The 57,671-nt window shown below is 72.0% G+C and carries 43 protein-coding genes and 2 tRNA genes (1 of these 45 cut by a window edge); 29 read left to right on the top strand and 16 right to left on the bottom strand.

Features of this window, described 5'->3' with window-relative positions; translation table 11 throughout:
* Nucleotides 1–4: 4 nt before the first annotated feature.
* Nucleotides 5–1,039 carry an alanine racemase gene (locus ACYVO2_RS02520; RefSeq protein ID WP_461005866.1) on the top strand — a complete coding sequence of 345 codons (1,035 nt, stop codon included), beginning with the start codon at nt 5–7 and terminating at the stop codon, nt 1,037–1,039.
* Between the two features lie 22 nt (nt 1,040–1,061).
* On the opposite strand, the gene ACYVO2_RS02515 is transcribed toward ACYVO2_RS02520, so the two are convergent.
* From ACYVO2_RS02515 to ACYVO2_RS02500, 4 genes are all read right to left on the bottom strand, one after another.
* A complete protein-coding gene (locus ACYVO2_RS02515; protein ID WP_461005865.1) occupies nt 1,062–2,612 on the bottom strand; it encodes a glycosyltransferase family 87 protein in 1,551 nt (516 codons plus the stop codon).
* A gap of 56 nt (nt 2,613–2,668) precedes the next feature.
* Nucleotides 2,669–3,100, bottom strand: a complete 432-nt coding sequence (locus tag ACYVO2_RS02510) for a hypothetical protein (protein WP_461005864.1) — start codon at nt 3,098–3,100, stop codon at nt 2,669–2,671.
* Nucleotides 3,101–3,198: 98 nt separating this feature from the next.
* Nucleotides 3,199–7,257, bottom strand: a complete 4,059-nt coding sequence (locus tag ACYVO2_RS02505) for a golvesin C-terminal-like domain-containing protein (RefSeq protein WP_461005863.1) — start codon at nt 7,255–7,257, stop codon at nt 3,199–3,201.
* A gap of 209 nt (nt 7,258–7,466) precedes the next feature.
* Nucleotides 7,467–8,000: a hypothetical protein gene (locus ACYVO2_RS02500; RefSeq protein WP_461005862.1), complete on the bottom strand. Its 534-nt coding sequence runs from the start codon at nt 7,998–8,000 to the stop codon at nt 7,467–7,469.
* 995 nt (nt 8,001–8,995) lie between these two features.
* On the opposite strand from ACYVO2_RS02500, the gene ACYVO2_RS02495 reads away from it, so the two are divergent.
* Complete coding sequence (locus tag ACYVO2_RS02495; RefSeq protein WP_461005861.1) at nt 8,996–9,448, top strand: DUF2690 domain-containing protein; 453 nt, start codon at nt 8,996–8,998, stop codon at nt 9,446–9,448.
* Between the two features lie 120 nt (nt 9,449–9,568).
* Here ACYVO2_RS02495 and ACYVO2_RS02490 read toward each other — a convergent pair whose 3' ends face one another.
* A complete protein-coding gene (locus ACYVO2_RS02490; RefSeq protein ID WP_461005860.1) occupies nt 9,569–12,208 on the bottom strand; it encodes a transglycosylase domain-containing protein in 2,640 nt (879 codons plus the stop codon).
* Between the two features lie 431 nt (nt 12,209–12,639).
* Here ACYVO2_RS02490 and ACYVO2_RS02485 point away from each other — a divergent pair, with 431 nt between their 5' ends.
* The 4 genes from ACYVO2_RS02485 (at nt 12,640) to ACYVO2_RS02470 (ending at nt 16,558) form a co-directional block, all read left to right on the top strand.
* Entirely contained in the window at nt 12,640–13,380 is a 741-nt protein-coding gene (locus tag ACYVO2_RS02485; protein ID WP_461005859.1) for a PadR family transcriptional regulator, read from the top strand.
* A gap of 45 nt (nt 13,381–13,425) precedes the next feature.
* The gene (locus tag ACYVO2_RS02480) at nt 13,426–14,508 is read left to right on the top strand and encodes an inositol-3-phosphate synthase (RefSeq protein ID WP_461005858.1); all 1,083 of its coding nucleotides are present in this window, start codon (nt 13,426–13,428) and stop codon (nt 14,506–14,508) included.
* A 71-nt stretch (nt 14,509–14,579) separates the two neighbouring features.
* Nucleotides 14,580–15,863 carry an MFS transporter gene (locus ACYVO2_RS02475; RefSeq protein ID WP_461005857.1) on the top strand — a complete coding sequence of 428 codons (1,284 nt, stop codon included), beginning with the start codon at nt 14,580–14,582 and terminating at the stop codon, nt 15,861–15,863.
* A gap of 128 nt (nt 15,864–15,991) precedes the next feature.
* A complete protein-coding gene (locus tag ACYVO2_RS02470) occupies nt 15,992–16,558 on the top strand; it encodes an LppU/SCO3897 family protein (RefSeq protein ID WP_461005856.1) in 567 nt (188 codons plus the stop codon).
* Between the two features lie 621 nt (nt 16,559–17,179).
* On the opposite strand, the gene ACYVO2_RS02465 is transcribed toward ACYVO2_RS02470, so the two are convergent.
* Nucleotides 17,180–18,613: a CCA tRNA nucleotidyltransferase gene (locus ACYVO2_RS02465; RefSeq protein WP_461006024.1), complete on the bottom strand. Its 1,434-nt coding sequence runs from the start codon at nt 18,611–18,613 to the stop codon at nt 17,180–17,182.
* 405 nt (nt 18,614–19,018) lie between these two features.
* Between ACYVO2_RS02465 and ACYVO2_RS02460 the strand changes: the two genes are divergently transcribed.
* The 8 genes from ACYVO2_RS02460 (at nt 19,019) to ACYVO2_RS02425 (ending at nt 31,046) form a co-directional block, all read left to right on the top strand.
* Nucleotides 19,019–21,457, top strand: coding sequence for a DUF6049 family protein (locus tag ACYVO2_RS02460; protein ID WP_461005855.1), 2,439 nt, complete (start codon nt 19,019–19,021; stop codon nt 21,455–21,457).
* Between the two features lie 43 nt (nt 21,458–21,500).
* Nucleotides 21,501–24,191 carry a murein biosynthesis integral membrane protein MurJ gene (gene murJ / locus ACYVO2_RS02455; RefSeq protein ID WP_461005854.1) on the top strand — a complete coding sequence of 897 codons (2,691 nt, stop codon included), beginning with the start codon at nt 21,501–21,503 and terminating at the stop codon, nt 24,189–24,191.
* A 185-nt stretch (nt 24,192–24,376) separates the two neighbouring features.
* Nucleotides 24,377–26,347 carry a protein kinase family protein gene (locus tag ACYVO2_RS02450; protein WP_461005853.1) on the top strand — a complete coding sequence of 657 codons (1,971 nt, stop codon included), beginning with the start codon at nt 24,377–24,379 and terminating at the stop codon, nt 26,345–26,347.
* A gap of 50 nt (nt 26,348–26,397) precedes the next feature.
* Nucleotides 26,398–27,093 (top strand): RNA polymerase sigma factor SigM, encoded by a 696-nt coding sequence (gene sigM, locus ACYVO2_RS02445; RefSeq protein ID WP_461005852.1) that lies wholly within the window; start codon nt 26,398–26,400, stop codon nt 27,091–27,093.
* Entirely contained in the window at nt 27,090–28,226 is a 1,137-nt protein-coding gene (locus ACYVO2_RS02440; RefSeq protein ID WP_461005851.1) for a hypothetical protein, read from the top strand. Before sigM ends, ACYVO2_RS02440 begins: the two co-directional genes overlap by 4 nt.
* Before the next feature lie 164 nt (nt 28,227–28,390).
* Complete coding sequence (trxB, locus tag ACYVO2_RS02435; protein ID WP_461005850.1) at nt 28,391–29,395, top strand: thioredoxin-disulfide reductase; 1,005 nt, start codon at nt 28,391–28,393, stop codon at nt 29,393–29,395.
* A 59-nt stretch (nt 29,396–29,454) separates the two neighbouring features.
* A complete protein-coding gene (trxA, locus tag ACYVO2_RS02430; RefSeq protein WP_461005849.1) occupies nt 29,455–29,781 on the top strand; it encodes a thioredoxin in 327 nt (108 codons plus the stop codon).
* 104 nt (nt 29,782–29,885) lie between these two features.
* Nucleotides 29,886–31,046 carry an N-acetylmuramoyl-L-alanine amidase gene (locus ACYVO2_RS02425; protein ID WP_461005848.1) on the top strand — a complete coding sequence of 387 codons (1,161 nt, stop codon included), beginning with the start codon at nt 29,886–29,888 and terminating at the stop codon, nt 31,044–31,046.
* 57 nt (nt 31,047–31,103) lie between these two features.
* Here ACYVO2_RS02425 and ACYVO2_RS02420 read toward each other — a convergent pair whose 3' ends face one another.
* From ACYVO2_RS02420 to rpmH, 9 genes are all read right to left on the bottom strand, one after another.
* Nucleotides 31,104–31,721 carry a GNAT family N-acetyltransferase gene (locus ACYVO2_RS02420; RefSeq protein ID WP_461005847.1) on the bottom strand — a complete coding sequence of 206 codons (618 nt, stop codon included), beginning with the start codon at nt 31,719–31,721 and terminating at the stop codon, nt 31,104–31,106.
* 543 nt (nt 31,722–32,264) lie between these two features.
* Nucleotides 32,265–33,371 (bottom strand): ParB/RepB/Spo0J family partition protein, encoded by a 1,107-nt coding sequence (locus tag ACYVO2_RS02415; protein ID WP_461005846.1) that lies wholly within the window; start codon nt 33,369–33,371, stop codon nt 32,265–32,267.
* Nucleotides 33,368–34,402, bottom strand: coding sequence for a ParA family protein (locus tag ACYVO2_RS02410; protein ID WP_461005845.1), 1,035 nt, complete (start codon nt 34,400–34,402; stop codon nt 33,368–33,370). Before ACYVO2_RS02410 ends, ACYVO2_RS02415 begins: the two co-directional genes overlap by 4 nt.
* 511 nt (nt 34,403–34,913) lie before the next feature.
* Complete coding sequence (rsmG, locus tag ACYVO2_RS02405; RefSeq protein WP_461005844.1) at nt 34,914–35,642, bottom strand: 16S rRNA (guanine(527)-N(7))-methyltransferase RsmG; 729 nt, start codon at nt 35,640–35,642, stop codon at nt 34,914–34,916.
* 136 nt (nt 35,643–35,778) lie between these two features.
* Nucleotides 35,779–36,315 (bottom strand): Jag family protein, encoded by a 537-nt coding sequence (locus tag ACYVO2_RS02400; RefSeq protein ID WP_461005843.1) that lies wholly within the window; start codon nt 36,313–36,315, stop codon nt 35,779–35,781.
* Between the two features lie 81 nt (nt 36,316–36,396).
* Nucleotides 36,397–37,647 carry a membrane protein insertase YidC gene (gene yidC / locus ACYVO2_RS02395; protein WP_461005842.1) on the bottom strand — a complete coding sequence of 417 codons (1,251 nt, stop codon included), beginning with the start codon at nt 37,645–37,647 and terminating at the stop codon, nt 36,397–36,399.
* A 2-nt stretch (nt 37,648–37,649) separates the two neighbouring features.
* Nucleotides 37,650–37,949, bottom strand: a complete 300-nt coding sequence (gene yidD, locus ACYVO2_RS02390; RefSeq protein WP_461005841.1) for a membrane protein insertion efficiency factor YidD — start codon at nt 37,947–37,949, stop codon at nt 37,650–37,652.
* A complete protein-coding gene (rnpA, locus tag ACYVO2_RS02385) occupies nt 37,946–38,344 on the bottom strand; it encodes a ribonuclease P protein component (protein ID WP_461005840.1) in 399 nt (132 codons plus the stop codon). Before rnpA ends, yidD begins: the two co-directional genes overlap by 4 nt.
* Before the next feature lie 22 nt (nt 38,345–38,366).
* A complete protein-coding gene (rpmH, locus tag ACYVO2_RS02380) occupies nt 38,367–38,504 on the bottom strand; it encodes a 50S ribosomal protein L34 (RefSeq protein ID WP_461005839.1) in 138 nt (45 codons plus the stop codon).
* A 397-nt stretch (nt 38,505–38,901) separates the two neighbouring features.
* Here rpmH and dnaA point away from each other — a divergent pair, with 397 nt between their 5' ends.
* From dnaA to ACYVO2_RS02325, 11 genes are all read left to right on the top strand, one after another.
* Nucleotides 38,902–40,851: a chromosomal replication initiator protein DnaA gene (gene dnaA, locus ACYVO2_RS02375; RefSeq protein ID WP_461005838.1), complete on the top strand. Its 1,950-nt coding sequence runs from the start codon at nt 38,902–38,904 to the stop codon at nt 40,849–40,851.
* A gap of 892 nt (nt 40,852–41,743) precedes the next feature.
* The gene (gene dnaN, locus ACYVO2_RS02370; RefSeq protein WP_461005837.1) at nt 41,744–42,874 is read left to right on the top strand and encodes a DNA polymerase III subunit beta; all 1,131 of its coding nucleotides are present in this window, start codon (nt 41,744–41,746) and stop codon (nt 42,872–42,874) included.
* Between the two features lie 234 nt (nt 42,875–43,108).
* Nucleotides 43,109–43,987, top strand: coding sequence for a phosphogluconate dehydrogenase (NAD(+)-dependent, decarboxylating) (gnd, locus tag ACYVO2_RS02365; protein ID WP_461005836.1), 879 nt, complete (start codon nt 43,109–43,111; stop codon nt 43,985–43,987).
* 90 nt (nt 43,988–44,077) lie between these two features.
* On the top strand, nt 44,078–45,265 hold the full coding sequence (gene recF / locus ACYVO2_RS02360; RefSeq protein WP_461005835.1) for a DNA replication/repair protein RecF: 1,188 nt from the start codon (nt 44,078–44,080) through the stop codon (nt 45,263–45,265).
* A gap of 68 nt (nt 45,266–45,333) precedes the next feature.
* Nucleotides 45,334–45,948, top strand: a complete 615-nt coding sequence (locus tag ACYVO2_RS02355; RefSeq protein ID WP_461006023.1) for a DciA family protein — start codon at nt 45,334–45,336, stop codon at nt 45,946–45,948.
* A 249-nt stretch (nt 45,949–46,197) separates the two neighbouring features.
* Entirely contained in the window at nt 46,198–48,237 is a 2,040-nt protein-coding gene (gene gyrB / locus ACYVO2_RS02350; RefSeq protein ID WP_461005834.1) for a DNA topoisomerase (ATP-hydrolyzing) subunit B, read from the top strand.
* Nucleotides 48,238–48,441: 204 nt separating this feature from the next.
* The gene (gyrA, locus tag ACYVO2_RS02345; protein ID WP_461005833.1) at nt 48,442–51,003 is read left to right on the top strand and encodes a DNA gyrase subunit A; all 2,562 of its coding nucleotides are present in this window, start codon (nt 48,442–48,444) and stop codon (nt 51,001–51,003) included.
* 2 nt (nt 51,004–51,005) lie between these two features.
* Nucleotides 51,006–51,560: a DUF3566 domain-containing protein gene (locus ACYVO2_RS02340; protein ID WP_461005832.1), complete on the top strand. Its 555-nt coding sequence runs from the start codon at nt 51,006–51,008 to the stop codon at nt 51,558–51,560.
* A gap of 62 nt (nt 51,561–51,622) precedes the next feature.
* A tRNA-Ile gene (locus ACYVO2_RS02335) sits at nt 51,623–51,696 on the top strand.
* 457 nt (nt 51,697–52,153) lie between these two features.
* Nucleotides 52,154–52,291, top strand: coding sequence for a DLW-39 family protein (locus tag ACYVO2_RS02330; RefSeq protein ID WP_461005831.1), 138 nt, complete (start codon nt 52,154–52,156; stop codon nt 52,289–52,291).
* A 104-nt stretch (nt 52,292–52,395) separates the two neighbouring features.
* Entirely contained in the window at nt 52,396–53,685 is a 1,290-nt protein-coding gene (locus ACYVO2_RS02325) for a hypothetical protein (protein WP_461005830.1), read from the top strand.
* Here ACYVO2_RS02325 and ACYVO2_RS02320 read toward each other — a convergent pair.
* Nucleotides 53,675–54,889: a serine/threonine-protein kinase gene (locus ACYVO2_RS02320; RefSeq protein ID WP_461005829.1), complete on the bottom strand. Its 1,215-nt coding sequence runs from the start codon at nt 54,887–54,889 to the stop codon at nt 53,675–53,677. The genes ACYVO2_RS02325 and ACYVO2_RS02320 overlap by 11 nt on opposite strands.
* Before the next feature lie 129 nt (nt 54,890–55,018).
* Here ACYVO2_RS02320 and ACYVO2_RS02315 point away from each other — a divergent pair.
* From ACYVO2_RS02315 to ACYVO2_RS02300, 4 genes are all read left to right on the top strand, one after another.
* Nucleotides 55,019–55,091 (top strand) — tRNA-Ala (locus ACYVO2_RS02315).
* Between the two features lie 736 nt (nt 55,092–55,827).
* Entirely contained in the window at nt 55,828–56,169 is a 342-nt protein-coding gene (locus ACYVO2_RS02310) for a MerR family transcriptional regulator (protein ID WP_461005828.1), read from the top strand.
* Nucleotides 56,170–56,275: 106 nt separating this feature from the next.
* Entirely contained in the window at nt 56,276–57,091 is an 816-nt protein-coding gene (trhA, locus tag ACYVO2_RS02305; RefSeq protein WP_461005827.1) for a PAQR family membrane homeostasis protein TrhA, read from the top strand.
* 382 nt (nt 57,092–57,473) lie between these two features.
* Nucleotides 57,474–57,671, top strand: partial view of a cold-shock protein gene (locus ACYVO2_RS02300; protein WP_311297653.1) — the 5' portion only. 6 nt of this gene lie beyond the right edge of the window; only the first 198 of its 204 coding nucleotides appear in the window; it begins with the start codon at nt 57,474–57,476; its stop codon lies off the right edge, out of view.

Raw genomic sequence — 57,671 nt, 5'->3', positions numbered from 1 at the left:
GACCATGGCGCTCACGCTCTACGTGGACACCGAACGGTGGCGCGCGCACCAGAGAACCGTGCTGGAGGCGTTCCCCGGCATAGTCCCCGTCGCCAAGGGCAACGGGTACGGCTTCGACAACGTGCGGCTCGCGGAGGAGGCCACCCGCTTCGGGGCGGACCTCCTCGCGGTCGGCACGACGTACGAGGCCGCGCGGGTGAAGGACTTCTTCGACGGGGACCTGCTGGTCCTCACGCCGTACCGGCTCGGCGAGGACCCGGTGCCGCTGCCCGACCGGGTGGTCCGCTCCGTGTCGTCCGTGGAGGGCGTGCGCGGCCTGGTGGGGGCGCGGGTCGTCGTCGAGGTGATGAGCTCGATGAAGCGGCACGGCGTCGTCGAGGAGGACCTGCCGAAGCTGGCGAGCGCCATCGAGGACGTGCGCCTGGAGGGCTTCGCCATCCACCTGCCGCTGGACCGCACCGACGGCACCGACGCGGTCGACGAGGTCGTGGCCTGGATGGACCGGCTGCGCGGGGCGCGGCTGCCGCTGCACACCATGTTCGTCAGCCACCTCAAGGACGACGAGCTGGCCAGGCTGCGGCAGGAGTACCCGCAGACCACGTTCCGGGCCAGGATCGGCACCCGGCTGTGGCTCGGCGACCACGACGCCACCGAGTACCGGGGCGCGGTGCTGGACGTCACCCGGGTCGGCAAGGGCGACCGGTTCGGCTACCGGCAGCGGCGGGTGTCCGGGGACGGGCACCTGGTCGTCGTCGCCGGGGGGACCTCGCACGGCGTGGGCCTGGAGGCGCCGAAGGCCGTGCACGGGGTGATGCCGCGCGCCAAGGGCGTGGCCCGCGCCGGGCTCGCCACCGTCAACCGCAACATGTCGCCGTATCTGTGGGCGGGCAAGCACCTGTGGTTCGCCGAGCCGCCGCACATGCAGGTCAGCATCCTTTACGTGCCCGCCGACGTGGCGCCGCCCGCGGTCGGGGACGAGCTGGTGGCCCGGCTGCGGCACACCACGACGCACTTCGACCGGCTGGTCGACCGACGCTGACGGCCCGCGGGCCGGCGGCTGCCTAGCGGGAGGCGGGCCACTGCCCCGGGCCGGTCCCGTCCGGCAGCGGCGGCCACGCCGGCGCACCGGCCGGCCACACCGGCTCCGGCTCGGGATGGCGGTGGGCCGGCCTCAGCACGAAGCGGTCGGGCGCCCCGTCCAGCACCCCGCCCGACGGGTCGTCCGAGCCGTCCCGCCGCACCGGGTCGCGCTCCGGCCGCAGGATGTCCCGCACCACCACCGCGCACAGGTACAGCGTGCCGAGCAGGTGCACCGCGATCGCCAGGTGGTAGCCGCCCTCGGGCAGCCCCCGGTTGGCCTGGCCCGTGGTGCCCGCCAGGTACATCCACACACCCAGGAAGTACGCCACCTCGGCCGCCTGCCACACCAGGAAGTCACGCCAGCGCGGCCGGGCCAGCGCGGCCAGCGGGATCAGCCACAGCACGTACTGCGGCGAGTACACCTTGTTGGTCAGGGCGAACGCGGCGACCACGAGGAACGCGAGCTGCGCGTACCGGGGGCGGCGCGGCGCGGCCAGGGCCAGCACGGCGATGCCCGCGCAGGCCAGCAGCATGCACCCCGAGGCGAACGTGTTGAGGTGCTCCAGGGGCGCGTCGCGGCGCTGCATCAGGATCAACCAGAACGAGCCGTAGTCCTCGCCCCGCTCCTGGCTGAAGGTGTAGAACTTCTGCCAGCCCGGCCAGGCGAACAGCATCACCGGCAGGTTCACCGCCAGCCAGGAGACCGCCGTCCCCGCGAACGCCGCCCCGAACGCCCTGCCGCGCCCCGCCCGCAGGCACAGCAGCAGCAGCGGCCCGAGCAGCAGCGCCGGGTAGAACTTCGCCGCCGTGGCCAGCCCCAGCAGCAGCCCCGACCACAGGGGGCGGCCGCGCGCCCACAGGCACACCGACACGGCGGTGAGCGCCACCGCGAGCAGGTCCCAGTTGATGGTGGCCGTCAGCGCGAGCGCCGGGGCCAGCGCGAACAGCAGCGCGTCCCAGGGCCGGCGGCGGTGGGTGCGCGCGACGGCGACCGCCGCGGCCACCGCGCACACCAGCAGCAGTCCCGCGTTGGCCATCCAGAACCACTGCGCCTGCTCCACGTCGTCGCCGCCCGGGGTGAGCCACGCCGCGAGCTGCATGAAGCCGCCGGTGAGCACCGGGTACTCCAGGTACTCCATGTTCCCGCCGGAGAGCCGGTCCGGGATCTTGTCGAAGTACGGCGTGAGCCCGTCGGCGAAGCCCCGGCCGGTGAACAGGTGCGGGATGTCGGAGTAGCAGGCGTGCGTGTACTGGGCGTTGGCGCCGAAGAACCAGGCGTCGTCGTAGCACGGCTGCTTCTGCACCATGCCGAGCGCGAACATCACCACGGTGGCGACGACCAGCACCCGCACCGGCGTCCACCAGCCGACCCCGAGCGCGGCCCGCCTCCCCGGCGGCCCCCCGAACAGCTCACTGCCCGCGGCGGCGACGGGGTCCTCGGCGGTCGGCAGCACGCTCGGGCCCTCCGGCCCCGCACCCCCGGCCCGCTTCCCCTCCACCCGCTCCGGTCGGTCGTCGCACGCGCTCGTCATGGGCGCAATCCTGCCCTACGGGGGTGCCGGGGGTGCGCGGACCGCCCGGCGCGGGGTCAGCCCGGCCGGTCCGCCGAGGGCGTGCCGCCGCGCGCCGCCCTGGCCGCGCCCAGGACGAGGAGGACGACCAGAGCGGGGCCGACCGCCGCCGTGAACCAGAAGACCCAGCCGGCGTCCCCGCCGCCGACGCGCCACGGCCGCCCGGAGCGCTCCTGCGCGTACCGCGGCAGCCAGGGGCTCAGCGCTCCGAGGAGCAACCCGGTGGTGCATCCGATGCCGGTCTCCCGCGTGGCTGCCCGCACCACGACGGTGAACACGGCTGCGGCCAGGGCCATCCACCCCAGCGTGGCCAGCGCGGGCACGCCGGTGAAGCAGAGCCCGAGCCCACCCGACGCACCGGCGCACTCCCGCGCGTCGTGGCGCTCGGCCGCCCCCGTCATGCCCCGCCCGGCCCACGCCACCGCGAGGCCGCAGAGCGCACTCACCACCGCGGGTACCACCCAGCGCCTCATCCCTGCTGCTCCCCGGCCGTCATGCCCGGGACCGGGCCGGACAGAGTCCGGCCCGGTCCCACAGGCGGGTCGTGTCACATGCCCATCTCGCCGAAGGTGCTGTTGAGCACGCCGGCGTACAGGCGGGCCCCTTCTATTTTCGGGTGGAAGGACTGGGCGGACCCCACCTCCAGCGGACCCCAGTCGATCTGCGGGTCGTCGCCAGGGGTCAGGTCCGCGACGAAGCCGTGGACCGTCTCCGGGTCACCGCACACGGCCTTGCCCGCGAAGGCGGCGCGGGGGTCGGCGAACCACACCTGCACCCCCCGCGCCCTGGCGTCGGCGGCGGCCCCGGCCATCTCGGTCGCGAGGACGTCGGCCGTGTCGTTGAGCCAGGCCTCCTCCTCGCCGCCGACCGTGGGGAGGCAGTCGCCCTCCTCCCTGGAGAACAACTGCGGGTAGCCCATGAGCACGATCTTCGCGTTCGGCGCCTTCGCCCGGATCTGCTCCAGGACGGTCACGATCGAAGGCCGCACCCTGTCCCGGATGAGCTTGGGCTCCGCGTCCCTCAGCGGTTCGCCGTCGTCGCCCAGCACATTGCCCTGGCAGGCGCCGGACATCCCGATGATGCACTGCTTGATGATGTCGCCGAAGCGCGCGTCGTTGCCGCCGACCGAGAGGGTCACCAGCGTGGTGTTCTGATCCAGGTAGCCCTGGTCGAGCTGCGGCAGCTCGCGGAAGGCGGGCCTGCCCTTCTCGCCCCAGGTGTTGGCGGGGCCGTCCGCGCCGAGGATGTTCTCCGTCTGCGCGCCGGAGCAGGCGATCAGATGGTAGTCCAGCGCCGGGTCGCGGTTGTCGGCCATGGCGCCGATGGACGTGCTGTACCCGGGCAGGGTCGCCTGCCGCGACCAGGCGTGCCTGGAGCGGTGGCAGGCGTTGCGCCACTTGCTGTCCGTGCCGTCCAGGTCGGTCTCCTTGTAGTAGTCGCCACCGCCCTTGACGGACGCCCCCTCGCCGGAGGAGTACGAGTCGCCCATGGCGACCACGAAGTTCCTCGGCTTGGCGGACAGGGGCTGGAAGCCCACGGCGTCCCAGGCGACGTCCTCGCTGCCGTCGCCGTCGTCGGCGTGCGTGGTCAGCGACACCTTGGGCGTGCCGGTGAAGCGGAACACGCCCAGGTCCACCCAGCGGTTCTCCTTCACCCGCTGCGGGTGCACCCGCACGGGGCTGGTGGAGTCGGTGCCGTGCACGGTGTACGCGGCCTGGCGGGTGTGCGCGCCGTGGTCGGGCATGTGCACCCACACCCGGGCCCAGCCGCCCAGGCTCCGGTTCAGGGTCCAGGTGCCGGTGGTCCGGAGGCGGTTGCCGTTGTCGTCGGGCGGCAGGTGCGGGTCCACGGAGCGGGTGTGGGAGAACCAGAAGTGGTTGCCGTATCCGGCGCCGATCTGATGGAGGTCCATCTTGCCCGGGTATTTACCGTTGTGGTAGGCGAAGGTGAAGCCGAACGTGCCCGATGAGGTGAGGGAGGTGCAGGCTCGCGCGTCGGAGCCCGCGGGCCGTACGCCGTTCGGCACGTCGTCCACCACGAGGGTGCCGGAGGGGAGCCCGCTGGTGCAGCGCGGCGGGTAGGGGTTCCCGTCCGGCTGCTCCGGATAGTCGGCGTTGTTGAACCGGTGGATGGGGTTGCCGCAGGCGGCGGCCTTGACGCAGTCCTTCCAGGCGACCTTCTTGTTCCACCAGCAGTGCAGGTCCTCGCGGGTGCAGGCGCCCTTCCCGGGCTCGTTGGCGTCGTGGTCGCCGATCAGGGAGGGGTCGCACTCGTTGGAGGAGTCGCAGAACAGGGACTCGCTGGGCTTGACCGCGGTGCGGTAGAGCGGGGAGTTCCACCACGCCTGCCGGTAGCCCGCCTGCATGTCGCCCGGCGCGAACAGGGCCGAGACGGGCCGGGCCGCCCAGCCCAGCACCTTCTCCTGGTACGGCCAGTCCTGCGGGTGTGCGGCGTGCGAGTAGTCGTCCCCGCCGTTCGCGCTCTCCAGGAACGGCGTCCGGTTGGCCTTCCACAGCGGGTTCGCCGGGTTGTTGGTGAAGCCGACGCCCCACTTGCCGTTGTGCTCGCCCGCCTGCGACTCGGGGTAGAACCCGGAGTTGTAGGCCCACAGGGCGAAGAACCAGTTCTCCAGGTACCTCGGGTGGCCGTCGTTCACGATCAGGCCCCCGCCCCGGGTCTGGTTCCACTTCTCGGCGAGGATGTCCGCGCCCGCGGCGATGTTCGCCGTGTAGTCCAGGGCGACGGCCTCCTGCTTGATCGTCGGCAGGGTCGGCTGGCCCTTGCCGGGCAGCCGCATGCCGTCGGTGACCTGGGTGACGCCGTAGCCGCAGTCGGCGTCGGCCCAGTTGATCGACCACGGGTCGCCCTGGTTGCCCTCGGAGGAGTAGGACACCCCGTAGTAGTTCCCGATCAGGGCGTTCGAGGTCTCCCCCGGCACGGCGTACCGGGTGGCCTGCCACATGTTGGACTCCTGCGCGGTGATGCCGAGCAGCACCTGCGCGGGTATGTGCCACTGGTCGTCGCGGTCCACCGTGCCGTTGGGATCGCCGGCGAGCACGCGCAGCGGGAACAGCTCCTGCGGCCGGTAGGCGCCGATGTCGGTGCCCTTCCAGTTGGGCCCGCGGTAGATCCACTTGTTCAGGCCGTTGATCACGGCCTGGTCCACGGCCCACTCGATCTGCCGCGGCGTCGGCTGGAACGCCTGCTTGGTGATGTCGCCGCGCGGCACGGCGCAGGTGCGCTCCGCCTCCACCGGGTTGGTGGGCGACGGGTCGGCCGCCGCGGACCGCGACGCCCTGCCGCCGTCCGCCCGCCCGGGGGCGGTCAGGGCCGGGGAGGTCTCGCGGCCCTGCCCGAGCCCGTCGGCGCTCACGGGGGTGGCGCCGGGCTCGGCCCGCAGCTCCACCGTCCGTCCGGTGGCCGGCACCTCGACGACGGCGGTGACGGTGCGCTCGGTCAGCGCCTGCTCGGGGCGGACGGGGGTGTCCTCCCCCTCGGCCCAGCGCGACGCCACCGCGGCCAGGCCGCGGGTGGTGATCCGTGCGTCCTTGGCCAGCGACCCGGGGTTGTGGACATGCGCGGGCAGCTTCCCGCGGGTCTTCGCCTCGCCGGTGACGAACACCTCGCCCGACGCGGAGCCGGCCAGGTCGAGCCCGGTCAGCCCGCCGGACGCCAGGACCCGCGGGGCGGCCCGGCCGGCGTCGGGCCGTGCCACGGCCGCGGCCGGCACGTGCTCGACCTCGCCGGTCGCCGCCGCGCCGCGCCCGTGGCGCACCGGGTCCAGGTACGTCAGGCCGCCGGACGCGTCCCTGGTGATCCGGAAGGGGATGCCGTCGGTGCGGGCGATGGCCTTCCGCTCGCCCTTCGGGCCGATCCGCACCAGGCGGGCGCCGTCCGCGGCCGCGAAGGCGCCGCCGCCGACGGGCACGGCCGAGGTCACCTGGCCTCGGAGCTTCAGCGGCTTCCCGGCGGCGCCCGCCCGGGCGTCCACCGTGACCAGGCGGGTCGCGTTCTCCCCCGAGGCGTCGTCGGTGAACTGCGACAGCACCGCCTGCTCGCCCGCGCCGCACCCGGGGGAAAAGTGGGCCAGTGTGGCCTGCACCGGCAGCTTGATGACCTCGCCGGTGCCGAGGTCCACGACGGCGGTGAACGCGCCCCGGGTCATCAGGTGCGGCTTGTTGGTGAACGTGCGGGGCGCGTAGGCGACCACGGCCCGGCGGCCGGACTCGGTCACGCACGCGTTGCCGATCCAGGCGTCCGTGTCGAACCCCGGCTCGGACAGCGACGCCGCGGTCCGCCAGCCGTAGCCGTCCTTGGCGTCGGCGACGAGCACGTGGAAGCCGGCGGCGTCGCCGGAGGTGGTCCACGCCACGTCGTCCGACGTGGCGTGGCCGGGGCCGAGCACCGCGGCCCGGTCCCGCCGCGGCACGGCCTCGGGCGGCGGGGCGTCGGCCGCGCCGGACGGGCCGGTCGCCTTCGGGGTGTCGCCCGCGGCCGTCCCCTCGGCCGACGACACCGCCGGGAGGGCGGCCAGCAGCGCCGCGGAGGCGGCCAACACGATCGGTATGCGCAGGGGTCTGCGTCTGATCAGGGATGTCACGTGCATCCTCTCTCGATCGGTCGATCTCGATGGACGGGCCCTGCCGGTGGGCGGGCTCGTCGCCGAGCCGCGCCCCGGTGGGCCGGACGGGCCCGGCCGCGGCCTTCGGGCACGGCCCGGCCCGCCGCCGGCGGAACCGGCGGCGGGCCGGGTGCGGTCGGGAGCGCGCTCCCTCCGGGCGCTCGGGCGCGGGAGGGCGTCGGTGGCGGGCCGAGTCAGCCGGTCAGCGGGGAGCCGGTGAGCTGCCAGGTGATGGGGCCCTTGCCGTCGTCGGCGAGGTCGTAGACGACCGTGGCGTCCCCCGACCACCACAGGTCGGCGTCGAACGCCGCGGCGGGGGAGGAGCAGGTGACGCCGACGCTGTTCGCGTAGGCGGCGTTGAGCTGCTCGGTCAGGTCGCACACGGCAGTCGCGGCCACGGTGTCCGCCCCGGCCGGCTCGCCGCGGTGCTCCAGGCGGCTGGTGACCCTGAACGACGTGAACCGGGTGCTGCGGTCGATCACCTGGTCGTCCACGATCTGCCAGCGCACGGTCACCTCGGCGCGGATCCGGCCGCCGGAGACGACGGAGCAGACGTCGGTGCCGATCAGCGTGTCGGGTTTGGCGCCGGGGAGGTCGAGGACGGTGGTGTTGCCCGCGGCAGTGGCGCAGCTCTCCGCGGCGGGGGCCGTGACGGCCCCCTGAGCGGGGGTGCCCAGCAGTGCTACGGCCGCGGCGGAGACGGCCAGTACCGAGGCGGGACGCTTCACGATGTGCCTCCTTGGGCGCGGCACGCAGCGTGCCGCGCACGGGAACGGTGCGGGTGGTGCGGTGCGGGTGGTGCCGTGCGCAAGGGCGGTCGTGCGCGGCGAACCCCGGGACCGGTGTACGGGCCGGGCGGGGGGCCGGCCGAGCGGCCACGCCGCGCACGGAAAAACCGACTCCGCGGGAGGCGCGCCGGTGAGCGTGGGGCGGGCCCGGCCGCGAGGGAGCCGGTGGACAGGGTGCGGAATCGGGCGGACGGGTTTCGGGATTTGGCGGCCGGTGGCGCGCGCGTGCATTTACCGCCTCGCCGCGGCCGAATGAATGGCACTTCATTACCGGAACGCGCCGGTGGCCAAGGCGCGCCGCCGGGCCACGGGAATTACCCGGCGCCGCGCCTCGTATTTCGCTTGCCAGTGGAAAGTATCCCGGCGGTCAGGTCGGGGGACAGGCTTGTTTTGGTCAGCCGACCGATGAGCCTGCCGCCGCCGGACCAGAAATTGTCGTTGACCTGCCGCTACAACCCAGACAACATACCGAACGATCGTAGGTGGTTTGTGATTTAACTTCTTCCTTGTAGGTATGAAACTTGGACATAGCGTGAACCAAGGGACGGGGTGCCGACGAAAGATCGAGACTCCGGGTGGCCGAGAATGACTCAGCACTGGAACGAGGTCGCCGGCGCACTCTTTCGAAACCTTCCTGACCTGCACTTTTTCTTCCGCAAGCAGACAGCCGGCGAAAGCACCGAAGGCCGGCGGCTGTGAGCACGGTCACGTTTGCGGCGAGGAATCGGCACTCCGCCCGAAGAAAACCGCAGCTCCGCAGAGGAATTCCCGGTCCCTGGATTCCCTTTTCGAGGATCTGGACCCTGGAACTCTGCGGCTGCTAGCGTCCGGGACGTCAACGATCGAGGCGCACGGAAACCGTCGGCGCCTCTCGTTTCTCCGGTCCGCCGAGCAATGCGCCCGGACAACCCACCTTTTCGTGAAGGGAATCCCTCATGCGCCTCAAGAACAGAGTGAAGGCCGCGGGTGTGGCGGCGGCCGCCGTGTGCGTCAGCCTGGTGCCGCTGTCGGGCACCTCGTACGCGGCGTCCTGCTACGGCACCTCGTGCGACAACAAGGGGCCGCAGGCCACCTCCTGCGCCGACGACGCCCGGACGGTGAAGACGGTGAACAACGGGGACCACAAGGTGGAGCTGCGCTGGTCCAACACGTGCATGGCGGGCTGGGCCCGCGGGACGGACATCGCCACGGGCTCCGAGTGGTATGAGAGGTTCGCGCACATCGAGCAGCGCGCCTCGCCCAGCACCAGCAGTCCCGTGCGGAAGAGCCTGTCCGTCGTGATCCCCAAGGACGGCTCGGACTGGACCAACATGCTCGGCGGCGGCAGCTACTACTACCGGGTCTGTCTCTCCGACGTCAACGACGTCGAGTGCAGCGGCTTCTTCTAGAGCCCACCGCGGCGGTGCCTGCCGCCGCGGTGCGCCCTCGCCGCAGGAACGCCGAGGCCCCGGCGCGCGGGGTGCGCGCCGGGGCCTCAGGAGGGTGCCTCGCCGTCGTGGGCGCGGCGGCTACTCGTTCCCCCTGCCGCCGTTGAACCAGCCCGGTGGTTGGCTGGAGGACGACGAGGAGGAGGAGCCGGGATCCCCGCCGCCGGGGCCGCCGCCCCCGCCGTCGGATCCGCCGTTGTCGCTGCCCCCGTCGTCGTCGCAGTTGATGCCCGGGATGCAGTTCGGGTCCGACGGCGGCGGGCTGGACGAGGGCGGGGAGGAGGACGGCGGCGCCGAGGAGGACGGCGGCGCCGACGCGGACTCGGACTCCTCCACCTCGGACTCCTCCGCCTCCGGCTCGCTGGAGGACGTCTTCGGCTTGGGCACGCCCGTGCCGTCCGCGATGGTGCCGAGCGGGCCGGGCTTGGTGAACTCCTCGATCGGCTCGCCCTTGAGCGCGGCCTTCATGTACTCGGTCCAGACCTTGGTGGGGACGTCACCACCGTGAATGGAGTCGAAGCCGCCGACGCCCTTCATCGACAGCAGCTTGGCGTTGTTCGGATCCTCGCGGAACATGCCGACCGCCGTGGACAACTGCGGGGTGTAGCCGACGAACCACGCCGACAGGTTGTCGTCCGTGGTACCGGTCTTGCCCGCGGCCGGGCGCCCGAGCTCCAGGGCGTTGGTGCCGGTGCCCTTCTCGACCACGTCCGTCAGGACGTCGGTCACGGTGTCCGCCACGTCGTCGTCCATCGCCAGCCGGGTCCGCGGCTTGTCGAAGCCGTCCAGCTCGCGGCCGGACTTGAGGACCTTCGTCACCGAGTACGGGTCCACCTGCTCGCCGTGGGCGGCGAAGGTGCCGTAGGAGTCGGCCATCCGGATGGCGCTCGGGGTCGAGGTGCCGAGGGCGAACGAGGCGTTCAGGTCGGCCATGCTCTCCTCGGAGATGCCCGCGTCCTCGGCCATTTTGCGCACCTTGTCCATACCGACGTCCATGCCGAGCTGCACGAACGGGGTGTTCACGGACTTCTCCATCGCCTTGCGCAGGGTGATGGGGCCGGAGATCGTCGGGTCCTCGTTCTGCTGGCGGAAGGGCTGCCCCTTCCCGTCGGGAACCGGCTGGCCGTTGTGGTCGTAGATGATCTGGTTGTCGTTCGCGACGTACTTGCTCTCGGGCGACAGGGGCTGGCCGTTCGTCTTGTAGGTGCCCTCCTCCATCGCCGCGGCCAGCACGAACGGCTTCCAGGTCGAGCCGACCGGCACGCCCTGGGTGTCGGCGTTGTTGGCGAAGTGGCCCTTGTCGTAGCCGTCACCGCCGTAGATGGCGACGATCCGCCCGTCGCCCGGCACCACGGACGCCGCGCCGAACTGCACGAACTTGTCCGCCTCCGGACGCTTCTGCGGGTCGATGTGCTCCTTCTCGACGTCCCTGACCGCCTCGACCAGATCCTGCACCTTGTCCTTCTCGAACGTGGTGTAGATCCGGTAGCCGCCTCGCTCCAGGTCCTTCTTGGTGAGCTCCGGCTTGGCCGCCTTCAGCACGTACCGCTCGGCGGTGTCCATCAGGTAGCCGATCTGGCCGCCCTGGCCCTCCTCGACCTGGCGCTTCTTCGGCTCGGGGAACTTGTAGGCGTCCCGCTCGGACTGCTTCAGGTAGTCGTTGGCGACCATCGCGTCCAGGACGTCGTTCCACCGGCCGATGGCCCGCTTGCGGTTCTGCTCCGGGGTGGCGTAGGTGCCCTCGCCGCCGTCCGGGTTGTACAGGTTGGCGTTCTTCAGCAGGGCGGTGAGGAACGCGCTCTCGTTGGCGTTCAGGTCCTTGGCGTCCTTGTGGTAGTACGCCTGCGCGGCGGCCTGGATGCCGTACGCGCCGCGGCCGTACCACGCGGTGTTCAGGTACCCCTGGAGGATGTCCTCCTTCTTCTGGGTGCTGCCCACCTTGATGGAGATGAACATCTCCTTGACCTTGCGGCTCACCGTCTGGGACTGGTCCAGGTAGGTGTTCTTCACGTACTGCTGGGTGATCGTCGAACCGCCCTGGGTGTCACCGCCGGTGGCCATGTTGAACATGGCACGGGCGATGCCCTTGGGGTCGATGCCCGGGTCCGTCCAGAAGGAGGCGTTCTCCGCGGCGATCACCGCGTTCTGCATGTGGATCGAGATCTCCTTCAGATCCACGTTCTGCCGGTTGGTCTCCCCCCGGTGCCCCATCACCGTGCCGTCGGACCAGTAGTAGACGTTGCTCTGCTGGGTGGCGGCGGCCTTGGCCTCGTCGGGGACGGCCACCAGCGACAGGCCGATGAAGAAGACGGCCACCATGCTGCCCAGGAAGGCCACGAACATCCCCAGCACCAGCCGCCACGAGGGCAGCCAGCGCTTGACGCCCGACTTGCCGGTGCGCGGGTAGTCGATGAAGCGCTTGAAGCCGGTCTTCGCCACCGGCCCGCCCCCCGCGGCGCCCGCCGCGCCCCTGCGCCGGGCGGCGCGCCCCTGGGCGGCCCGGCGTGCCGCGGCCCGTCCGCCGGGCGGCCGGTCGCCGGGCGGACGATCGCCCGGCGGCGCGGGCGAGTGGGATCCCGTACCGTGTGCTGTCACGCCGTGGTGGCCCTCGGCTCCGTGAGTCGGTGCCGCGCGCCTGCCGGACGGCGGCTGCGCTCCTCGCCGCGCTGCGGCTCGTCCGCCGCTCTGCGGCCCAGGCGGCTTCCGACGGTGCTCGCTCATGCTCCAGGTACTCCTCGGCCAGGCGTTAACGCCTGAAGGCGGCAGTTGTCATCCGGACCCCCCGGCGCCGGTCCCCCGGCCGTGCCGGACATTCCGTCCTGTCCGCACGGGGAACGAGGGCGACCTGAAGCGTCCCATGGTTCCGGGGGTCTCCGTGCTGCATCAGCACAGAGTACGCAGCTCCAAAACCCCCCAGATGAGGGCAAGTTTCGCGCAACAGTCAGATGTCCCCTTGTGAACTTCCTTGTGATGCCCTTCACCGCGGCCTCTTTTACCTCCCTCTTGCCACACGCTGATCACCGTTCTATCGTCCAGATGTATCGAGTCGATACATCGGAGCGGAACACTCCGCGGTACCGGCGCCACGAAGGGCTCCGGAAGGCGGCGCTTCGGCGGTGGAGTGGCGGCAGCGGGAGAGGAGGATGCGGACCATGAGCAGAAGGTCGGACATGCTCGAGTTCGCGATTCTCGGACTGCTGCGGGAGTCCCCCATGCACGGGTACGAGCTGCGCAAGCGGCTCAACGTCCTGCTGGGAACGTTCCGGGCGTTCAGCTACGGAACCCTCTACCCCTGCCTGAAGACGCTGGTCTCCAAGGGATGGTTGACCGAGGAGGACAGCCCGAACCCGGAGGCCCACGCCGCCGCGCCCCTCTCGGGCAGGCGGGCGAAGATCGTCTACCGGCTGACCCCGGAGGGCAAGGAGCACTTCGAGGAGCTCCTCGCCGTCTCCGGGCCGGACACCTGGGAGGACGAGCACTTCGGAGTGCGCTTCGCGTTCTTCGGCCAGACGGACAGGCACGTGCGCATGCGCGTGCTGGAGGGGCGGCGCAGCCGTCTCGAGGAGCGCCTGGAGAAGATGCGCGCCTCCCTCGCCCGCACCCGTGAGCGGCTCGACGAGTACACGCTCGAGCTCCAGCGGCACGGAATGGAGTCGGTGGAGCGCGAGGTGCGCTGGCTCAACGAGCTCATCGAGACGGAGCGGGCCGGGCGTGAGGCCCGGCTGGCCGCGGAGCAGGGCCGGCGTACGGGGGACGCCGGGGACCACCGCGGATCCGCGCACACCGCGACGAGCGGCGACCCGCACCACGGGTCGCCGACCAACAAGGCAGACACGGGCGGCACGGCCCGGGACCGGTTCACCGGCCCGGACCCGTCCGACACCACCGAGTAAGGCCCGCTCCGCGCGGGTCTGACGAGAACACAGGGAGCAACCGGAATGGGTTCGGTTCGCGTAGCCATCGTCGGCGTCGGCAACTGCGCCGCGTCGCTGGTGCAGGGCGTCGAGTACTACAAGGACGCCGACCCGGACAGCCGCGTGCCCGGCCTGATGCACGTGCGCTTCGGCGAGTACCACGTGGCCGACATCGAGTTCGTGGCCGCGTTCGACGTGGACGCGAAGAAGGTCGGGCAGGACCTCGCGCACGCCATCACGGCCAGCGAGAACAACACCATCAAGATCTGCGACGTGCCGCCGACGGGCGTGACCGTGCAGCGCGGCCACACCCTCGACGGCCTGGGCAAGTACTACCGGGAGACCATCGAGGAGTCCACCGACGAGCCCGTGGACGTCGTCCAGGTGCTCCGGGACCGCCAGGTGGACGTGCTGGTGTGCTACCTGCCGGTCGGCTCCGAGGACGCCGCCCGCTTCTACGCCCAGTGCGCCATCGACGCGAAGGTCGCCTTCGTCAACGCCCTCCCGGTGTTCATCGCCGGCACCAAGGAGTGGGCGGACAAGTTCACCGCCGCCGGTGTGCCGATCGTCGGCGACGACATCAAGTCGCAGGTGGGCGCCACCATCACCCACCGTGTGATGGCGAAGCTGTTCGAGGACCGGGGCGTGATCCTGGACCGCACGATGCAGCTCAACGTCGGCGGCAACATGGACTTCAAGAACATGCTCGAGCGCGACCGCCTGGAGTCGAAGAAGATCTCCAAGACCCAGGCCGTCACCTCCCAGATCCCCGACCGGGACCTGGGTGAGCGCAATGTGCACATCGGCCCGTCGGACTACGTGGCCTGGCTGGACGACCGCAAGTGGGCGTACGTCCGCCTGGAGGGCCGGGCCTTCGGCGACGTCCCGCTGAACCTGGAGTACAAGCTCGAGGTGTGGGACTCCCCGAACTCCGCGGGTGTGATCATCGACGCGCTGCGCGCGGCGAAGATCGCCAAGGACCGCGGCGTCGGCGGCCCGATCCTGTCGGCGTCGTCCTACTTCATGAAGTCCCCGCCGGTGCAGTACTTCGACGACGAGGCGCGGGAGAACGTGGAGAGGTTCATCCGCGGCGAGGTCGAGCGCTGACCTGAGGGACATCACGGGCGCGGGCCCCCGCGGTGCGGGGGCCCGCGCCGTGCCGTGTCAGGCTTGGCGACGTGTCCTACCTGCGCGATCTGGCCGAGCTGCTGCGGCTGCGCGACTTCCGGAGGCTGTTCGCGGTGCGCCTGCTCTCGCAGGGCGCCGACGGCGTCTACCAGGTCGCGCTCGCCGCGTACGTGGTCTTCTCGCCCGAGAAGCAGACGTCGGCCGCCGCCATCGCCTCCACGATGGCGGTGCTGCTGCTGCCGTACTCGCTGCTCGGCCCGTTCGCCGGCGTCCTGCTCGACCGCTGGCGGCGCCGCCAGGCGCTGCTGTACGGCAACGCCGCGCGGGCGGTGCTGGCCACCGTCACCGCGGCGCTGATCCTGGCCCGGGTGCCGGACTGGCTGTTCTACGCCTCCGCGCTGTCGGTCACCGCCGTCAACCGCTTCGTGCTCGCGGGCCTGTCCGCCGCGCTGCCCCGGGTGGTGCCCGGGCGGGAGCTGGTCATGGCCAACGCGGTCTCGCCCACCGCGGGCACGGTCGCGGCCACCTGCGGCGCCGGCGTGGGCCTGGTGGTCTCGCTGGTGCTGGACCGGGGCGCGGCCGCGGACGCCGCCGTGGTGCTGGTGGGCGCCGGGCTGTACCTGTGCGCCGCGCTGGCCGCCAGGCGAATCCACGCCGATCTGCTCGGGCCCGACCCGGAGGACGGCAGGCCCAGGCTGCGGACGGCCGTCGCCGAGGCGCTGCGGGGCCTGGCGGCGGGGCTGCGGCACCTGGCCGCGCGCAGGCCCGCCGCGCACGCGCTCGCGGCGATGGCGGCGATGCGGTTCTGCTACGGGGCGCTGACGGTGTCCGTGCTGATGCTGTGCCGGTACACCTTCGACGGCGGCGCGGGGGACGGGCTGGCGCTGCTCGGGCTCGCCGTCGCCTGCTCCGGGGCGGGGTTCTTCACGGCGGCGCTGGTGACGCCGTGGGCGACCCGGCGGGTGGGGGTGACCGGCTGGATCACCATGTGCGCGGCCGCGGCGGCGGTGCTGGAGCCCGCGCTCGGGCTGCCGTTCCGGGCGGGGCCGCTGCTGGTGGCGGCGTTCGTGCTCGGCGTGGTCACCCAGGGCGCGAAGATCTCCGCGGACACCGTGGTGCAGGGCTCGGTGGACGACGCGTACCGGGGGCGGGTCTTCGCCCTCTACGACATGCTCTTCAACGTCTCCTTCGTGGCGTCGGCGGCCTTCGCCGCGGCGGTGCTGCCCGCGGACGGCCGCTCGCCCGGGTTGCTGATGGTGCTGGCCGTTCTCTACGGGCTGACGGCGATGGCGTACGCGGGTGCGACCCGGCACCACCCGTTTGCCCGGGTTTGACACGGCTTACGGGCGCATTGGAGCAGGCCTGTTACGAAAGTGTTTGCGGTGGTGTCCGTGGCACCCGCTAACGTGCGTGGCTCGATTCGATTCCTGCGAGCAGCACCACACAACGAGGGAACCCCCACATGAGCACGCCTCCTCCGCCGCACACCGGCAACCCGTACGCCCAGCCGCAGGGCGGCAACCCCTTCGCGCAGTCCCCGCCGCCCCACCCGCAGGACGGCAACCCGTACGCGCAGGGCCAGCCGCAGCCGCAGCCCGGGCCGGGCTTCCAGGGCACCCCGCCGCCGTCGCCGTACTTCAACCAGGGCGGCCCCGGCGGCCCGGGCGGCTTCCCGCCGCCGGCCCCGCAGCGCCCCCGCCGGAGCAAGAAGCAGATCATCAGCTTCCTCGTCCCGGCCATCGGCCTGGTCGTGGCGGGCGTGAGCTGGCTCGCGGGCGGCTTCGGCGACACGGCGGCGGAGTCGGCGAAGGTCGGGGAGTGCATTCAGAACAAGGGCAGCGACAGCGACCCCGACATCAAGATCGTGGACTGTACTGACTCCGCGGCCCAGGCGAAGGTCCTGAAGAAGGTGAAGGACACTACGCTCGGAAATCTGTCGTGCCAGTCGGTCGATGGCTGGAATGGCGCTTACTACTTCCAGAAGGTGGGCGGCGATTCCTTCGTCCTCTGCCTCGGAGACCCGAAGTAGGAGGCATCCGACCGTGGTGGCATTTCGTCCGGAATGCCACCACGGTCATGAATCACTACATCTGCAACGCAGCAGAGTAGAACTGGTACGCAGCGGCAATCCAAACCACAGAAACGCGTGAGCCATGTCACAAGACGTGGTACATGGCCCGCCTTACAGCAGGGGTAGATTCCGATCGGTCCATCAATCCGAGGAGGATGCGTGAGGAAGGTCGGATACGCCTTCGGTATCGCAGCGGTCGTGCTGGCTTCGGCGACCGTGATGCCCAGCACCGCCAACGCCGCGCCTACCGGCTGTACCGTCACGAACAGGTGGTCAACTCCCGCCGGAGCCGCTTCCCACTGCACCAGCGGCAGCGGGTACCACCGGGTTGTCATCGCCTGCGGTTCGTCGCCGGATTCCCAGGTCTGGTATCTCCACTATGGGGCATGGGCGAGCGCAGGTGAGTCGTCCAGCAAGGTTTGCCCCAGCACCACCCCGTACATGGACCCCAATGGCCCCGGCGGGACCATACAAAAGAGGTAGCCAGAATTCGCCCAGAATAAATCGGCTGCCACGCGCAAGTAACGCAGGGCCATAGGGGTGCTGTCTCAGCCGTACAGCAGCCCTATGGCTTCTGAATCAAAGCCTCTCCTGCTCCGCCCACCACTCCTTCAGCGCCGCCACCGCCGCCTCGCGGCCCAGCGGGCCCTTCTCCAGGCGCAGCTCCATCAGGTGCTGGTAGGCGCGGCCGACCACCGGGCCCGGCCGCACGCCGAGGAGCTCCATGATCTCGTTGCCGTTCAGGTCCGGACGGATCGCGTCCAGCTCCTCCTGCTCCTTCAGCCGCGCGATGCGCTCCTCCAGGCCGTCGTACGCCCGCGACAGCGCCACGGCCTTGCGGCGGTTGCGCGTGGTGCAGTCCGAGCGGGTCAGCTTGTGCAGCCGGTCCAGCAGCGGGCCGGCGTCGCGCACATAGCGCCGCACCGCCGAGTCCGTCCACTCGCCCGTCCCGTAGCCGTGGAAACGCAGATGCAGCTCCACCAGCCGGGACACGTCCTTGACCAGGTCGTTCGGGTACTTGAGCTTGGTCAGCCGGGACTTGGTCATCTTCGCCCCGACCACCTCGTGGTGGTGGAACGACACCCGCCCGTCCGGCTCGAACCGCCGCGTCCTCGGCTTGCCGATGTCGTGCAGCAGGGCCGCGAGCCGCAGCACCAGGTCGGGCTCGGCGCCGGGCTCCTCCAGGTCCATCGCCTGCTCCAGCACGGTCAGGGAGTGCTCGTAGACGTCCTTGTGCCGGTGGTGCTCGTCCCGCTCCAGGCGCAGCGCCGGGAGCTCCGGCAGCACCCGCGCGGCGAGCCCGGTATCCACCAGCAGGTGCAGGCCCTTGCGGGGGCGCGGGGAGAGGACCAGCTTGTTCAGCTCGTCCCGCACCCGCTCCGCCGAGACGATGTCGATGCGCTCGGCCATGTCCGTCATCGCCGCCTGCACCTCGGGCGCCACGTCGAAGTCGAGCTGGGCGGCGAAGCGCGCGGCCCGCATCATCCGCAGCGGGTCGTCGGAGAACGACTCCTGCGGGGTGCCGGGTGTGCGCAGCACCCGCTTGGCCAGGTCCTCCAGGCCCCCGTACGGGTCGATGAACGTCTTGGCGGGCAGGGCCACCGCCATCGCGTTGACGGTGAAGTCGCGGCGGACCAGGTCGTCCTCGATGCGGTCGCCGTAGGAGACCTCCGGCTTGCGCGAGGTGCGGTCGTACGCCTCGGAGCGGTAGGTGGTGACCTCGATCTGGAAGCTCTGGCCACCGGACGCCTTGCGGCAGCCGACGGTGCCGAAGGCGATGCCGACCTCCCAGACCGCGTCCGCCCACGGCCGCACGATCCGCAGCACCTGCTCGGGCCGGGCGTCCGTGGTGAAGTCCAGGTCGTTGCCGAGCCTGCCGAGCAGCGCGTCCCGCACCGAGCCCCCGACGAGGGCCAGGTGGTGGCCCGCCTCCTCGAATCTGCGGGCGAGGTCGTCGGCGACGGGGGAGACCCGCAGCAGCTCGCTCACCGCGCGGCGCTGCACGTGGCTCAGCGCGGACTGGGCCGGGGTGCTCTGCCCGGGCCCGGCCTGCTGCGCTGCCCGCTCCTGCGCGGCGGAGGGTCGCTGCGGGGTACGGCTGTCATGGTTGGCGTTCGGCACAAAAGAAGAGGGTACGTGGCGGGCCGCGCGGCGGCTTCCCGGTTTGCCGGGGGCCACGTGGCGCGGGGAGCGGGGGAACGCGTGTCCAGGGCCGGGGAGGGGGCCCTCGGCCGAACGAGGCGGCGCCGCCGCCGACGGGGAGCCGGGGAGCGCCGGAGCCCGGCGCGCGGGTTCTGTGCAGGGACTGTGTGGCGGCGATCTTGGGTCCACCTGGCAGCACTTTCCCGGCCCGCACATCGTTACCATTCCAAGGCGTAATTCCAAGGCGTACACCCCAGATCTGAGGACGGCGAACGCGTGGGCGAGGCGGCACGTCACGACGGTACGACCCCTGCCCGGTCCAGGCTGCGCCGAGCCGCCGCCGCCCTCGCCGGAAGCCTGCTGGTCACCGGCATGATCGCACCGTCCGCCGCCGTCGCCGCACCCGCCGGGGCCCCCGCATCGGTCACCGCCCCGGCCTCCGTCACCGCCCCCGCCGGGCCCGTCGCGGCGGACGCCGCCTCGCAGACGTCCAAGATCTCCCTGAACTCCCTCACCCCGGCCGTCCCCAAGGAGGGCGACACCCTCACCGTCTCCGGCACGGTGGTCAACAACGGCAGGGCCGCCATCACCGACGCCTACATCGGCGTCCGGGTCGGCCTCGACGGGCAGCCGCTCGACAGCCGCAGCACCCTCGCCGAGGTGGCCGGGCGCAAGAGCGTGGTGCAGGCAGACGGCGGCGAGGTGCAGGGCATCAGGACGGAGCTGCCGACGCTGCGCCGCGGCGTCGCCGTGCCGTTCACCCTCCGGGTCCCGGTCGACGACCTCAACCTGCGGGGCAACGGGGTGTACCAGCTCGGCGTGACCCTCCTCGGGCAGACCAAGAGCGCCGCCTACCCGCACATCCTGGGCATCCAGCGCACCTTCCTGCCCTGGTACCCCGACCGCGGCGCCACCGAGCACACCAGGGTCACCATGCTGTGGCCGCTTGTGGACCGCCCGCACATGGACGCCAGGACCGAGTCCGACGACCAGCAGACCCCGGTCTTCCGCGACGACGACCTCACCGCCCAGCTCGCCCCGGGGGGGCGCCTTCAGCAGTTGGTGGCCGTCGGCAAGGACCTGCCCGTGACCTGGGTGGTCGACCCGGACCTGCTCGCCACCGTGGAAGCCATGGCCAAGGGCTACCGGGTCGCGGGCGACGACGGCTCGATCGAGGACGCCCGCCCGGGCACCGGCAGCGAGGTGGCCAGGCAGTGGCTGGGCGAGCTGAAGACCGCCGTCAAGGACCGCACGGTGATCGCCCTGCCGTTCGCCGACCCCGACCTCGCGTCGATCGCGCACAACGGCAGGCTCGTCCCCGGCACGCTGGAGCACCTGAAGGACGCCGGCGAGCTCGCCGCCACGACCACCGAGACCGTGCTCGGGGTGCGGCCCCGCACGGACATCGCCTGGCCGGTGGAGGGCGCGGCCGACCGCTCCGTGGTGGACGTGGCCAAGGCGGCCCGCGCGGACGAGATCGTCGTCAGCAGCTCCGCCCTCGGCTCGGGGAGCCTGAACCGCACCCCCGACTCGCCCCGGCCGATCGGCGGCGGGATGACTGCCCTCGTCGCGGACGGCCCCCTCTCCGACGCCTTCGAGGGCGACATGACGACGGCGGGCGGGTCCACGCTCGCCGTCCAGTACTTCCTCGCGCAGTCGTTGCTGATCACGATGGAGGCGCCGAGCACCCAGCGCACCATCCTGGTCGCCCCCCAGCGCAGGCCCACCGCGAGCGCCGCCCAGGCGATGGCCAAGGCGCTCACCGCGGCTCAGGACGGCGGCTGGGCCGAGTCGGCCGACCTGGCCGCGCTGGAGAGGACGGCCCCGGACGAGGGCGCGGACCGGAGCCTGCCGCGGGCCGCGGAGTACCCGTCGAAGCTGCGCAAGAAGGAGCTGGGCACCGCGGACTTCCGGCAGATCCGCGCCACCCAGTCGTCCCTCCGGCACTTCTTGAAGATCCTCTCCCGCACGGACCGGGCGGTCACCCCGTTCGGCACGGCCGTGCTGCGCTCGATGTCGAACTCCTGGCGCACCGAGCCCGCGGCCGGGAAGGCGTTCCGCACCTCGGTGCAGCAGCACCTCGAAGGGCTCGGGGAGGCGGTGCACATCCGCCCCAAGTCGGACGTGACGCTCTCCGGCGACAGCGGGACGATCCAGGTCACCGTGGAGAACAACCTCAACCAGCAGGTGCAGGACCTGGTGCTGGTGGTGCGCTCCACGCAGAAGCAGCGCTTCGAGGTCGCCCTGGACCAGCAGGAGGTGACGATCGCCGCCCAGCACCGCAAGTCGTTCAAGTTCGGCACGCACGCGAAGGCGAACGGCCGGGCGACGGTGGTGGCGCAACTGATGACCGCGGACGGCACGCCGTACGGGGAGCCGATGACGTTCCGGGTGAACGTCACCTCGGTGACCGGCACGGTGCTGGTGGTGCTCGGCGTCGGCTTCGGGCTGCTGGTGCTGGCCGGGGTGCGCATGTACAAGCAGCGCAAGCGCATGGCGCTGCTCACACCCGGGGGCGGGGAGGAAGAGGAGGAGAACGGCGACGGGGCCGCCACGGGCGGGGCGGCTGTTGCCGAGGAGGACCCAGAGGCGCGGGAGGGCGCCAGGTCCGCCGCCGCGGGCGGCACCACCGAGCGACGGTCGGGTGACCCCATTCCGGACACCGTGGATGAAAACGTGGCACCGGAGGCCGCGGATGAGAAGGTAGAGCGGTAAGTAGGGTCGTGGCTTACACCTGGCCGGACAAGAGGGGTGCCGCATGAACGCGCCGTATGAGGGTGAGCGCGACCAGCGGGAGGGCTACCCGAACCACGGGCACCCGCAGGACCCGTACCGGGGCGGCCACTCCCAGGACGGTTACGGACAGGATCAGTACGGCCACGGACAGCAGTACGAAGGCCAGCAGTACGAAGGCCAGCGGTACGAGGGGCAGCAGTACGACGGCCAGGGCGGCCACGGCGGCGAGCAGTACCCGCCCGGACAGTACCCCCAGGACCAGTACGCGCAGGGCCAGTACCCCCCGGAGCAGTACCCCCCCGGCCAGTACCCGCAGGACCAGTACGCGCAGGACCCCTACGCCCAGGCCCAGTACCCGCAGGACGGCTACGCCCCCGGCCAGTACCCGCAGGACCCGTACGCGCAGGGCTACCAGCAGGACCCGTACGCCCAGGGCGGCCACCAGCAGGACCCGTACGCCCAGGACCCGTACGCCCAGGGCTACCCGCAGGGCGGCCACCAGCCCGGCTACGAGGACCCGCGGCTCGGCTACGGCCAGCAGCAGGGCGGCTACTGGCAGGACCCGTACCAGGGCTACTACCAGCAGGCGGCCTACACCCAGGACCCGTACCTGCACGGTGACACATACATTGGGGACACCCTCTACGGGCAGTTGCCCCCTGTGCCCGACACCTTCTCCACCGCGCTGTACGACCGCAGGTACCCGCAGCAGCCCCAGCCCCACCCCCAGTACGACCCGAACTACCACCAGCAGCAGCAGCACCCTCCGGCACCCGACCCGCGGGTGTGGGCACCCGCCCCCGCCACCGACCCCCCGGGCCCCGGCAGCCGCCACATGCCCCAGGGCGACCGCGAGACGGACGCGTACTCCGGCGTGGACGAGTTCATGTCGAACACGTCCGAGGGCCGGGGGGCGGACGCGTACGCGCACCTCTTCCGCGACGAGCGGGACCAGCGAGACCAGCGCCCGCCGGGCCAGGGCTCCGGCAGGACCACCGCGCCCCGGCGGCCGGAAGGCCAGCGCCGGGGCGCACCGCCGCCCAGGCCGGCCTCCGCTCCCTCGTCCTCCGCCGGGGGGAAGGCCGGCGGGATACTGAAGTCCAGCGCCCTGATGGCCGCCGGCACCATGGTGTCCCGCATCACCGGCTTCCTGCGCACCCTGGTGATCGCGGCCGCGATCGGCGTCGCCTCCCTCGGCGACATCTACCAGGTGGCCTACACCGTCCCGACGATGGTGTACTTCCTCACCATCGGCGGCGGCCTGAACTCGGTGTTCGTCCCCCAGTTGGTGCGCGCCACGCGGAACGACGAGGACGGCGGCACCGCGTACGCCAACCGGCTGCTCACCCTGGTCATGGTCGTCCTGGCCCTGATCGTGGCCGTCACCGTGGTCGCGGCACCACTGCTGATCAAGGTGCTGTCCCCCGAGATCGCCAACGACGACGTCAAACGCGAGGTCGCGGTCACCTTCGCCCGCTACTGCCTGCCCACCATCTTCTTCATGGGCGTGCACGTGGTGATGGGCCAGATCCTCAACGCCCGCGGCCGGTTCGGCGCCATGATGTGGACCCCGGTCCTGAACAACATCGTGGTGATCTTCACCTTCGGCATGTTCATCTGGGTCTTCGGCTCCTTCTCCGAGACCGAGATGGGCGCGGAGAGCATCTCGCCCGAGGGGGTGCGGCTGCTCGGCATCGGCACCCTGCTCGGCCTCGCCGTGCAGGCGCTGGCGATGCTGCCTTACCTGCGCGAGGCCGGGTTCAAGTTCCGGCCCAGGTTCGACTGGCGCGGGCACGGTCTGGGCAAGGCCGCCAAGCTCGCCAAGTGGACGTTCCTGTTCGTGCTCGCCAACCAGGCGGGCCTGACGGTCGTCACCCAGCTCGCCACCATGGCGGGTGCCACCGCGGAGCGGGAGGGCAACCAGGGCGCGGGCATCGCCGCCTACCAGAACGCCCAGCTCATCTGGGGCATGCCGCAGGCCATCATCACCGTCTCGGTGATGGCCGCGGTGCTGCCGCGGATCTCCCGGGCCGCCGCCGACGGCGACGCGCAGGCCGTCCGCGACGACCTCTCCTACGGCCTGCGCACCTCGGCCGTGGCCATCGTGCCCGCCGCGTTCTCGTTCGTGGCCCTCGGCGTCCCCATGGCCACGCTCATGTACTCCAGCGCGGGCGAGTCCGGGGCCAAGTCCATCGGCTACATCCTCATGGCGTTCGGGCTCGGCCTGATCCCGTTCTCCGTGCAGTACGTGGTGCTGCGCGGCTTCTACGCCTACGAGGACACCAAGACACCGTTCTTCAACACCGTCATCGTCGCCGCGGCGACCGCGGCGCTGTCCGGCCTGTGCTTCCTCGTGCTGCCCTCGAAGTGGGTCGTCACCGGAATGGCCGCCTCGTACGGCATCGCCTACCTGATCGGCGTACAGGTGGCCGTCAAGCGGCTGCGCAACCGGCTCGGCGGCGACATCGACGGCGCCCGCATCACCCGCACCTACGCCCGTCTGGTCGGCGCCTGTGTGCCGTCGGCGGCCGGCGCCTGGGTCACGGCGACCTTCATCACCTCCTCCCTCGGCGACGGTGCCCTCGGTTCGCTGGTCGCCGTCATCGCCGGAGGAATCGTCCTGTTGGCCCTCTTCTTCGTGATCGGTAAGCGAATGCGCATCGAGGAGATGACCGCGTTGGTGGGCATGGTGCGCGGAAAACTGGGACGCTAGGCTCCGGCTTCAGCCACCGCGCTGACCAGGTATTTTTGCGGACGGTGTGAGCGAGTCCGAACCGCGGCGCAACCATCCGGGCTCCTCGTGAGTCGTGCACAGTGGCCGTCAGTGGGCACAATTGCCTTCGGACGCCTTTTTGTTATCGGTGGACGCGCCAAACGAATGGGGAGGCAGGAGCGACGGTGGCGGATCGGAGCACGGCTGCCATCGACGTGGCCGACGAGAGTGGAGCAGCGCTCGACGGGACGGCGACCCCTCGCCCCGCGGTCAACGGGGCGGCGGCCCCCGGAGCCACGGTCGATGAGGCCCAGGTCGACGGCGAGGACGTCGACGGGGGCGGCCCTGACGGGCCCGGCCCCGACGGGGCCGGGCCGGACGGCGGTGCGGCGGTGAGGCCCGGCGCGGACGGCGGCGCGGTGACCCCGGTGAACGCCGGGAAGGCCGCCCCTGACACCCCGGCAGCCCCCGAGCCGCCCGCACCGGCCGCGGACGCCCCCGCCTCCCCCGAGCCCCCCGCCGCCGCCGCGGAAGCCGCTCCCCCCGGCACCCCCGCCCCCGCGCCCGAACCCGCGCCGCCGCCCCCGCCCACCGAGGCCCCCGAGCTGCACAGCGGCCACAAGCTCGCCCGCCGCTACCGCCTCGAGGAGTGCCTGACCCGCGCCGACGGCTACAGCAGTTGGCGGGCCGTCGACGAGATGCTCCGCCGCGCCGTCGGCGTCCACGTCATGGCGTCGGGCCACCCCCGCGCCAAGCGGGTCCTGGCCGCCGCCAGGTCGGCGGCGCTGCTCGGCGACCCCCGGTTCGTCCAGGTCCTCGACGCCGTCGAGGAGAAGCAGTTCACCTATGTGGTCCACGAGTGGCTGCCGGACGCCACGGAGCTGACCGCGGTGCTCGCCGCGGGCCCCCTGGAGCCGTACCAGGCCGACCAGATGGTCCGCCAGATCTCCGCCGCGATGGCCGCCGCCCACCGCGAGGGCCTGTTCCACCTTCAGCTCACCCCGCACTCCGTGCTGTGCACCGAGGACGGCCAGTTCCGCATCCGCGGCCTGGCCGTGGCCGCGGCGCTGAGCGGCTGCGAGGCCCAGGAGCCGCAGCGGGAGGACACCCGGGCCATCGGCGCCCTGCTGTACGCCGCCCTCACCCACCGCTGGCCCGGCCCGGACGGCGCCTACGGTCTGGCGGGCCTGCCCAGCGACCTCGGCCTCGTCCCGCCCGACCAGGTGCGCGCCGGGGTGCACCGGGGCCTGGGCGAGCTGGCCATGCGGGCGCTGGTCAACGACGGCGCCACCGCGACCCGGCACGAGCAGCCCTGCACCACCCCGGAGGACCTGGTCCGGGCGGCGGCGAAGCTGCCGAAGATCCGCCCGCCGGAGCCCGAGCTGCCCGAGTACCGCCAGCCGGGCTACGCGGGCGGCTCCTACCGCCAGCCCCCCGCCCGCACCCCGGTCTCCGCCGCCCCCGGCCCCGCCCCGCGGCTGGAGCCCGTTCCGCCCACCCTGCCGGGCCGCACCGGCCGCGTCCTGAAGTGGGCGGTCTCCGCCCTGCTCATCGTCGCCCTGGGCCTGGGCAGTTGGCAGATCGCCACCACGGTCTTCAACAACGGGGGGTCGAACGAGGAGAAGGACCCCTCGGTGAAGGCCAACTCCGGCAATGAGCCGAAGGAGAACGACAACGGGCCCAGGACCGTCCCGCTGGGCATCATGAGCGGCCAGGAGTACGCGACCGACGGCGACCCGGACAACCCCGAGGAAGCGGAGCTGAGCTACGACGGCGACAAGGGCTCCTACTGGCGCACCAAGAGCTACCTGGACGGCCCCGACGCGAAGATCGTCGACGGCCGGGGGGTCATCTACAACCTCGGCGCCGAGCGCGAGGTGAACGCGGCGGAGATCACCTTCCAGTACGGCGGCCCCCACACCACCGTGCACCTGTACGCCGCGGACTCCATGACCGCGGCGCTGTCGTCCATGGACAAGCTCGGCACCCAGAAGGTCACCGGCGCCTCGGCGACGTTCAGGCTGGACAAGCCGGTGAAGACCCAGTACGTCCTCGTCTGGCTCACCGCGATGCCCCACGCCCCGCAGGACGAGTTCAGCAACCCCGGCTACAAGCAGGGGATAACGAACGTCTCGTTCACCGGCATCAAGGACTGACCCGGCGCGGCGCGTCGGACGAGGCCAGGGCCGGGACCAGGGGAGGGCGAGTGGTGGACGGCGTCGCGGACGCGGTGGGCGACCGCGAGCTGCTGGCCCGGCACGTGGCGGGGGACTCCGACGCCTTCGGCGAGATCGTCCGGCGCCACCGCGACCGGCTGTGGGCGGTGGCGCTGCGCACGCTCGGCGACCGCGAGGAGGCCGCCGACGCCGTCCAGGACGCGCTGGTCTCCGCCTTCCGCGCCGCCGCCTCCTTCCGGGGCCAGTCCGCCGTGAGCACCTGGCTGCACCGGATCACCGTCAACGCCTGCCTGGACCGCCTGCGCAAGGCCGACTCCCGCCGCACCTCGCCGGTGTCCGACTCCGACCGCTTCGAGGAGCTGCTCGAACCGCACGAGTCGGCCGAGGCCCCGGCCGAGCGCGGCGAGCTGCACGCGGAGCTGATGACCGCGCTCGCCGCCCTGCCGCCCGAGCAGCGGGCCGCGCTGGTGCTGGTGGACATGCAGGGGTACGCGGTCGCCGAGGCCGCGGAGATCCTCGGCGTCCCCACGGGTACGGTGAAGAGCCGCTGCGCCCGCGGGCGGGCCCGGTTGCTGCCCGCCCTGTCCCATCTGCGCTCCGTGCACACCGATGGCTCCGGCGTGGATAGCGGTGCCGCGCGAGGGGGAAGGAACCCGACGGGCAGCGCATCCGTCACACCGACGGCAGCACGACAGCCGGAACAGGGCGGAGGTGGGACATCGTGAACGCCGGTCCGGACTCCGCAGGCGCCGACGAGTGGCACCCGGAGGTCGCGGAGATCTCCGCCCTCGCCGAGGGCATCCTGCCCGCGGGCCCCTCCGTGCGGGTGCGCGACCACCTCACGCACTGCCCGGTCTGCGCGGACGTGCGCGAGTCCCTCGACGAGATCCGGGGTCTGCTCGGCAGGCTGCCGGGCCCGCCCCGCATGCCGGCCGACGTCGCGGGCCGCATCGATGCGGCGCTCGCCGCCGAGGCCCTGCTGTCCGCCGGCGCCCCCGCGGCGCCCGCGCTGCCCGCCCAGCAGTCCCGTGGCCGGGCCGCCCCGGCCAGAGCCGTACCGGACGACACCGCCTCGGACACGGCGGTCCCGCACTCGGCGGCCCCGCACTCGGCCATCCCGGACACGGGGCCGGGCACGGGCCGGGAGCCGGACGCCGACGCCGGGCCGCGAGCCGCCCACAGGACAGCCACCGGGCCGGCCGCGGGCCCCGTCCCGCCCGGCCGGGACGGCGACGAGCCCGCCCCCGCGTCCGCCGCGCACCGTGCCGCGCCCACCGGCCCCGCCCGCGGCCCCCGCGGCGGCCCCGGCCGCCCCGGCCGCCCCCAGCGGCGGACCCGCGGGCGGTCCGCCCTGCTCGCCGCCGCCTGCGCGGCCGCCCTGGTCGGCTTCGGCACCCTCTTCGTGGGGCTGGCGTCGCAGAACGGCTCCGGCGGCGGCGGCGACGCGGGAGCCGCCGCCAAGGACGAGGCCGCCGAGGCCACCGCGGCGGGGCCCGCCGTCTACACCGACGCCACCGTGGACACCCGGGTGCGCGAGCTGCTGGCTGCGCCGCGGGCGGACTCCGGCCAGGACCTGCGCCGCCAGAGCAGCCCCATGGCCGCGGAGCAGGCCCCCGACCCGGCCGCCCCCGGCCCCGGGCTGCCCGCCTGCGTGCTGGGCGCCACCGACCGGCCCGGCGAGACGCCGCTCGCCACCGACCTGGGTGCCTACGAGGGCCGGCAGGTGGGCGTGGTGGTCCTGTCCGAGCGGGGCGACGAGCGGCGGGTGCGGGTGTTCCTGGTGGACTCCTCCTGCGAGTCCGACCCCTCCGGCCGTCCGGGGCGTGTCCTGCTGGAGCGCACGGTCACCCGCCCCTGAGCCGCCCGCCGTTCCCTGTCCGGCCCGGCCGTCCCCGCCGGGCGCGGGCATCCGCTCCGCGTCATGGAAAGCCCCGGGAATGCCCGCCCTTTAGTATCCGTTAGGCGGGATAGCAGCTCCCACGACACAGACGACCACACCAGCCGGCAGACAGGGAAACAATCGTGAGCGACGTCCGTAACGTGATCATCATTGGTTCCGGACCGGCGGGGTACACGGCAGCGCTCTACACCGCGCGCGCTGCCCTCAATCCGCTGGTCTTCGAAGGCTCGGTCACCGCGGGCGGCGCGCTCATGAACACCACCGAGGTGGAGAACTTCCCCGGCTTCCGCGAGGGCATCATGGGCCCGGACCTGATGGACAGCATGCGGGCCCAGGCCGAGCGGTTCGGCGCGGAGCTGGTCGCGGACGACATCGAGTCCGTGCAGCTCGACGGGCCGGTGAAGTCCGTCACCGACTCCTCCGGCACCGTGCACCGGGCCAGGGCCGTGATCGTCGCCACCGGCTCCCAGCACCGCAAGCTCGGCCTGCCCCGCGAGGACGAGCTGTCGGGCCGCGGCGTGTCGTGGTGCGCCACCTGCGACGGCTTCTTCTTCCGTGAGCAGGACATCGCCGTGGTCGGCGGCGGCGACACCGCCATGGAGGAGGCCACCTTCCTCTCCCGCTTCGCCAAGTCCGTCACCGTGATCCACCGCCGGGACACCCTGCGCGCCTCCAAGGCGATGCAGGACCGCGCCTTCGCCGACGAGAAGATCCGCTTCGTGTGGAACAGCGAGGTCGCGGAGATCCACGGCGAGAGCAAGCTGACCGGGCTGACCCTGCGGAACGTGAACACCGGTGAGACCTCCGAACTCGCGACCACCGGCCTGTTCATCGCGATCGGCCACGACCCGCGCACCGAGCTGGTCAAGGGCCAGCTCGACCTGGACGACGAGGGCTACCTGAAGGTGGAGTCCCCCACGACGCGCACCAACATCCCCGGGGTCTTCGGCGCGGGCGACGTCGTGGACCACACCTACCGCCAGGCCATCACCGCCGCGGGCACGGGCTGCGCGGCGGCGCTGGACGCCGAGCGCTACCTGGCCGCGCTCGCCGACGGCGAGCACAGCGAGCACACCCGTGAGCCCGAGCTGACCACCGCCGAGGCGGGGGACACCGCGGTCGTCTGACCGTCGCCCCTCACCCGCGGACTTCCAGACCCAGCCAACACCCCACCAAGGAGACTGCCGTGGCCGGTGCCACCAAGATCGTGACCGACGCCGACTTCGAAGAGCTGGTGCTCAAGAGCGACAAGCCCGTGCTGGTCGACTTCTGGGCCGAGTGGTGCGGCCCGTGCAAGATGATCGCCCCGGCCCTCGAGGCGATCGCCGCGGAGCACGGCGACTCCATCACCATCGCCAAGCTGAACATCGACGAGAACCCCGAGACCGCCGCGAAGTACGGCATCATGTCGATCCCGACCATGAACGTCTACCAGGGCGGCGAGGTCGTGAAGACCATCGTCGGCGCCAAGCCCAAGGGCGCCATCGAGCGGGACCTGGCCGACTTCATCTGACCGGCCCCGACTCACCGCGCACAGAGGCGGCCCGTCCCACCGGGACAGGCCGCCTCTGTGGCGTTTCACGTGAAACAGCGGGCGTTCTGCCTACCATCGGGCACGTGACCCAGCAGCCGCCCACCACAGCGCCCTTTCTCTGGAAGCGCGGGGACACCGGCCCCGCCGTGGCCGACATCAGGTCCAGGCTCACCGCCCTGGGCCTGCTCCCCGCCACCACCGAGGAGGCCGGCCCGGACGCGCCGTTCGACGCCGCCATGGAGGGGGCCGTGCGCCACTTCCAACAGGACCGGGCGCTCACCGCGGACGGCGTCGTGGGGCCGGAGACCTACCGGCATCTGGACGAGGCCCGCTGGAGACTCGGCGACCGGCTGCTCACCCATCACGTCAGCCACCCCATGGTCGGTGACGACGTGGCCCGGCTCCAACAGCGCCTGCTGGAGATGGGGTTCGTGCCCGGACCGGTGGACGGCATCTTCGGCCCGCTCACCGAGCAGGCCGTGCGCGAGTTCCAGCGCAACACCGGGCTGATCCCGGACGGCACCTGCGGCCCGGCCACCTTCACCGTGCTGGGCCGGCTCGCCAGGACCGTCGTCGGCGGCCATCCCCATGTGATGCGCGAGGCCGAGCTGCTGCGCGACTCCGGTCCCTCCCTGGCGGGCAAGGTGCTCGTCCTGGACCCGGGGCACGGCGGCGACGACCCGGGGGCCACGGCCGACGGCCGCACCGAGGCCGAGCTGATGTGGGAGCTGGCCGCCCGACTGGAGGGCCGCCTGACCGCCCTCGGGGTGCGCACCTACCTCACCCGCGGCCGGAACACCGGGAGCGGCGAGGCCGAGCGCGCCGCGTTCGCGAACTCCACGGAGGCCGACCTCGCCATCTCCCTGCACGCCGACAGCCACCCCAACCCCAGCGCCCACGGAGTCGCCGCCTACTACTACGGCTACGACCGGCACGGCCGCTGGTCCCACACCGGTCGCACCTTCGCCGATCTGGCCCGCCGGGAGATGGTGGCCCGCTGCGGACTCGGTGACAACCGCAGCCACGGCAAGACCTGGACCCTGCTGCGCACCACCCGGATGCCCGCGGTCCGGCTGGAGGTGGGCTATCTCACCAACCCGGACGACGCCGCCCGACTGGCCGCACCCGGCTTCCAGGCACGCATCGTGGAGGCCGTCGCCGTGGCCCTCCAACGGCTCTACCTCCCACCGGAGGACGACGCGCCCACAGGGATGCTGCGCCTGCCGGCCATCGCGGCCGACTGAGGGACGGGCAGCGTTTCACGTGAAACAGCGGCGTCGTCCGGACGGGGGACCGCTTTCTCAGACGGGCCGGAACGCAGGGTCCTTCTGGACCGCGCCCAGCAACCGCTCCAGCGCCACCTCGACGTCCTCCTTCCAGGAGATCGTCGTCCGCAGCTCCAGCCGCAGCCGGGGGAACCGCGGATGCGGTCGCACCGTCTTGAAGCCCACGGCCAGCAGATGGTCCGCGGGCAGCACGCAGGCGGGCTCCTCCCATCGAGTGTCCCCGAACGCCTCGATGGCCCGGAACCCACGCCGCACCAGATCCTTGGCGACCGTCTGCACCATCACCCGGCCCAGCCCCTGCCCCTGGAACCCGGGCAGGATCCGCGCGGTCATCAACTGCACGGCGTCCGGCGACACCGGGCTGGTCGGGAACGCGGTGGACCGCGGGACATAGGCCGGGGGAGCGTAGAGCACGAACCCCGCCGGCACATCGTCCACGTACACCACCCGGCCGCAGGAGCCCCACTCCAGCAGCACCGCCGAGATCCAGGCTTCCTTCTCCAGCTCGGGCGCCCCCGCCTGCACCGCGGCCTCACCGCTGACCGGGTCCAACTCCCAGAAGACGCAACGGCGGCAGCGCTTGGGGAGGTCGGTGAGGTTGTCCAGGGTCAGCGGAACAAGACGACGCCCCATCTGCGCTACGACCTCACTCCGCCGACGCCGGCCTTCTCCCTGCCGGACTCCTGCGTACCGGACCCCTGCGTACCGGACCCCTGCGCGCCGGACCCCTGCGCGCCGGGCTCCCATGTGCCGGGCGCGTACGCTCCGGGCCCCTCCGGGACCCGCTGAGCCAGGGCCGTACCCCGGACGGCGAGGAACGCGCCCCTTCGCCCATGGACCAGGCTGCCGATGAATCCCCCCACCGCTCCCAGTCCGAGGCCCGTGGCCACCAGGGCTCCGCGTGGCCACTGTCCCGCTCCGCCGCGACTCAGTGATCGCATGGTCGTCCTCCACGGTGGACCCGCCATCCCTGTGCGCATGGTATCCGCGGGTTCATGGAACGGCACTCCGACAGGACGATCACACGAGCGCCGCCCGCACCTCACCCGAACGCACCCGTCCCCCAGGACCCCTCCCACCGGATACCGCCAAACGAGGAGGGGCGCTGTTTCACGTGAAACAGCGCCCCTCATTCGGACCAAGGGCCGGTCCCGTCGGCCCACAGCCCCGTCCCGCTCAGCCCTCCGGCCGCTCCGTCTCCTCGGTCTCCTCGGTGACCTCGTGGAGGCTCCGCTGGAGGACCTTGCCCTCGCCGGGCGCCATCGTGCTGAGGATCCGCTCCAGGTCCTCCACCGAGGCGAACTCCACGACGATCTTGCCCTTCTTCTGGCCCAGGTCCACCTTCACCCGGGTCTCGAAGCGGTCCGAGAGCCGCTCCCCCAGTTCGGTGAGCGCGGGGGACAGCCGCCTGCCCGCCCGGGGCCCCCGAGGTCGGCGCGGAGCGGGCCGGTCCTCCTCCGACATCAGGTCCACGACCTCCTCGGCGGAGCGGACCGAGAGCCCTTCGGCGACGATCCGCCGCGCGAGCCGGTCCTGCTCCTCCGGGTCCTGGATCTTCAGCAGCGCACGGGCGTGCCCGGCGGAGAGCACTCCGGCGGCCACCCGGCGCTGCACCTGCGGGGAGAGCTTCAGCAGCCGCAGCGTGTTGGTCACATGCGGACGCGAGCGCCCGATCCGGTCGGCGAGCTGGTCGTGGGTGCAGGAGAAGTCCCGCAGGAGCTGATCGTAGGCGGCGGCCTCTTCCAGCGGGTTGAGCTGGACCCGGTGGAGGTTCTCCAGGAGGGCGTCCAGGAGCAGCTTGTCGTCCTCGGTGGCCCGGATGATCGCGGGGATCCGCTCCAGGCCCGCCAGCCGGCTCGCCCGGCACCGGCGCTCGCCCATGATGAGCTCATAGGACTCCGGCCCGGTGCGCCGCACCACGACCGGCTGGAGCAGGCCCACCTCCTTGATGGAGTGGACGAGCTCCTCGAGCGCCTCGTCGTCGAAGACCGTACGGGGCTGGCGGGGGTTGGCCGAGATGGTGTCGAGCGGAAGCTCGGCGAACTCGGCACCGGGCACCTCCCGGGCGCCGGTTTCACGTGAAACATCGGCGGCGCCGGCGTCCGGCAGCGCGGCCAGGCTGGCCACCGCCACCCCGCGCTCCGGGGTGAGTACCGGAACCGCCGTCGGCGAGGCGGCGCCGGGCGCGGTCACCGTCGCCGTCCCACCGCCCGCCGAACCGTCCGGCGCCGGGGGAATCAGGGCTCCGAGGCCGCGTCCGAGTCCCCTGCGTCGCTCGCTCACTGCATCCCCTCCGAGGCGCTGCTGTGCTGCTGGCTGGTCGAGTGTGTGTGCCGTCCGTCGTAGTGGACGGAGAGATCCTGACCCGACTGATTCTGCGGCATCCCGCGTAGCGCGATTTCCCGGGCCGCCTCGAAGTAGGAGAGGGCGCCCGCCGAACCCGGGTCGTAGGTCAGCACGGTCTGCCCGTAGCTGGGCGCCTCGGAGATCCGCACCGAGCGGGGGATGGCGGTGCGGAGGACCTCGTTGCCGAAGTGGCTGCGCACCTCCTGCGCCACCTGGGAGGCGAGCCTGGTGCGGGCGTCGTACATGGTGAGCAGGATGGTCGAGACGTGGAGCCGGGGGTTGAGGTGCCCGCGGACGAGTTCCACGTTCCGCAGCAACTGGCCGAGGCCCTCCAGCGCGTAATACTCGCACTGGATCGGGATGAGCACCTCCACCCCGGCCACCAGGGCGTTGACCGTCAGCAGCCCCAGGGAGGGCGGGCAGTCGATGAGGATGTAGTCCAGCGGCTGCTCGTAGGACTGGATGGCACGCTGGAGCCTGCTCTCCCGGGCCACCAGGGAGACCAGCTCGATCTCCGCGCCGGCCAGGTCGATGGTGGCGGGCGCGCAGAACAGCCCCTCCACATCGGGCACCGGCTGCACCACGTCCGCGAGCGGCTTGCTCTCCACCAGCACGTCGTAGATGGACGGCACCTCGGCGTGGTGGTCGATGCCGAGCGCGGTGGAGGCGTTCCCCTGCGGGTCGAGGTCCACCACCAGCACCCGGGCCCCGTGCAGGGCCAGCGAGGCGGCGAGGTTGACCGTCGTCGTGGTCTTGCCCACCCCGCCCTTCTGGTTGGCGACGACGATGACACGGGTCTGCTCCGGACGGGGCAGACCCTGCCCGGCCCGGCCCATCGCCTCGACGGCGAGCTGGGCCGCCCGGCCGATCGGGGTGTCGTCCATCAGATGGGGTGTCTCCGTCGATTCGCTCCGAGGAGCGGGTACCGGCTCAGCCACCGGACCCGAGATATTGGCTTCGGACCGCAAGGGTTCACTCTCCGGTGCACTCTCAGGGGCTTCGGACTCACGCGTTACGGACTCACCCGCTACGGACTCGCGCCACACGGGCTCGCGCGATACAGACTCACGGGGTACAGAGCCTGCCATGTCTTTGGCACCAGAAACTACAGCGGTTCTGCCTTCCGTGAGGGAAACCACCTCTCCGGCAGGGTTGTCCCCCGTTCCGGGGTTGACAGCCGGGGAGTTGACGGCGCCCCGAGGGTTCGCCGGTCCCGGGACCGCGACGCCCTCGGGGGACCCGTGACCTGCCGGGGAGGAGGGCTCCCTGTGGACGGCCGAGCCCGGGGGATTAGCTCGTTCGGGTGACCGATTCGAGCGTGCGGCCGCAGCGCGACCGCGGCTGAGGATTCCAGGCAGTAGCGAGCGACGTTTCACGTGAAACACGATGCCCGGAGTGATGCACCTTTTGCCAAGCGACACTCCGTTTACGCGTTCTGCCCCATTTGCTCCAATGTGGCGGACGCCGGACGGGCGGCGCTCAGCGCCTGCGCCGTCCACCCCTCGTCGCGCGGTTCGCCCGTACCGCCTTCGCCCTGCGGGCCCCCGCGCGCACACCACCGGGGCTCTCCCCCACCAGGACACGCACCACGGTCGCCGGCGGATCCGCCGCCCCGGCCCCCACCCGGACCACGGACCACTCCACCGCGCCCAGCTTGTGCAGGGCGTCCCGGGAGGTCTTGAGCTCCTCCTCGGCGGTCTCACCCTTCAGGGCCAGCATCTCCCCGTGCGGGCGCAGCAGCGGCAGTCCCCAGCCCGCCAGACGGTCCAGCGGCGCCACGGCGCGCGCGGTCACCACATCAACGGGCGGCAGCTTGCCGATCATCTCCTCGGCCCGGCCCCGCGCCACCGTCACGTTCTCCAGGCCCAGCTCGACCACGACCTCCTGGAGGAAGTTCGTGCGCCGCAGCAGCGGCTCCAGCAGGGTGATCCGCAGATCCGGCCGGGTGAGCGCCAGAGGGATGCCCGGCAGCCCGGCGCCGGAGCCGACATCGCACACGGAGACGTTCTCCGGGACCACCTCCGACAGCACCGCGCAGTTCACCAGATGGCGCTCCCACAGCCGCGGCACCTCGCGGGGACCGATGAGCCCGCGCCGCACCCCCGTGTCCGCCAGGAGCTCCGCGTAGCGCATGGCCTGCGCGAAGCGCTCGCCGAAGACCGCCCGCGCCTGCTCCGGCGCCGCCGGAAGCTCCCCTGCGTCCACCACGGAATCATCCTTCCCATCGGCCCCTGGCACCCGGACCCTGCGGTACCGAGCCCATTCTCCCAGCCTGGCGACAAAGGACCGGCCCCGCCTGCCGGGAGCAGGCGGGGCCGGTCGGGCATGACACGGACGCGGACCGTCACACCGGGAGCACGACCACCCGGCGCTGCGGCTCCTCGCCCTCGGACTCGCTGCGCAGCCCGGCCGCGGCCACCGCGTCGTGCACGACCTTGCGCTCGAACGGCGTCATCGGGCGCAGCTTCACCGGCTGCCCGGTGCCCTTGGCCTCCTCGGCCGCCTTGGCGCCCAGCTCGGCGAGCTCCGCCCGCTTGCGCGCGCGGTAGCCGGCGATGTCCAGCATCAGGCGGCTGCGGTCACCGGTCTCCCGGTGCACGGCCAGGCGGGTGAGCTCCTGGAGCGCCTCCAGGACCTCGCCCTCCCTGCCGACCAGCTTCTGGAGCTCGCGCCCGGCCCCCGGCTCGGGCACGACGATCGAGACGGACGCGCGGTCGCCCTCGACGTCCATGTCGATGTCACCGTCGAGGTCGGCGATGTCCAGCAGTCCCTCGAGGTAGTCCGCCGCGATCTCCCCTTCCTGCTCGAGCCTGGTCAGGCTGTCGCCTTCGGCGGGGGCGGAGACAGTGCCCTCGGCGGTGGGGGTGGTGCCTTCCGTCACGGATGGACTCCTTCAGGATGTTCTGGTGCGGGTCGTGGGTCCGGTGCGGGCACGGGTGCCGCGGCGGCCGGGTGGTGCGGGCTACTTCTTGGTGGACCGGGAGTTCGTCGACGGCCGGGGCTTGCCGCCCTTGCGGCCCTTGCCGCCGCCCTTGCGCTGCTGACCGCCCTGCTGGGTGCGCCCGGGCTGGCCGGACTGCCCCCTGGGCCGGGACCCGCCGGACCGGTCCCGCGGCTGCGGCGGGGTGTCCTCGGGGCCGTCGGGCGCGGCGTCCTCCGCGGACCCTTCGGCCCTGCCGTTGTCGTCGACCGAGGAGCCCTTGGTCAGATCCGGCTTGGCCGGAGCGCCGGGCTGGGGCTTCGCTCCCGCGGCGCCGCCCTGCTGGCGCTTGGCCTTCGGCTGCCGCTTGGGTTGCTGCCGCCGCACCGGGGCGCCGGCCGAGGCGGTGGCCGCGACGGCGGCGGGCTCCTGGAGCGGCACGACCTTGCCGGTCTTCGGGTCGAGCATCTTGCCCTTGGCCTTCAGCCGCTCCTGCCGCTCCTCGAACGCCTTGCTGCCCGGGGTGGGGTTGCGCCGGATGACGAAGAGCTGCTGGCACATGGTCCACGCGTTCGTGGTCAACCAGTAGACGAGCACACCCACGGGGAAGTTGATGCCGAAGACCGCGAACATGATCGGGAAGACGTACATCAGCATCTTCTGCTGCTGCATGAACGGCGTCTTCACCGTCAGGTTGACGTTCTTGGTCATGAGCTGCCGCTGCGTGATGAACTGCGACAGCGACATCAGGACGATCATGACGACCGTGACGATCCGGACGTCGGTCAGCGTGGCGTTGAAGTCGTTGAGCTTCGCCTGGCTGTCCATGAACTTCGACGCGATCGGGGCGCCGAAGATGTGCGCCTCACGGGCGCTGGTGATCATGTCCGGGTCGTCGATGACACCGACGCGGTGACCGTTGGCGATCCGCGTCAGCACGTGGTACAGCGCGAAGAAGAACGGAGACTGCACCAGGATCGGCAGGCACGAGGAGAACGGGTTGGTGCCCGTCTCCTTGTACAGCTTCATCATCTCTTCGGACTGGCGCTGCCGGTCGCTCTTGTAGCGCTCCTGGATGGCCTTCATCTTCGGCTGGAGCGCCTGCATGTTCCGGGTCGCCTTGATCTGCTTCACGAAGAGCGGGATCAGGCAGATCCGGATCACGATCACGAGCGAGACGATGGACAGGCCCCATGCCCACCCGCTGTCGGGATCGAAGATCTTGCTGTACAGCGTGTGGAACTGGACGATGATCCACGACACTGCGTCGTAGAGCGGGTTCAACAGACCCACGGTCAGGCTCCTTGGGGCTTGGGCGCGGGCGCCGGACTACGGTCGTCGGCTCCACGGTTCGTGGCGCGCCGGAAGATCGGTGGCCGCTTGCGCGGTGGCACGTGGTCCACCCCTCCGGCCGACCAGGGATTGCAGCGCAGGATCCGCCAGACGGTCAGCGCCGTCCCCTTCACCGCGCCGTGCAGATCGATCGCCTGATACCCGTAGTGGGAACACGAGGGGTAGTACTTGCACACGGGCCCGAGCAGCGGACTGACGATCCACTGGTACAACTTGATCAGCCCGAGCAGCGGGTACTTCATCTCGCCCCTCCTGCCTTGGCAGGCAGCAGCCGCTGAAGCGCGGCGTCAAGGTCTCGCGCCAGCGCGGCATGATCCGCTGTGCTCGCGCCGGGCAGCGCCCGTACGACTATCAGGCTACCGGGCGGCAAGAGGGGCAGCCGTTCCCGCACGAGGTGGCGCAGCCTGCGTTTGACCAGGTTGCGCTGGACCGCCTTGCCCACGGCCTTGCCGACGACGAAACCCGCACGCGCGGGGGGAGGCGATCCCCCTTCCGCGTGCGGGTCCCTGTTGTCCCTTGCGGGCGGGCTGCCGCTACTGAGGTGAACTACCAGGTGCGGGCGGCCGGCCCGGCGTCCCCGGCGTACCGCGGTCGCGAAGTCCTGGCGCCGCCTCAGCCGGTTCTCGGTGGGCAGCACGGCATGACCTGATCGGTGAAGGTCAGGCGGACAGACGTGCGCGGCCCTTGCTGCGGCGGGCCGTAAGGATGGCGCGACCGGCGCGGGTGCGCATGCGCAGCCGGAAGCCGTGGGTCTTCGCGCGGCGGCGGTTGTTCGGCTGGAAGGTGCGCTTGCTCACTCGTGGGCTCCAGAATGAATCGTGGTGGCGGGGCGTCGCCTGGCTGTCACCGTGCGCCCACGAGATGACTCGCGATACGCCTCAGTGGTGTACCGCTTCACGATCGCCGCGAGCGGCGCCGGAGGCGTCCACTGCGCTGTGCGACCCTGCCCATCGGAGGCATGCGGCAGCAGCCATCGACAACTCGACCTGGTCACGGTACGCGGCGCTACGCCATCCGGTCAAACCGGCGCTCCCCCCGTCCGGCCCCGCGACAGGCCGCCCGGACGCCGTGGCAGAGTTGTACACAGCCTGTGGACAACGACTTGAGGGCGGCAGCGGGTGCTGACTACCGTTGCTGGACTTCACTTGTCTCGCCCGCACCACCACGGCACCCCTTCCGACGTGCGGGAATCCCATGCGAAGTGTCCGCGGGCAGCCCGAGCGAGCCCGACCCCCAAGCGAGAGAGCGTGCACTGTGGCTGACGTAACCGCCGATCTTGCCGCAGGGTGGACCAGGGTCGTGGACCGGCTGACCGGCGACGACGGCGTGGAGGCGAAGGACAGACGCTGGCTGCGCACCAGCCAGGCGCTCGCGCTCGTGTCGGACACCGCGCTGCTCGCCGTGCCGAACGAGTTCGCCAAGGCGGTCCTGGAGGGCCGTCTGCTCAAGCAGATCACCGAGGAGCTGAGCCGCGAGTTCGGCCGGCCGATCCGGATCGCGGTGACCGTGGACCCGTCGGCGGGCGCGACGCCGCCCGCCCCGGCACCCGCGCCCGCACCCCAGGTCAGGCCCGTCCGCCCGCCGGCCGAGCCCCACCAGGAGCCGCGCCCCGCCGGCGCCTGGGGCGGCTACGACGCGGCGGGGTACGACGGCGCCGGGTACGACGGCGGCTACGGGGACGGCCCCGCGGGCGAGGGCCCCGCGCCGCGCCGCCCGTCCGGCCACCCGGACGAGCCCGCGCGCTCCGGCGTGCCGGAGCGGCGCGACCGCACCGAGGACTGGCAGCAGCCGCGGCTGGGCTACCCCGACCACGACGCCTACGCCCCGCGCGGCGACTGGCCGGACCCGTCCGACGAGGGCCCCGCCCACCGGGGCCCGGCCCGCCCCGAGCACGACGAGCGCCGCGGACCGCGGGCGCAGGAGCTGCCCGGCCTGCCCGCCCAGCGCGGCGGCGACGACCGTCCCGTGCTGCCCAGGCCGTCCGGGCCCGGCGACGACGGGGAGCGCCCGCCGCTGCCCGCGGCCAGGACCGGCCGCCCCGACCGGCCCGCGCCCAGCGGCGCCCCCCACCCGCTGGCCGCCCAGCCCGGCCCGGCGCAGGGCCCGGGGGAGCCCGCGGCCCGCCTGAACCCCAAGTACCTGTTCGACACCTTCGTCATCGGCGCCAGCAACCGCTTCGCGCACGCGGCGGCCGTGGCCGTGGCCGAGGCGCCCGCCAAGGCGTACAACCCGCTGTTCATCTACGGCGAGTCCGGCCTGGGCAAGACGCACCTGCTGCACGCGATCGGGCACTACGCCCGCAGCCTCTACGAGGGCACGCGGGTGCGGTACGTCAGCTCCGAGGAGTTCACCAACGAGTTCATCAACTCGATCCGGGACGGCAAGGCGGACGGCTTCCGCAAGCGGTACCGGGACATGGACATCCTGCTGGTGGACGACATCCAGTTCCTGGAGACCAAGGAGCAGACCCAGGAGGAGTTCTTCCACACCTTCAACACGCTGCACAACGCCAACAAGCAGATCGTGATCTCCTCGGACCGGCCGCCCAAGCAGTTGGTCACGCTGGAGGACCGGCTGCGCAACCGGTTCGAGTGGGGGCTGATCACCGATGTGCAGCCGCCCGAGCTGGAGACCCGGATCGCGATCCTGCGCAAGAAGGCGATCCAGGAGCAGTTGAACGCGCCGCCGGAGGTGCTGGAGTTCATCGCGTCCCGGATCTCCCGCAACATCCGGGAGCTGGAGGGTGCGCTGATCCGGGTCACGGCGTTCGCCAGCCTCAACCGGCAGCCGGTGGACCTCCAGCTCACCGAGCAGGTGCTGCGGGACCTGATGCCCGGCGGCGACGACACCGGTCCGGAGATCACGGCGGCGACCATCATGGCGTCCACCGCCTCCTACTTCGGGCTGACCGTGGAGGACCTGTGCGGTCCCTCGCGCAGCCGGGTCATCGTCACGGCGCGGCAGATCGCGATGTACCTGTGCCGGGAGCTGACGGACCTGTCGCTGCCGAAGATCGGCGCCCAGTTCGGCAGCCGCGACCACACCACGGTGATGCACGCCGACCGCAAGATCCGCACGCTGATGGCGGAGCGGCGGTCCATTTACAACCAGGTGACGGAGCTGACCAACCGCATCAAGAGCTGAGCGGCAGGGCCCGGCGGACGGCCGCGAGGGGCGGTGGGCGAGGACGGGAGTCCTCGCCCACCGCCCCTCGTCGTGTGCCGCGAACGGCGTCCGGCCCCCGAGCCGCCCCCGCCGAGGGGGGCACCCGCGGCGCGCCCGGGGTGCGTGCGGTCGTCACCCGAACAGCCGTCCTTCGAACACCGCAGGCTCCGACCCTCGCTGTCCACAGGAATCGGCCTCCAGCACCGTCCACAGCCTGGGGAAGCCGGAGTTGTCCAGAGGCTCTCCACAGCCCCTGTGTGTGGTGGGATGTCCCCGCAGGTGGATCGGCTGGGGATATGTGGTAAACCGTTGTCCACAGCCTGTGGACACAGCAGGGTCCGGACCGCGCTCCGGAGAGTTGTCCACCGGCAACCCACAGCCAACCCCCGGTTATGCACAGCTTTTCCACACCTCTGTCCACTGTTCGGCAACATCACTTAGGCTTTAGCCAGGACGAGTGAAAGGCGTCACACCGACGCCGCGATTGGCTTGGGGAAAACAGGGGTAGAACCTGGGGATCGACTTGGGGACAACCCAGGGCGTCCTGTGGATGGCTGTGGAAAACCTCGGCTTCATCCACAGGGAAGGCCAAGTTGTCCACCGCTCCACCCACAGGCCCGGTGGATAAAAAAGCGGGCCTGACCAGGGCGGATACAGGTTATCCACCGTATCCACAGCCCCTATTACTACGACTACACGGATACCCCGGGGGATTCGGCTCGAAGCGACGCCTGTGGACGAACGGCGTCCGAGCCGCCAGGAGCGGTTTCCGTCGAGTTGACCCGAGCCGCACACGCTGTCGGTGCCGTGCGTCAGACTGTGTCCCGGCAACGAACACGAGACAGGCCAGCAACAGCAGGAGGCGGTTCCGGTGAAGTTCCGGGTGGAGCGAGACGTCCTCGCGGAGGCAGTGGCCTGGACGGCCCGCAGTCTCCCGGCCCGTCCACCGGTGCCCGTGCTGGCCGGCCTGCTGCTCAAGGCCCAGCAGGGCACCCTGAGCCTGTCCGGCTTCGACTACGAGGTCTCCGCCCACGTCGAGGTCGAGGCGGACGTGGAGGACGAGGGCACCGTCCTGGTCTCCGGCCGCCTGCTCGCCGACATCTCCCGCGCCCTGCCCAACCGCCCCGTCGAGATCTCCACCGAGGGCGTCCGGGTCAACGTGGTCTGCGGCAGCTCCCGGTTCACCCTGCACACCCTGCCGGTGGACGAGTACCCGTCCCTGCCCGCCATGCCCAGCGCCTCCGGCTCGGTGCCCGGTGACGTCTTCGCCGCCGCCGTCGCCCAGGTCGCCATCGCCGCCGGCCGGGACGACACCCTGCCCGTCCTCACCGGCGTCCGCATCGAGATCGAGGGCGACACCGTCACCCTGGCCGCCACCGACCGCTACCGCTTCGCCGTCCGCGAGTTCATGTGGAAGCCGGAGTCCCCGGAGATGTCCGCGGTCGCGCTCGTCCCCGCCAAGACGCTGCTCGACACCGCCAAGTCCCTCACCCAGGGCGACACCGTCAGCCTGGCGCTCGCCAACAGCGGCGAGGGCGAGGGCCTGATCGGCTTCGAGGGCGCCGGCCGCCGCACCACCACCCGGCTGCTCGAAGGCGACCTGCCGAAGTACCGCACCCTGTTCCCGACGGAGTTCGCCTCCGTCGCGGTGATCGAGACGGCGCCTTTCGTGGAGGCCGTCAAGCGCGTCGCCCTGGTCGCCGAGCGCAACACCCCGGTCCGGCTGAGCTTCGAGCAGGGCGTGGTCACCCTCGAGGCCGGCTCGAGCGACGACGCGCAGGCCTCCGAGCGCGTCGAGTGCGGCCTGGAGGGCGACGACATCTCCATCGCCTTCAACCCCACGTTCCTGCTCGACGGCCTCAGCGCGATCGACTCGCCCGTCGCGCAGCTCTCGTTCACCACCCACACCAAGCCCGCCCTGCTCAGCGGCCGCCCGGCGGTGGACGCGGAGGCGGACGAGTCCTACAAGTACCTGATCATGCCGGTCCGCCTGTCCGGCTGATCCGCCCCGCGCCCGCCAGGCCCCGGACGGCACACCCCTCCGGGGCCTGCCCGCGCCCCGGCCGCCCCGCCGCTCCGCCCCGGCCCCCCACCGGTTGAAGGCCACCGGGCCGGGTACCCGTCGCCTGAACAGCCCGCCCCGACCGGCCTCGGGCCGCGCCCGGCAGGCCACGTAGGCTCGGCCGAGGGGCGCGGCGGCCCGTCGCCCCTGATACGGAACGTCGAAAGGTCTGTGATGGAGCTCGGTCTCATCGGTCTCGGCAAGATGGGCGGCAACATGCGGGAGCGCATCCGCCGCGCCGGCCACACCGTCATCGGCTACGACCGGAACGCGGAGCTCGCCGACGTCCACAGCCTCAAGGAGCTTGTGGACGGCCTGTCGGCGCCGCGCGTGGTGTGGGTGATGGTGCCGGCGGGCGATGCCACGCAGAGCACCGTCGAGGCGCTGGCCGAGCTGCTCTCGCCCGGCGACGTCGTGGTGGACGGCGGCAACTCCCGCTGGACCGACGACGAGAAGCACGCCGAGCTGCTCGCCGCCAAGGGCATCGGCTTCGTGGACTGCGGCGTCTCCGGCGGCGTGTGGGGCCTGGAGAACGGCTACGGCCTGATGTACGGCGGCCGCGCCGAGGACGTCGCCAAGGTCCAGCCGATCTTCGACGCCCTCAAGCCCGAGGGCGAGCTCGGCGCCGTGCACGCCGGCAAGGTCGGCGCGGGCCACTTCGCGAAGATGGTCCACAACGGCATCGAGTACGCCATGATGCAGGCCCTCGCCGAGGGCTGGGAGCTGCTGGAGTCCGCCGAATCCGTCACCGACGTGCGTGAGGTCTTCCGCAACTGGCAGCAGGGCACGGTCATCCGCTCCTGGCTGCTCGACCTGGCCGTGCGCGCGCTGGACGACGACGAGCACCTGGGCAAGCTGCGCGGCTACGCGGAGGACTCCGGCGAGGGCCGCTGGACGGTCGAGGCGGCCATCGACAACGCGGTGCCGCTGCCCGCGATCACCGCCTCGCTGTTCGCCCGCTTCTCCTCCCGGCAGGACGACTCCCCGCAGATGAAGATGATCGCCGCCCTGCGCAAGCAGTTCGGCGGCCACGCCGTCACCGCCGCCGAGTAACCTCGGCAGCGAAGGTCACCGGGACCACACCGCGCGGAGGAGGTCGGCGCGGGCCGCGCACGCTCAAGCAGGCAGGCTCCGCCCGCAGGGATGCACCTTTCACATCTGTCGCTCGCCGACTTCCGGTCGTACGCCCGGGCCGAGATAGCGCTCGACCCGGGCGTGACGGCCTTCGTCGGCCCGAACGGGCAGGGCAAGACGAACCTGGTCGAGGCCGTCGGCTACCTCGCGACCCTGGGCAGCCACCGGGTCGCGGCCGACGCCCCGCTGGTGCGGCTCGGCGCCGAGCGCGCCGTGGTACGCGGCGTCGTGGTCCGCGGCGAGGGCGAGGCGGAGCGCCGTCACCTCGTCGAGCTGGAGATCAACCCGGGCCGGGCCAACCGCGCCAGGATCAACCGCTCGTCGCAGGTCCGCCCGCGCGACGTGCTCGGCATCCTGCGCACCGTGCTGTTCGCGCCCGAGGACCTGTCGCTGGTCAAGGGCGACCCGGGGGAGCGCCGCCGCTTCCTGGACGAGCTGGTCACCGCGCGCTCCCCGCGGATGGCGGCCGTCCGCCAGGACTACGAGCGGGTCCTCAAGCAGCGCAACGCCCTGCTGAAGTCGGCGGCCATGGCCCGCAGGAGCACCGGAGGCCGGGCCGACCTGTCCACCCTCGACGTGTGGGACCAGCACTTGGCCAGGGCGGGCGCCGAGCTGCTGGCCGCCCGGCTGGACCTGGTGGCGGCGCTCGGCCCGCTGGTCGACAAGGCGTACGAGCAGCTCGCCCCCGGCGGCGGGCCGACGGCGCTGGAGTACCGCGCGTCCGTCGGCGACCTGGCCGCCCTGGCGCCGCGCGGCCGGGAGGACCTGGGCGCGGCCGTGCTCGCCGCGCTCGCCGAGGCGCGCCGCCAGGAGCTGGAGCGCGGCCTGACCCTGGTCGGCCCGCACCGCGACGACCTGGTGCTGCGCCTGGGCGAGCTGCCCGCCAAGGGGTACGCCAGCCACGGCGAGTCCTGGTCGTTCGCGCTGGCGCTGCGCCTGGCCTCGTACGACCTGCTGCGCGCCGAGGACCCCGAGGGCTTCGAGGAGTCCGCGGGCGGGCGGCGGCCGGGGGAGCCGGTGCTGATCCTGGACGACGTGTTCGCCGAGCTGGACGCCGCGCGCAGGCACCGCCTGGCGGAGCTGGTCGCGCCGGGCGAGCAGGTGCTGGTCACCGCGGCGGTGGACGACGACGTGCCGCGGGTGCTCACGGGGGCCCGCTACACGGTCTCGGGCGGCACCGTGGAGCGCGCCGCATGACCCCACCCGACCCGCTGAACCCGTCCGACCCGTTCGCCATGCCCCGCAACACCAGCAGCACCCCTCCCATGCGGCACCTCCCGCCCGCCCCCCAGAACCCCGCCCCCCGAGGCCCCGCGGCCCAGGGCCCCGCCTCCCCCGCCTCCCCGGCCCCGCCGCCCGGGGACCCGGCCGCCGCGCCCCCCGCCCTGTCCGGCGTGGACCTGGCCCGGGTGGCCCTGCGCGCCGCGCGGGAGCGGGCCCGCGCCCGCGGCGAGGAGGCCGGGCGGCGCAGGCAGGCCAGGCGCGGCGGCCTGCGCAGCGGCGCCCGCGCCGACGGCCGGGACCCGCTGCCGCTGGGCGCCGCCGTCAACCGCCTGATCACCGAGCGCGGCTGGGAGGCCCCGGCCGCGGTCGGCGGGGTGATGGGCCGCTGGCCGCAGTTGGTCGGCCCCGAGATCGCCGCGCACTGCCGCCCGGAGGGCTACGACCAGCAGGAGCGGGTGCTCACCGTGGTCTGCGACTCCACGGCCTGGGCGACGCAGTTGCGCCTGCTGGCCCCGCAGTTGGTGGCGCGGCTGAACCAGGACCTCGGCCACGGCACCGTGCGGCTCATCAAGGTGCTGGGGCCGTCCGGTCCGCCGCGGCCGCGCGGGGGCTGGCGGGCGCCCGGGAGCAGGGGCCCGGGGGACACCTACGGATAGGGCGGGACCGCGACTGCGGAGGGTGCTCGCCCCGAAGCCTTCAGCGCCCATTTCAGCCTCCTGACGCCCCGGTCCGCGTGTGGGGAGTTACCCGGAGGCGGTTCAGAGCGGCACATGGGAACCCAGGTACCGCCAAACCCCCATCCATGTCGGTGGTACCGGTAGACTTAGGGCAGTCCGCCGCTTGTGGACCATGTGCCGAACGACGAGGCCGCCCCCGGGTCGCGAAGAAGACCTGAAGGTCGGCCCGTGCTGTGCCAGAAAGGGCGCTTCGTGGCCGATTCCGGCAATCCCACCGAGAACATCACAACCACCTCGTCCGCCGCCGGGTCCAGCGACCCGGCGCCGTCCGCGTACGACGCGAGCGCGATCACCGTGCTCGAGGGCCTGGACGCGGTCCGCAAGCGGCCCGGCATGTACATCGGCTCGACCGGTGAGCGCGGGCTGCACCACCTCGTCCAGGAGGTCGTGGACAACTCCGTCGACGAGGCCATGGCCGGGTACGCGGACACGATCGACGTGACGATCCTGCCCGACGGGGCGGTGCGCGTCGTCGACAACGGCCGCGGCATCCCCGTGGACATCGTGCCGAGCGAGGGCAGACCGGCCGTCGAGGTCGTGCTCACCGTACTGCACGCGGGCGGCAAGTTCGGCGGCGGCGGCTACTCCGTCTCCGGCGGTCTGCACGGCGTGGGCGTGTCCGTCGTCAACGCGCTGTCCACCCGGCTCTCGGTGGAGGTCAAGCGGGACGGCTACCGCTGGACCCAGGACTTCAAGCTCGGCGCCCCGACGGCCCCGCTGGCCAGGAACGAGGAGGTCGCGGAGACCGGCACGTCGGTCACCTTCTGGGCCGACCCGGACATCTTCGAGACCACCGAGTACTCCTTCGAGACGCTCTCGCGGCGCTTCCAGGAGATGGCGTTCCTCAACAAGGGCCTGACCATCACCCTGACGGACGAGCGCCCGGTCCACGCGAACGAGGACGGCAGCCCGCTGTCGGTGCGCTACCACTACGAGGGCGGCATCTCCGACTTCGTGCGCTACCTCAACTCCCGCAAGGGCGAGACGGTGCACCCCACGGTCATCGACTTCGAGGCCGAGGACAAGGAGAAGGCGATCTCCGCGGAGATCGCCATGCAGTGGAACACCCAGTTCACCGAGGGTGTCTACTCCTTCGCGAACACCATCCACACCCATGAGGGCGGCACTCACGAGGAGGGCTTCCGGGCCGCGCTGACCGGTCTGATCAACCGGTACGCGCGCGAGAAGAAGCTGCTGCGGGAGAAGGACGACAACCTCACCGGCGAGGACATCCGCGAGGGCCTGACCGCGATCATCTCGGTCAAGCTCGGCGAGCCGCAGTTCGAGGGCCAGACCAAGACCAAGCTCGGCAACACCGAGGCCAAGACCTTCGTGCAGAAGGTCGCCCACGAGCACATCAGCGACTGGCTGGACCGCAACCCGAACGAGGCCTCGGACATCATCCGCAAGGCCATCCAGGCCGCCACCGCCCGGGTGGCCGCCCGCAAGGCGCGCGACCTCACCCGCCGCAAGGGCCTGCTGGAGACCGCGTCCCTGCCGGGCAAGCTCAGCGACTGCCAGAGCAACGACCCGTCCAAGTGCGAGATCTTCATCGTCGAGGGCGACTCCGCGGGCGGCTCCGCCAAGGCGGGCCGCAACCCGATGTACCAGGCCATCCTGCCCATCCGCGGCAAGATCCTGAACGTGGAGAAGGCGCGGATCGACAAGATCCTCCAGAACACCGAGATCCAGGCGCTGATCTCCGCCTTCGGCACGGGTGTGCACGAGGACTTCGACATCTCGAAGCTCCGGTACCACAAGATCATTCTGATGGCGGACGCCGACGTCGACGGCCAGCACATCAGCACCCTGCTCCTGACGTTCCTCTTCCGCTTCATGCGCCCGCTGGTCGAGGCCGGCCACGTGTACCTGTCGCGTCCCCCGCTCTACAAGATCAAGTGGGGCCGGGACGACTTCGAGTACGCCTACTCCGACCGCGAGCGCGACGCCCTGATCGAGCTCGGCCGCCAGGCCGGCAAGCGCATCAGGGACGACTCCATCCAGCGCTTCAAGGGTCTGGGCGAGATGAACGCCGAGGAACTGCGGATCACCACCATGGACATCGAGCACCGTGTGCTCGGCCAGGTCACCCTGGACGACGCGGCCCAGGCGGACGACCTGTTCTCCGTGCTGATGGGCGAGGACGTGGACGCCAGGCGTCAGTTCATCCAGCGCAATGCCAAGGACGTCCGCTTCCTGGACATCTGACCGGGGCGGCGGGTCCGCCCCGGGCGGCGCCCCGGCCCGGCCGGCGGGGGCGGGCCGCCCGGGGCGCACGGCACCCCCGCCCGGCGGCTCCCCGGCCGCCGCGCGGAGCCCGTCCCGCCCGAGGGGCCTCGCGGCCCGTTCGAAGCCGGCGACACGCAGCAGTCCCGCATCCGGGCTGTTCCCTGAAAGGACTTAGGCCAGCCGATGGTCGACGAGACCCCACCCACCGAAGACACCGGCGCCCCCGAGGGCACCCTGCGCATCGAGCCCGTCGGCCTCGAGACGGAGATGCAGCGCTCCTACCTCGACTACGCGATGAGCGTGATCGTCTCCCGGGCGCTGCCGGACGTGCGCGACGGTCTGAAGCCCGTGCACCGCCGTGTGCTGTACGCGATGTACGACGGCGGGTACCGCCCCGACCGCGGCTACTACAAGTGCGCCCGCGTCGTCGGCGACGTCATGGGCAACTACCACCCGCACGGCGACTCCTCCATCTACGACGCCCTGGTGCGCCTCGCCCAGCCGTGGGCGATGCGGATGCCGCTGGTGGACAGCAACGGCAACTTCGGCTCCCCGGGCAACGACCCGGCGGCGGCCATGCGGTACACCGAGTGCCGGATGGCGCCGCTGGCCATGGAGATGCTGCGGGACATCGACGAGGAGACCGTCGATTTCACCGACAACTACGACGGCCGCTCCCAGGAGCCGGCCGTGCTGCCCGCGCGCTTCCCGAACCTGCTGATCAACGGTTCGGCGGGCATCGCGGTCGGCATGGCCACGAACATCCCGCCGCACAACCTGCGCGAGGTCGCCGCGGGCGTGCAGTGGTGCCTGGCGCACCCGGAGGCCACCCATGAGGAGATGCTCGAAGCCCTCATGGAGCGGATCAAGGGCCCGGACTTCCCCACCGGCGCCCTGGTCGTGGGCCGCCGCGGCATCGAGGACGCGTACCGCACCGGCCGCGGCTCGATCACCATGCGCGCGGTGGTGGAGGTCGAGGAGATCCAGGGCCGTCAGTGCCTGGTCGTCACCGAACTGCCCTACCAGGTCAACCCGGACAACCTCGCGCAGAAGATCGCCGACCTGGTGAAGGACGGCAGGGTCGGCGGCATCGCCGACGTCCGCGACGAGACCTCCTCCCGCACCGGCCAGCGCCTGGTCATCGTGCTCAAGCGGGAGGCCGTGGCCAAGGTCGTCCTCAACAACCTGTACAAGCACACCGACCTCCAGACCAACTTCGGCGCCAACATGCTGGCGCTGGTGGACGGCGTGCCCCGCACCCTGTCCCTGGACGCGTTCATCCGCAACTGGATCGCGCACCAGGTCGAGGTCATCGTCCGCCGCACCACCTTCCGGCTGCGCAAGGCCGAGGAGCGCGCCCACATCCTGCGCGGCCTGCTCAAGGCGCTGGACGCGATCGACGAGGTCATCGCGCTGATCCGCCGCTCGGACACGGTGGACATCGCGCGCACCGGCCTGATGGGCCTGCTGGAGATCGACGAGATCCAGGCGAACGCCATCCTGGAGATGCAGCTCCGCCGCCTGGCCGCCCTGGAGCGGCAGAAGATCACCGCGGAGCACGACGAGCTCCAGGCCAAGATCGTCGAGTACAACGCGATCCTGGCCTCGCCGGTGCGGCAGCGCGGCATCATCAGCGAGGAACTCGCCGCCATCGTCGAGAAGTTCGGCGACGACCGGCGCAGCCAACTGGTGCCCTTCGACGGCGACATGTCCATGGAGGACCTGATCGCCGAGGAGGACATCGTCGTCACGATCACCCGCAGCGGCTACGTCAAGCGCACCAAGACCGAGGACTACCGCTCGCAGAAGCGCGGCGGCAAGGGCGTGCGCGGCGCGAAGCTGAAGCAGGACGACATCGTCGACCACTTCTTCGTCACCACCACCCACCACTGGCTGCTGTTCTTCACCAACAAGGGCCGCGTCTACCGGGCCAAGGCGTACGAGCTGCCCGACGCCGGGCGGGACGCGCGCGGGCAGCACGTGGCGAACCTGCTGGCCTTCCAGCCCGACGAGGCCATCGCCCAGGTGCTCGCCGTGCGCGACTACCAGGCGGCGCCGTACCTCGTGCTCGGCACCAAGTCCGGCCTGGTCAAGAAGACCCCGCTGAAGGACTACGACTCCCCGCGCTCCGGCGGCGTCATCGCCATCAACCTGCGCGAGGACGACGAGCTGATCGGCGCTGAGCTGGTCGGCCCCGGCGACGACCTGCTGCTGGTCAGCAAGAAGGCGCAGTCGATCCGCTTCACCGCGACCGACGAGGCCCTGCGCCCGATGGGCCGCGCCACCACCGGCGTGAAGGGCATGAGCTTCCGCGAGGGCGACGAACTGCTCTCGATGAACGTCGTCCGGCCCGGTACCTTCGTCTTCACCGCCACCGACGGCGGGTACGCCAAGCGGACGAGGGTGGAGGAGTACCGGGTGCAGGGGCGTGGCGGCCTCGGCATCAAGGCGGCCAAGCTGGTCGAGGACCGCGGCTCGCTCGTCGGCGCGCTGGTGGTGGAGGGCGGCGACGAGATCCTCGCCATCACCCTCAGCGGCGGGGTGATCCGCACGCGGGTCAACGAGGTCAGGGAGACCAGCCGTGACACCATGGGCGTCCAACTGATCAACCTGGGCAAGCGCGATGCCGTCGTCGGCATCGCCCGCAATGCGGAGGCCGGCGCCGAGGCCGAGCAGGTCGAGGCCGCCGCGTCCGACGACAGCGCGAACGGCGCCGGGCAGGAGCCCGAGGAGCAGGAGGACTAGTCGTGAGTGGAGCCACGGGCCCCGCGGGCGGCCAAGGGCGGGCGGCCTACGCGCCCGCCCAGGGCGGGGACTCCGCCGATGAGCAGGGCCAGCCGCGGCCGCACCAGCCGCCGCAGGCGTACACCCCGCCCGCGGGGCCGGCCGGCGCGGCCCGCCGTCCCCGCCCGGCGGCGCGGCCCGTGCCCCGCACCCGCAAGGCGCGGCTGCGGGTGGCCAAGACCGACCCGTGGTCGGTGATGAAGGTCAGCTTCCTGCTGTCCATCGCGCTCGGCATCTGCACGATCGTGGCGGTGACCGTGCTGTGGATGGTGCTGGACGCCATGGGCGTGTTCAGCACCGTCGGCGACCAGCTCAGCGACGCCACGGGATCCGGCACGGACGGCGGTTTCGACCTGGAGTCGTTCCTCTCCCTGCCCCGCGTCGTGCTCTTCACGTCCCTGATCGCCGTCATCGACGTGATCCTGGTGACGGCGCTGGCCACACTGGGCGCGTTCGTCTACAACCTCTCCGCGGGCTTCGCCGGTGGAGTGGAGCTGACCCTGGCGGAGGACGAGTAGGCGACCGGCGACAACCGATTTGGGCGGGGCCCAGGCCGTGCGCTAATCTTGCCGTGCAGCGCGGGGCTATAGCTCAGACGGTTAGAGCGCTTCCCTGATAAGGAAGAGGCCACAGGTTCAAGTCCTGTTAGCCCCACGAGTGCGAGGGCGACACGTGTCCGCGGAGAGCGCGGAGCGGGTCGCCCTCGTCGTTTTTGCGCGGCTTCGCCGCGCGGGCGGGGGCTTCGCCACCCGCACCCCCGCCGCTGGGGGCGTTCGGGGTGTTGGCTGCGGTTGGGTTCCTCCGGGGTTTCAGGGCGCCAAGGGGCCGAGGGGGTCCGGGAGGGGCTTCGCTCGTGTTCATGCGGGGGCTCGTCGCGCCGCCCGCGGACCGACGCTGGCCCGCCCTTCACCGGCATCCCGGCAACACCTGCCCCGTCCGTCTCTCTCGCCCCTCCGCTGACAGGTGGGCGGGGGCGCGCTCGTGGGGGGCTCGGGTCTTGCCAACAGGTCACTGATTGGTCTCGGCCGGTGTGTATCATCGGCCCCACGGCAGGAACCGCTCGGCGGTTCCCCCGTTCACTCCACAGACGTCGTAGGGAAGAGGTCGCGCGGTGAAGAAGTTCCTCCTGATCGCACTGGCGGCTGTCGGCGGTCTCTTCGTGTACCGCCAGGTCCAGGCCAACCGGGCCGAGCAGGACCTGTGGACGGAGGCGACGGACTCCGTTCCGGCCGGTTCCGGCGCGCACTGAGACAAGACGGCCTCTCCGGCCCCGGCCCGCTCCCGCGGTTCGGGGCCGTGGTGTTTCCATGGGGCCGGACGCGGGTGGGCGAGCTGCACGGGGGAGGAACGCGGATGAGGACGGTGGCCCGGTGCTGCCTGGCGGCGGCGGTCGCGCTGGCGGCGGTGGGGGCCGGTCCGGCCCGCGCGGCGGACGGCGGGGACGTCCCGGCGTACCGCACGGCCGGTGAGCCGGTGAAGGGCACCACCAGCAGCGCCTCCGCGCCGCTGCTGACGCCCGGCATCCACACGGACACCATCGGCCGGGGCGAGAAGAAGTACTACTCGGTGGCCCTGGACGACGTCTCCAACGCCTTCCTCTCGGCGTTCGCGCTGCCCGCCCCGGACCGCCCCGTCACCTACGCCGACGGCATCGACCTGGAGCTGGCCAGCGTGGACGGCACCTCGTGCTCCACCACGGACCGCACCTTCGGGGGCGACGGCGCTGCCCGCCCCCTCGGCGACTACGTCTCCCGCCTCATCGACCCCGACTGGCAGTGCCAGGAGAAGGACACCTACCTGCTGTCGGTGGAGCGCCCGGCCGACACCTCCTCCACGGACACCGGCCGCTGGCCGCTGGAGCTGTCGTTCATGGTGGAGCCCGGGCTGCGCGAGGGCGAGCAGCCCCCCGCGCCCTCCCCCGGTGCCTCCGAGCCGCCCGCCGCCGCGGCCGGGACGCCGAAGAAGGTGGCGGGCGGCACCGGCTTCAACGACGCGCCCGCCGTCGGCGCCGGAGTGTGGCAGGACCGCCTGACCCCCGGGCAGACGACCTTCTACCAGGTGCCTGTGGAATGGGGGCAGCAGGTGTTCGCGGACGCCCAGTTCGCCAACGCCGAGCGGCTCACCGACCCCGGCGGCTACGCCGCCCAGGGCATCCGCATGGAGCTGTACAACCCCGCGCGGGGCCTGGTGGTGTCCGAGAACGGCATGTACCGGGGCGAGCCCGCCGCCGTGGAGCTCGGCACCGCGCCCGCCGCCTACGCCAACCGCGGCGACGACGACGCGGACACCGCGACCCGGCAGATGCGCTTCTCCGGCCCCTACTACCTGGCGGTGTCCCTGCACCGGGACGTCGAGGCGTTCACCGACGGCGGGGTGGCGGTGAACCTGCGGGTGCGGCTCGCGGGCAAGCCCGTGGACCGGCCCCGCTACGAGGGCGACGCGGGCGCGTTCGGGGTCACCGAGGCGGACCGGTCGGCCGCCGAGCGCGGCGCGGTGCCCGAGGACGGCGGCGACGGCTCCGGCGGCAGGACGCTGATCGCCGCCGCCGGGTTCGGCACCGGGACGGCGCTGCTGCTCGGCCTCGGCGCCTGGACGCTGCTGGCCCGGCGCCGCCCGGGCCCCGGTGCCCCCCTCAGCCCGTGACCAGCGCCCAGACCCCCACGGCGTAGGCGAGCGCGGCCAGCAGCAGCACCGGCACCACCACCGCCCGGGTGGGGCCGCGCCGCCGGGCGGGACGCGGCGGGGCGGCCGGTGCCTGCGCGCCGGGTGCCGGGGCCGGGGACCGCACCGGTGAGGGCAGGCGGGGGGTGTCGGGCAGCCGGGCCGGAGGCGCCAGTGCGAACCCGTCGGAGGCGGCGGTCGGCACGGGGCCCGCGGTGAGGGCGGGCGCCGGAGCGGCGGGGGCGCCCCGGCGGGCCAGCGCCATCCGCGGGTCGCCGCCCGGTGCCGCCTCGGCCCGCCGCCCGGACGGCCCGTCCGGGCCGAAGCCCGGCGGCAGGGGCCCGATGTGGTCCCGGATCTCCACCCCCGCGCCGGCGGACGAGGACGGGGCGGACAGCAGCTCCCGCGCCGCGGCGAGCGCCTTGCGCGCCCCCAGCGCGGTGCGGAAGCGCCCGGCCGGGTCGGGGTGCAGCAGCGTCGCCACCATCTGCCACAGCGCGTGCGGCACGCCGTCCGGAGGGGCCGGGAAACCGCCGGAGCCGTGGGTGTCGGCCAGCAGCTCCGCGTCGGGCTTGCTCCCCGTCAGCATGTACATCGCGACCAGGCCGACCGCGTACAGGTCCTGCGGGAAGTCCGGGTCCTCGCCGCGCAACTGCTCGGGGGAGAAGTACCCGGGCGTGCCCACCACGTAGTGGGTCTCGGTGAGCCGGGCCTCGCCCTTGCGCACCGCGATCCCGAAGTCGGACAGGCGCAGATGAGGCTCGCCGGCGCCGGTCGCCTCCAGCAGCAGGTTGGCGGGCTTGATGTCGCGGTGCACCACGCCCTCGGCGTGCACGGCGGTCAGGCCCGCGAGCAACTGGTCCAGCAGGGTGCACACCAGCCGCGGCGGCAGCGCGCCGAAGTCGCTGATCAGGTGCGCCACGGAACCGCCGCGCACCAGGTCCATGGTGAACAGCACCTTGTCGTCGTCGGCCGCCCAGCCGGTGGGCGCCAGCACATACGGGTGGTCGATGCGCAGGGCCTGCTCCCGCACGAACCGCAGCAGCGCGTGCGCGTCGCTCTGCTGGAGCACCTTGGCGGCGACGTACCGCCCGCGCCGGTGGTCCCAGGCCCGCCAGACCTGGCCCACCCCGCCGCGCCCGATCGGATCGGCCAGCTCGTACCGCCCGGCGAACAGCTCACCCATGGCCGCGGATCAACCCCCTGTGCCGACGTGGTTGGCGAGAGGCATCCTACGGACCGCGTCCGTTTCCCGTTCGGCGCAGCGTGCGGTACCCGGTACCCTGGTCTCCGGCGATCGCCGGACGACCGCCGAGGGGCCTTAGCTCAGTTGGTAGAGCGCCGTCTTTGCATGGCGGATGTCAGGGGTTCGACTCCCCTAGGCTCCACCCACAAATGCCCCCCGACCAGCGTTGGCGCTGGTCGGGGGGCATTTTCGTGCCCACTGGCGGGGCACACATGTGCCCACTCGGCCGTCCCCGCCGTCCCCGTCGACCCAGCCACGGCGACGGCGTCCCCGGGCCTCCCTGTCCGCGCTGGCTCGCGTCGCCGGGGGCTCGTGCCCCGCGGTTCGGACCTCACGCGTGGAGAGGGTCGCCGGGTACGCGTGGGCTGACAGAGCGTACTCGAGTGCTGAAGGAAATCTGTCGTGACGGGAGTAGACTTGCTCGCCTGTTCCAGTTAGTGTTTCTCGTAGCCAGAAGGTCGAAGATGGCGCCGCAGACATGAACTGCTGCGCGAACAGGTCCGCGGGAAGTGGAACGGCAGGAGAGCGGCGGAGCCGGAAGTGAAGGGCTCCTTCGCCGCTGCCGGGCCGGGCGGCCCCAGGGGCCGCGAGTGGTACCCGCAGGATCCGGCAGTACAACGGAGTAATCGAACGAGGTACGAGCAGACGCCGTCAGGATCGCCCGGGCGAGAGCAGGAGCGCCCGGGTACCGCAAGCCCAGAACGGAAGGTGGTCCCCGGTCACGCATCCGCGATCCCCGCATCCCCGCCTGATCCCCTGGGCGGGCCGCGGGTACCGAAGGCCGGCGTGAGACCGGCCGGCAGATGATGTTGAAGGCTCGGGGCCCGGGCGCCGCACGGCGCTTGGGCCCCTCGACGCGTCCCCGAAACGAAGGTGCTATGACCGGTAAGAGCTCACCCGCCGTCAGCAATCTCGATGACGACGACTACCCCGCCTACACCATGGGCCGGGCCGCCGAGATGCTCGGCACCACCCCCGCCTTCCTGCGCGCCCTCGGTGACAACCGCCTGATCACCCCGCTGCGCTCCCGGGGCGGCCACCGCCGCTACTCCCGCTATCAGTTGCGCATCGCCGCCCGCGCGCGTGAACTCGTCGATGCCGGCACTCAGATCGAGGCGGCCTGCCGCATCATCATCCTCGAAGACCAACTCGAAGAAGCCCAGCGCATCAACGAACAGCTCCGCCGCTCGGCCGCCGATTCGCCTTCCGGCGACGCCTGACCCCGCATCAGCCCCGGTGGCGCCCGGTCCGTCTCCGCGGACCATCGGCGCGCGTCGGCGGCAGCCGCCGACCACCACGCCCCGGTGGCGTTCCTAGCATGAAGGCATGGTCGCCGAAGAAGCCCAACAGCCCGGGGAGGGCTCGCCCTCCTCGTCCCACCTCGACTCGGACACCTCCCCCGAGACCGGGAGCGCACCACGCCCCCGGCCGACCGGCCCCGCCTCGTCGGCCGGCAGACGAGCCGCCGAGCAGGTGGCGGCCGGGGTGGAAGGCGCGGCGAAGCAGGCGGCAGCGCTGCTCAAGCCGAGGATGCGCGGCTGGCTGCACGCGGGCATGTTCCCGTTGTCGCTCATCGGCGGTGTCGTCCTGGTCGCCCTCGCCGAGTCGGTGCGGGCCGCCGTGGCCTGCGGGGTCTACGCGGTGTCCGCCTGGCTGCTGTTCGGCACCAGCGCGGTCTACCACCGCGGCACCTGGGGGCCGCGCGGAGAGGCTGTCCTGCGGCGACTGGACCACGCGAACATCTTTCTGATCATCGCCGGCACCTACACCCCGTTGGCGGTACTGCTCCTGCCACCGGACCAGCGGCTGGCCCTGCTGTGCGTGGTGTGGGCGGGTGCGCTCGCCGGGATAGCCTTCCGGATCCTCTGGGTCCGGGCTCCCCGCTGGCTCTACACCCCGTGCTACATCGCCCTGGGGTGGGTCGCGGTCTTCTACCTCCCCGATTTCTCGCGCTCGGGTGGAGCTGTGGTGGTCGCGCTGATCGTGGCCGGCGGTGTGCTGTACACCGCGGGCGCGGTGGTCTACGGGCTGAAGCGCCCCGACCCCTCGCCCCGCTGGTTCGGCTTCCACGAGGTCTTCCACGCCTTCACCCTGGCGGGATTCGCCGTGCACTACGCGGCCATCGCCGTGGCCGCGCGCTGACCTGCCGGCTCGCCCGGGACGGGGCCGCCATCGAGTGGAGCCGCCGCCCGCCGCGGCCCGTCCCCGCAGCCGGGAGCATGCCGAGTCCGAGGAGGACGACAGCAGAATATCTGTTGCCGCGGACACAGAAATATCGAAGGCGGAGAAGAGGCTTTTGTGGTGGGAATCCGAAGGGAGGAAGCCATCGTGCACAACCGCCCGTCGGATGCTACTGTTGGTTCCAGTTGCAGTTGTGGTTCCCAAGACTTCAAGTGCCTTCGCCGCCTGTTGGTGGTGGAAGCACTTTTGTATTTCCCGGGCTGTGTCCGGGCAGGGCAATCATCGCAGCGATGCGGAGCTCGTAAAGTGCGGGCTCCGGTGCACTGCCCGAAGGAGATATGACATGGCTACTGGCACCGTGAAGTGGTTCAACGCGGAAAAGGGTTTCGGATTCATCGAGCAGGACGGTGGCGGCGCCGACGTCTTCGCCCACTACTCGAACATCTCCGCCTCCGGCTTCCGTGAGCTTCAGGAAGGCCAGAAGGTGAGCTTCGACGTCACGCAGGGCCAGAAGGGCCCGCAGGCCGAGAACATCGTTCCC

The organism is Streptomyces capparidis (genome assembly GCF_054782095.1).
Note: the sequence above shows the minus strand (reverse complement) of the source record. Positions and strands in the feature narration are given on the sequence as shown.

What these genes read in the sequence shown, in the direction of transcription:
- ACYVO2_RS02520 (WP_461005866.1), top strand. Translation starts at nt 5, where the DNA reads ATGGCGCTCACGCTCTACGTGGACACCGAACGGTGGCGCGCGCACCAG.
- ACYVO2_RS02515 (WP_461005865.1), bottom strand. Translation starts at nt 2,612, where the DNA reads ATGACGAGCGCGTGCGACGACCGACCGGAGCGGGTGGAGGGGAAGCGG.
- ACYVO2_RS02505 (WP_461005863.1), bottom strand. Translation starts at nt 7,257, where the DNA reads ATGCACGTGACATCCCTGATCAGACGCAGACCCCTGCGCATACCGATC.
- ACYVO2_RS02495 (WP_461005861.1), top strand. Translation starts at nt 8,996, where the DNA reads ATGCGCCTCAAGAACAGAGTGAAGGCCGCGGGTGTGGCGGCGGCCGCC.
- ACYVO2_RS02490 (WP_461005860.1), bottom strand. Translation starts at nt 12,208, where the DNA reads ATGAGCGAGCACCGTCGGAAGCCGCCTGGGCCGCAGAGCGGCGGACGA.
- ACYVO2_RS02485 (WP_461005859.1), top strand. Translation starts at nt 12,640, where the DNA reads ATGAGCAGAAGGTCGGACATGCTCGAGTTCGCGATTCTCGGACTGCTG.
- ACYVO2_RS02480 (WP_461005858.1), top strand. Translation starts at nt 13,426, where the DNA reads ATGGGTTCGGTTCGCGTAGCCATCGTCGGCGTCGGCAACTGCGCCGCG.
- ACYVO2_RS02470 (WP_461005856.1), top strand. Translation starts at nt 15,992, where the DNA reads ATGAGCACGCCTCCTCCGCCGCACACCGGCAACCCGTACGCCCAGCCG.
- murJ (WP_461005854.1), top strand. Translation starts at nt 21,501, where the DNA reads ATGAACGCGCCGTATGAGGGTGAGCGCGACCAGCGGGAGGGCTACCCG.
- ACYVO2_RS02420 (WP_461005847.1), bottom strand. Translation starts at nt 31,721, where the DNA reads ATGGGGCGTCGTCTTGTTCCGCTGACCCTGGACAACCTCACCGACCTC.
- yidD (WP_461005841.1), bottom strand. Translation starts at nt 37,949, where the DNA reads ATGAAGTACCCGCTGCTCGGGCTGATCAAGTTGTACCAGTGGATCGTC.
- dnaA (WP_461005838.1), top strand. Translation starts at nt 38,902, where the DNA reads ATGCGAAGTGTCCGCGGGCAGCCCGAGCGAGCCCGACCCCCAAGCGAG.
- gnd (WP_461005836.1), top strand. Translation starts at nt 43,109, where the DNA reads ATGGAGCTCGGTCTCATCGGTCTCGGCAAGATGGGCGGCAACATGCGG.
- recF (WP_461005835.1), top strand. Translation starts at nt 44,078, where the DNA reads ATGCACCTTTCACATCTGTCGCTCGCCGACTTCCGGTCGTACGCCCGG.
- ACYVO2_RS02355 (WP_461006023.1), top strand. Translation starts at nt 45,334, where the DNA reads ATGCGGCACCTCCCGCCCGCCCCCCAGAACCCCGCCCCCCGAGGCCCC.
- gyrA (WP_461005833.1), top strand. Translation starts at nt 48,442, where the DNA reads ATGGTCGACGAGACCCCACCCACCGAAGACACCGGCGCCCCCGAGGGC.
- ACYVO2_RS02325 (WP_461005830.1), top strand. Translation starts at nt 52,396, where the DNA reads ATGAGGACGGTGGCCCGGTGCTGCCTGGCGGCGGCGGTCGCGCTGGCG.
- ACYVO2_RS02320 (WP_461005829.1), bottom strand. Translation starts at nt 54,889, where the DNA reads ATGGGTGAGCTGTTCGCCGGGCGGTACGAGCTGGCCGATCCGATCGGG.
- ACYVO2_RS02310 (WP_461005828.1), top strand. Translation starts at nt 55,828, where the DNA reads ATGACCGGTAAGAGCTCACCCGCCGTCAGCAATCTCGATGACGACGAC.
- trhA (WP_461005827.1), top strand. Translation starts at nt 56,276, where the DNA reads ATGGTCGCCGAAGAAGCCCAACAGCCCGGGGAGGGCTCGCCCTCCTCG.